57 protein-coding genes and 1 pseudogene (1 of these 58 running past the window's edge) are annotated in these 57,671 nt (G+C 64.5%); 28 read left to right on the top strand and 30 right to left on the bottom strand.

All coding sequences use genetic code 11. The features are described 5' to 3' along the window. Positions 1-49: 49 nt before the first annotated feature. From QF047_RS09265 to QF047_RS09190, 16 genes and pseudogenes are all read left to right on the top strand, one after another. Positions 50-1,102: a tRNA (adenine-N1)-methyltransferase gene (locus QF047_RS09265; RefSeq protein WP_307275920.1), complete on the top strand. Its 1,053-nt coding sequence runs from the start codon at positions 50-52 to the stop codon at positions 1,100-1,102. A gap of 94 nt (positions 1,103-1,196) precedes the next feature. After that, positions 1,197-2,948, top strand: coding sequence for a proteasome ATPase (gene arc / locus QF047_RS09260; protein ID WP_159825704.1), 1,752 nt, complete (start codon positions 1,197-1,199; stop codon positions 2,946-2,948). Further along, positions 2,945-4,619 (top strand): annotated as a pseudogene (gene dop / locus QF047_RS09255) (depupylase/deamidase Dop). The gene arc and the pseudogene dop overlap by 4 nt, the downstream one beginning before the upstream one ends. Positions 4,620-4,703: 84 nt before the next feature. Continuing rightward, positions 4,704-4,907: a ubiquitin-like protein Pup gene (locus QF047_RS09250; protein ID WP_159825709.1), complete on the top strand. Its 204-nt coding sequence runs from the start codon at positions 4,704-4,706 to the stop codon at positions 4,905-4,907. Positions 4,908-4,987: 80 nt separating this feature from the next. Further along, positions 4,988-5,809 carry a proteasome subunit beta gene (gene prcB / locus QF047_RS09245; RefSeq protein ID WP_306633521.1) on the top strand — a complete coding sequence of 274 codons (822 nt, stop codon included), beginning with the start codon at positions 4,988-4,990 and terminating at the stop codon, positions 5,807-5,809. Position 5,810: 1 nt separating this feature from the next. Beyond that, complete coding sequence (gene prcA, locus QF047_RS09240) at positions 5,811-6,521, top strand: proteasome subunit alpha (RefSeq protein ID WP_307275912.1); 711 nt, start codon at positions 5,811-5,813, stop codon at positions 6,519-6,521. 8 nt (positions 6,522-6,529) lie between these two features. Further along, positions 6,530-7,894, top strand: coding sequence for a Pup--protein ligase (gene pafA / locus QF047_RS09235; RefSeq protein ID WP_307275910.1), 1,365 nt, complete (start codon positions 6,530-6,532; stop codon positions 7,892-7,894). A 113-nt stretch (positions 7,895-8,007) separates the two neighbouring features. Next, a complete protein-coding gene (locus QF047_RS09230; RefSeq protein WP_307275908.1) occupies positions 8,008-8,940 on the top strand; it encodes an FKBP-type peptidyl-prolyl cis-trans isomerase in 933 nt (310 codons plus the stop codon). Between the two features lie 77 nt (positions 8,941-9,017). Beyond that, positions 9,018-9,413, top strand: coding sequence for an FKBP-type peptidyl-prolyl cis-trans isomerase (locus QF047_RS09225; RefSeq protein WP_142121860.1), 396 nt, complete (start codon positions 9,018-9,020; stop codon positions 9,411-9,413). 103 nt (positions 9,414-9,516) lie between these two features. After that, positions 9,517-11,511, top strand: coding sequence for a YafY family protein (locus tag QF047_RS09220; RefSeq protein ID WP_307275905.1), 1,995 nt, complete (start codon positions 9,517-9,519; stop codon positions 11,509-11,511). A gap of 10 nt (positions 11,512-11,521) precedes the next feature. Continuing rightward, positions 11,522-11,869: a hypothetical protein gene (locus QF047_RS09215; protein ID WP_307275902.1), complete on the top strand. Its 348-nt coding sequence runs from the start codon at positions 11,522-11,524 to the stop codon at positions 11,867-11,869. 33 nt (positions 11,870-11,902) lie between these two features. After that, the gene (gene tatA / locus QF047_RS09210; protein ID WP_307275899.1) at positions 11,903-12,169 is read left to right on the top strand and encodes a Sec-independent protein translocase subunit TatA; all 267 of its coding nucleotides are present in this window, start codon (positions 11,903-11,905) and stop codon (positions 12,167-12,169) included. 48 nt (positions 12,170-12,217) lie between these two features. Then, positions 12,218-13,012, top strand: a complete 795-nt coding sequence (gene tatC / locus QF047_RS09205; RefSeq protein ID WP_307275896.1) for a twin-arginine translocase subunit TatC — start codon at positions 12,218-12,220, stop codon at positions 13,010-13,012. A 20-nt stretch (positions 13,013-13,032) separates the two neighbouring features. Further along, a complete protein-coding gene (locus QF047_RS09200) occupies positions 13,033-15,981 on the top strand; it encodes an RNA helicase (RefSeq protein ID WP_307275894.1) in 2,949 nt (982 codons plus the stop codon). A gap of 51 nt (positions 15,982-16,032) precedes the next feature. Further along, positions 16,033-17,688 (top strand): amidohydrolase, encoded by a 1,656-nt coding sequence (locus QF047_RS09195; RefSeq protein WP_307275891.1) that lies wholly within the window; start codon positions 16,033-16,035, stop codon positions 17,686-17,688. A gap of 92 nt (positions 17,689-17,780) precedes the next feature. Next, positions 17,781-18,524, top strand: a complete 744-nt coding sequence (locus tag QF047_RS09190; RefSeq protein ID WP_307275887.1) for a polyprenol monophosphomannose synthase — start codon at positions 17,781-17,783, stop codon at positions 18,522-18,524. Positions 18,525-18,597: 73 nt separating this feature from the next. On the opposite strand, the gene QF047_RS09185 is transcribed toward QF047_RS09190, so the two are convergent. From QF047_RS09185 to QF047_RS09165, 5 genes are all read right to left on the bottom strand, one after another. Next, entirely contained in the window at positions 18,598-18,945 is a 348-nt protein-coding gene (locus tag QF047_RS09185; protein WP_013600997.1) for an RNA polymerase-binding protein RbpA, read from the bottom strand. Positions 18,946-19,189: 244 nt separating this feature from the next. Further along, positions 19,190-20,134 carry an SPFH domain-containing protein gene (locus QF047_RS09180; RefSeq protein WP_306633537.1) on the bottom strand — a complete coding sequence of 315 codons (945 nt, stop codon included), beginning with the start codon at positions 20,132-20,134 and terminating at the stop codon, positions 19,190-19,192. A gap of 33 nt (positions 20,135-20,167) precedes the next feature. Then, positions 20,168-20,632: an NfeD family protein gene (locus tag QF047_RS09175; protein ID WP_307275883.1), complete on the bottom strand. Its 465-nt coding sequence runs from the start codon at positions 20,630-20,632 to the stop codon at positions 20,168-20,170. A gap of 123 nt (positions 20,633-20,755) precedes the next feature. Beyond that, positions 20,756-21,637, bottom strand: coding sequence for a putative RNA methyltransferase (locus QF047_RS09170; RefSeq protein WP_307275881.1), 882 nt, complete (start codon positions 21,635-21,637; stop codon positions 20,756-20,758). 61 nt (positions 21,638-21,698) lie between these two features. Continuing rightward, complete coding sequence (locus QF047_RS09165; RefSeq protein WP_307275878.1) at positions 21,699-22,379, bottom strand: peptide deformylase; 681 nt, start codon at positions 22,377-22,379, stop codon at positions 21,699-21,701. A gap of 53 nt (positions 22,380-22,432) precedes the next feature. Between QF047_RS09165 and QF047_RS09160 the strand changes: the two genes are divergently transcribed. Continuing rightward, positions 22,433-22,906: a nuclear transport factor 2 family protein gene (locus QF047_RS09160; protein WP_307275875.1), complete on the top strand. Its 474-nt coding sequence runs from the start codon at positions 22,433-22,435 to the stop codon at positions 22,904-22,906. 39 nt (positions 22,907-22,945) lie between these two features. Here QF047_RS09160 and QF047_RS09155 read toward each other — a convergent pair whose 3' ends face one another. The 7 genes from QF047_RS09155 to QF047_RS09125 form a co-directional block, all read right to left on the bottom strand. Further along, complete coding sequence (locus QF047_RS09155; RefSeq protein WP_307275872.1) at positions 22,946-24,103, bottom strand: NAD(P)/FAD-dependent oxidoreductase; 1,158 nt, start codon at positions 24,101-24,103, stop codon at positions 22,946-22,948. Position 24,104: 1 nt separating this feature from the next. Beyond that, on the bottom strand, positions 24,105-24,788 hold the full coding sequence (locus QF047_RS09150) for a class I SAM-dependent methyltransferase (RefSeq protein WP_307281869.1): 684 nt from the start codon (positions 24,786-24,788) through the stop codon (positions 24,105-24,107). A gap of 17 nt (positions 24,789-24,805) precedes the next feature. Beyond that, positions 24,806-25,999 carry a type III polyketide synthase gene (locus tag QF047_RS09145; protein ID WP_307275870.1) on the bottom strand — a complete coding sequence of 398 codons (1,194 nt, stop codon included), beginning with the start codon at positions 25,997-25,999 and terminating at the stop codon, positions 24,806-24,808. A 358-nt stretch (positions 26,000-26,357) separates the two neighbouring features. Beyond that, on the bottom strand, positions 26,358-26,660 hold the full coding sequence (locus QF047_RS09140; RefSeq protein WP_307281867.1) for a DUF4193 domain-containing protein: 303 nt from the start codon (positions 26,658-26,660) through the stop codon (positions 26,358-26,360). 199 nt (positions 26,661-26,859) lie between these two features. Beyond that, positions 26,860-27,009 (bottom strand): hypothetical protein, encoded by a 150-nt coding sequence (locus QF047_RS09135; protein ID WP_307275867.1) that lies wholly within the window; start codon positions 27,007-27,009, stop codon positions 26,860-26,862. A gap of 47 nt (positions 27,010-27,056) precedes the next feature. Continuing rightward, positions 27,057-27,527 (bottom strand): VOC family protein, encoded by a 471-nt coding sequence (locus QF047_RS09130; RefSeq protein WP_306633552.1) that lies wholly within the window; start codon positions 27,525-27,527, stop codon positions 27,057-27,059. A gap of 55 nt (positions 27,528-27,582) precedes the next feature. Continuing rightward, complete coding sequence (locus tag QF047_RS09125; RefSeq protein ID WP_307275862.1) at positions 27,583-27,981, bottom strand: VOC family protein; 399 nt, start codon at positions 27,979-27,981, stop codon at positions 27,583-27,585. A 138-nt stretch (positions 27,982-28,119) separates the two neighbouring features. On the opposite strand from QF047_RS09125, the gene QF047_RS09120 reads away from it, so the two are divergent. Continuing rightward, positions 28,120-28,521, top strand: a complete 402-nt coding sequence (locus QF047_RS09120) for a DUF3054 domain-containing protein (RefSeq protein ID WP_307275859.1) — start codon at positions 28,120-28,122, stop codon at positions 28,519-28,521. Between the two features lie 106 nt (positions 28,522-28,627). Then, positions 28,628-28,909 (top strand): Lrp/AsnC family transcriptional regulator, encoded by a 282-nt coding sequence (locus tag QF047_RS09115; RefSeq protein ID WP_306633556.1) that lies wholly within the window; start codon positions 28,628-28,630, stop codon positions 28,907-28,909. Positions 28,910-28,922: 13 nt separating this feature from the next. On the opposite strand, the gene trpD is transcribed toward QF047_RS09115, so the two are convergent. Further along, positions 28,923-29,981, bottom strand: a complete 1,059-nt coding sequence (gene trpD / locus QF047_RS09110; RefSeq protein ID WP_307275855.1) for an anthranilate phosphoribosyltransferase — start codon at positions 29,979-29,981, stop codon at positions 28,923-28,925. 112 nt (positions 29,982-30,093) lie between these two features. On the opposite strand from trpD, the gene QF047_RS09105 reads away from it, so the two are divergent. The 4 genes from QF047_RS09105 (at position 30,094) to QF047_RS09090 (ending at position 34,467) form a co-directional block, all read left to right on the top strand. Continuing rightward, the gene (locus tag QF047_RS09105) at positions 30,094-30,768 is read left to right on the top strand and encodes a heme-copper oxidase subunit III (RefSeq protein WP_306633558.1); all 675 of its coding nucleotides are present in this window, start codon (positions 30,094-30,096) and stop codon (positions 30,766-30,768) included. Positions 30,769-30,854: 86 nt separating this feature from the next. Continuing rightward, positions 30,855-31,643, top strand: a complete 789-nt coding sequence (locus QF047_RS09100) for a cytochrome c (RefSeq protein WP_306633560.1) — start codon at positions 30,855-30,857, stop codon at positions 31,641-31,643. Positions 31,644-31,745: 102 nt separating this feature from the next. Next, positions 31,746-32,819, top strand: a complete 1,074-nt coding sequence (locus QF047_RS09095) for a ubiquinol-cytochrome c reductase iron-sulfur subunit (RefSeq protein ID WP_306633562.1) — start codon at positions 31,746-31,748, stop codon at positions 32,817-32,819. Beyond that, positions 32,797-34,467, top strand: coding sequence for a ubiquinol-cytochrome c reductase cytochrome b subunit (locus QF047_RS09090; RefSeq protein ID WP_306633564.1), 1,671 nt, complete (start codon positions 32,797-32,799; stop codon positions 34,465-34,467). The genes QF047_RS09095 and QF047_RS09090 overlap by 23 nt, the downstream gene beginning before the upstream one ends. Positions 34,468-34,603: 136 nt before the next feature. On the opposite strand, the gene QF047_RS09085 is transcribed toward QF047_RS09090, so the two are convergent. Further along, a complete protein-coding gene (locus QF047_RS09085) occupies positions 34,604-35,374 on the bottom strand; it encodes a GntR family transcriptional regulator (protein ID WP_307275848.1) in 771 nt (256 codons plus the stop codon). 166 nt (positions 35,375-35,540) lie between these two features. On the opposite strand from QF047_RS09085, the gene QF047_RS09080 reads away from it, so the two are divergent. Beyond that, entirely contained in the window at positions 35,541-35,834 is a 294-nt protein-coding gene (locus tag QF047_RS09080; RefSeq protein ID WP_306633567.1) for an HPr family phosphocarrier protein, read from the top strand. Between the two features lie 128 nt (positions 35,835-35,962). Here the strand turns inward: QF047_RS09080 and QF047_RS09075 are convergent, their stop codons facing one another. From QF047_RS09075 to QF047_RS09055, 5 genes are all read right to left on the bottom strand, one after another. Beyond that, positions 35,963-36,364: a cytochrome c oxidase subunit 4 gene (locus QF047_RS09075; RefSeq protein WP_306633569.1), complete on the bottom strand. Its 402-nt coding sequence runs from the start codon at positions 36,362-36,364 to the stop codon at positions 35,963-35,965. Continuing rightward, positions 36,361-38,088, bottom strand: coding sequence for a cytochrome c oxidase subunit I (gene ctaD / locus QF047_RS09070; protein WP_306633571.1), 1,728 nt, complete (start codon positions 38,086-38,088; stop codon positions 36,361-36,363). Before ctaD ends, QF047_RS09075 begins: the two co-directional genes overlap by 4 nt. Positions 38,089-38,098: 10 nt before the next feature. Beyond that, a complete protein-coding gene (gene coxB / locus QF047_RS09065) occupies positions 38,099-38,971 on the bottom strand; it encodes a cytochrome c oxidase subunit II (protein ID WP_306633573.1) in 873 nt (290 codons plus the stop codon). 188 nt (positions 38,972-39,159) lie between these two features. Further along, the gene (locus tag QF047_RS09060) at positions 39,160-39,549 is read right to left on the bottom strand and encodes an iron-sulfur cluster assembly accessory protein (protein ID WP_141160398.1); all 390 of its coding nucleotides are present in this window, start codon (positions 39,547-39,549) and stop codon (positions 39,160-39,162) included. A gap of 176 nt (positions 39,550-39,725) precedes the next feature. Beyond that, on the bottom strand, positions 39,726-41,168 hold the full coding sequence (locus tag QF047_RS09055; RefSeq protein ID WP_307275837.1) for a dipeptidase: 1,443 nt from the start codon (positions 41,166-41,168) through the stop codon (positions 39,726-39,728). Positions 41,169-41,259: 91 nt separating this feature from the next. On the opposite strand from QF047_RS09055, the gene QF047_RS09050 reads away from it, so the two are divergent. Beyond that, positions 41,260-41,862, top strand: coding sequence for a DUF3043 domain-containing protein (locus QF047_RS09050; RefSeq protein ID WP_306633575.1), 603 nt, complete (start codon positions 41,260-41,262; stop codon positions 41,860-41,862). A 102-nt stretch (positions 41,863-41,964) separates the two neighbouring features. On the opposite strand, the gene QF047_RS09045 is transcribed toward QF047_RS09050, so the two are convergent. Continuing rightward, entirely contained in the window at positions 41,965-43,035 is a 1,071-nt protein-coding gene (locus QF047_RS09045; protein WP_307275832.1) for a quinone-dependent dihydroorotate dehydrogenase, read from the bottom strand. 141 nt (positions 43,036-43,176) lie between these two features. Between QF047_RS09045 and QF047_RS09040 the strand changes: the two genes are divergently transcribed. Beyond that, entirely contained in the window at positions 43,177-44,235 is a 1,059-nt protein-coding gene (locus QF047_RS09040) for an alpha/beta hydrolase (protein ID WP_307275829.1), read from the top strand. A gap of 59 nt (positions 44,236-44,294) precedes the next feature. Here the strand turns inward: QF047_RS09040 and QF047_RS09035 are convergent, their stop codons facing one another. From QF047_RS09035 to leuA, 3 genes are all read right to left on the bottom strand, one after another. Then, positions 44,295-45,134 carry an isoprenyl transferase gene (locus QF047_RS09035; RefSeq protein ID WP_307275826.1) on the bottom strand — a complete coding sequence of 280 codons (840 nt, stop codon included), beginning with the start codon at positions 45,132-45,134 and terminating at the stop codon, positions 44,295-44,297. 2 nt (positions 45,135-45,136) lie between these two features. Further along, positions 45,137-45,889 carry a DNA repair protein RecO gene (gene recO, locus QF047_RS09030; protein WP_307275823.1) on the bottom strand — a complete coding sequence of 251 codons (753 nt, stop codon included), beginning with the start codon at positions 45,887-45,889 and terminating at the stop codon, positions 45,137-45,139. A 107-nt stretch (positions 45,890-45,996) separates the two neighbouring features. After that, a complete protein-coding gene (leuA, locus tag QF047_RS09025) occupies positions 45,997-47,736 on the bottom strand; it encodes a 2-isopropylmalate synthase (protein WP_307275821.1) in 1,740 nt (579 codons plus the stop codon). 253 nt (positions 47,737-47,989) lie between these two features. Between leuA and QF047_RS09020 the strand changes: the two genes are divergently transcribed. Then, positions 47,990-49,942 (top strand): M13 family metallopeptidase, encoded by a 1,953-nt coding sequence (locus QF047_RS09020; RefSeq protein WP_307275819.1) that lies wholly within the window; start codon positions 47,990-47,992, stop codon positions 49,940-49,942. Between the two features lie 83 nt (positions 49,943-50,025). On the opposite strand, the gene QF047_RS09015 is transcribed toward QF047_RS09020, so the two are convergent. The 5 genes from QF047_RS09015 to QF047_RS08995 all read right to left on the bottom strand — a co-directional run bounded on the left by QF047_RS09015 (position 50,026) and on the right by QF047_RS08995 (position 55,519). Beyond that, a complete protein-coding gene (locus tag QF047_RS09015; protein ID WP_306639057.1) occupies positions 50,026-51,474 on the bottom strand; it encodes an LCP family protein in 1,449 nt (482 codons plus the stop codon). A 215-nt stretch (positions 51,475-51,689) separates the two neighbouring features. Further along, positions 51,690-52,649: a GTPase Era gene (gene era / locus QF047_RS09010; RefSeq protein WP_306633582.1), complete on the bottom strand. Its 960-nt coding sequence runs from the start codon at positions 52,647-52,649 to the stop codon at positions 51,690-51,692. After that, positions 52,633-53,964 (bottom strand): hemolysin family protein, encoded by a 1,332-nt coding sequence (locus tag QF047_RS09005; RefSeq protein WP_306633584.1) that lies wholly within the window; start codon positions 53,962-53,964, stop codon positions 52,633-52,635. The genes era and QF047_RS09005 overlap by 17 nt, the downstream gene beginning before the upstream one ends. Further along, complete coding sequence (ybeY, locus tag QF047_RS09000; protein WP_306633586.1) at positions 53,961-54,434, bottom strand: rRNA maturation RNase YbeY; 474 nt, start codon at positions 54,432-54,434, stop codon at positions 53,961-53,963. The genes QF047_RS09005 and ybeY overlap by 4 nt, the downstream gene beginning before the upstream one ends. Then, positions 54,431-55,519, bottom strand: coding sequence for a PhoH family protein (locus QF047_RS08995; protein ID WP_306633587.1), 1,089 nt, complete (start codon positions 55,517-55,519; stop codon positions 54,431-54,433). The genes ybeY and QF047_RS08995 overlap by 4 nt, the downstream gene beginning before the upstream one ends. Positions 55,520-55,901: 382 nt before the next feature. On the opposite strand from QF047_RS08995, the gene QF047_RS08990 reads away from it, so the two are divergent. Beyond that, entirely contained in the window at positions 55,902-56,861 is a 960-nt protein-coding gene (locus QF047_RS08990; RefSeq protein WP_307275813.1) for a GerMN domain-containing protein, read from the top strand. 10 nt (positions 56,862-56,871) lie between these two features. Here the strand turns inward: QF047_RS08990 and QF047_RS08985 are convergent, their stop codons facing one another. Both QF047_RS08985 and dnaJ read right to left on the bottom strand, forming a co-directional pair. Beyond that, positions 56,872-57,654 carry a 16S rRNA (uracil(1498)-N(3))-methyltransferase gene (locus QF047_RS08985; RefSeq protein WP_307275810.1) on the bottom strand — a complete coding sequence of 261 codons (783 nt, stop codon included), beginning with the start codon at positions 57,652-57,654 and terminating at the stop codon, positions 56,872-56,874. Between the two features lie 2 nt (positions 57,655-57,656). Further along, a protein-coding gene (gene dnaJ / locus QF047_RS08980; RefSeq protein ID WP_307275807.1) for a molecular chaperone DnaJ crosses the window boundary here: on the bottom strand, positions 57,657-57,671 show its 3' portion. It continues 1,113 nt past the right edge of the window; the window shows 15 of its 1,128 coding nt (coding positions 1,114-1,128); its start codon lies off the right edge, out of view; it ends in the stop codon at positions 57,657-57,659.

The following is a 57,671-nucleotide window of genomic DNA, read 5'->3' as shown; positions in this document are numbered from 1 at the left end:
CAGGGGCGCTTCAGCGGGGCACAACAGTTTTACAGGAGCGAGGAAAATCATGAGCAGCGAAACTGCCGTCAACGAAGCCGCCGCAGCAGCCCAATCCGGTGTTGCCGCCGGAGGCTCGCAGCCGGTGGGAGCTGCCCGTCGCCGGGGTCCTTTCCGGGAAGGCGAACGCGTCCAGCTGACTGACGAGCGGGGCCGCATGAACACGATCACCCTTGAAAGCGGCGGCGCGTTCCACACCCACCGCGGCTTCCTGAACCACGATGAGATCATCGGCAAGGTGGACGGTTCGGTAGTGGTCAACAACGTTGGCCAGCAGTACCAGACCCTGCGCCCGCTGCTCTCTGATTTCGTCCTCTCCATGCCCCGCGGCGCTGCCGTTGTCTATCCCAAGGACGCAGGCCAGATTGTCACCATGGCGGACATCTTCCCGGGTGCGCGCGTGGTTGAAGCCGGAGTAGGCTCAGGCGCCCTGTCCATCTCACTGCTCAGGGCGGTTGGAGACAACGGTTACCTGCATTCTTTCGAGCGGCGTGAAGAATTCGCGGACATCGCCCGCGGCAACGTGGAGACCATCTTCGGCGGCCCCCACCCTGCATGGCAGATCACCCTGGGCGACTTCCAGGAGGAAGTTGTCAGGACCGAGGAGCCCGGCTCGGTGGACCGAGTGGTCCTGGACATGCTCGCCCCCTGGGAATGCCTGGACGCCGTGGCCACGGTCCTGGCACCGGGAGGCGTGTGGATCAACTACGTCGCCACCGTCACCCAGCTCTCCCGGACGGCCGAGGCCATCCGCGCCGACGGCCGGTTCACCGAACCCGACGCCTGGGAATCCATGGTGCGCGGCTGGCACCTCGAGGGCCTGGCCGTCCGCCCGGATCACCGTATGGTGGCCCACACCGGATTCCTGCTGGTCACGCGCCGGCTGGCCGACGGTGTCACGGGCATTTCGGTGAAGCGCCGCCCCTCCAAGACGGACTTCAACGAAGAGGATGTCAACGCCTGGACACCCGGCGCCGTGGGGGAGCGGCTGGTGTCGGACAAGAAGCTCCGGCGCGCCGCCAGGGACGCGATTGCGGGCACAAACGTCGTGGACACACCTTAGATCAAGATCTAGTCCATATTTCGGGAGTCTCCATCCCTACCTGCCATCTTGGGGCTAAGGTCTTAATAGAAGCGCAGGAAGGGGCTGATACATCATGGAGACGCCAAACCAGGACTCCGGACGTACACCGGCAGAGCAGTCTGCCGCCAACGACCTCTCGGTTGCCGACCGCCAGGTCAACATCCTCCGGGACAAGCTCAGGCACATCGACCGCCAGTTGGCTGCGGCAACGCAGAACAACACCAAGCTGGTCACCATGCTTGAAGCCGCGAAGGCCGAGATTCTCCGGCTGAAGAACGCGTTGGACCAGGAAGGACAGCCTCCCTACAGCTTCGGCACCATTCTTCAGCTGAACCCCCGGCGGCAGGCCTCTCCGGGCAACAGCGGGCAGGCCGCCACGGAAGAATCGGTAGACATTTTTAATGCCGGGCGGAAGATGCGGGTGGGCATCAGCCCGCTGGTGAACATCAACCAGCTGGCAGTGGGCCAGGAAGTCCTCCTCAACGAGGCCCTCCTCGTCGTGGCCGGACTTGGCTACGAGCGTGCCGGCGAACTCGCCACCCTGAAGGAGATGCTCGGAGCCGACCGCGTCCTCGTGGTGGGACGGGCCGACGAAGAACGGGTGGTCCGGCTTTCCGGAGCCCTGCTGGCCGAAAAGCTCCGGGTGGGCGATGCCCTCTCGATCGATTCCAGGACCGGGTACGCGCTGGAGAAGGTGCCCCGGTCCGAGGTGGAAAACCTGGTCCTGGAAGAAGTCCCGGACATTACGTACGAGGACATCGGCGGGCTCGGGCCGCAGATCGAACAGATCCGCGACGCCGTGGAACTCCCGTTCCTGCACCCTGACCTTTACCGGGAACACGGGCTGAAGGCGCCCAAGGGCATCCTGCTGTACGGCCCGCCCGGCTGCGGCAAGACCCTCATCGCCAAGGCCGTGGCCAATTCGCTTGCCGCCCGCGCCGCCGAGCGCTCCGGAAACGTGGACCTGAAAAGCTACTTCCTGAACATCAAGGGCCCGGAGCTCCTGGATAAGTACGTGGGCGAAACCGAGCGGCACATCCGCCTCATCTTTTCCCGGGCACGGGAAAAGGCCTCGGACGGCAGCCCCGTAGTGGTGTTTTTCGACGAGATGGACTCGCTGTTCCGCACCCGTGGCACAGGCATCTCCTCCGACGTCGAAACAACCATCGTGCCCCAGCTGCTGAGCGAGATCGACGGCGTGGAGCGGCTGGACAACGTCATTGTCATTGGCGCGTCCAACCGCGAGGACATGATCGACCCCGCCATCCTGCGGCCCGGCCGGCTGGACGTCAAGGTCAAGATCCACCGCCCGGATGCCGAGGCCGCTGCTGACATCTTCAACAAATACATCACCACGGACCTGCCCTTCCACGAGTCCGACCTCGCCGAGCACAACGGCGACGTCCAGGCCACCGTGGACGCCATGGTCCAGCGGACTGTGGAAGCCATGTATTCCACCGACAAGTCGAATGAGTTCCTGGAAGTCACCTACGCCAACGGCGACACCGAAATGCTGTACTTCAAGGACTTCAACTCCGGTGCCGTAGTCCAGAACGTGGTGGACCGGGCCAAGAAGTACGCCATCAAGGATCTCCTCACCCTGCACCAGAAGGGGCTCCGGATCGAGCACCTACTCAGGGCTGTGGTGGACGAATTCCGCGAACACGAAGACATGCCCAACACCACCAATCCGGACGACTGGGCACGCATTTCCGGCAAGAAGGGCGAACGGATCACCTACATCCGCACCATCGTCCAGGGCAAAGCCGGCCAAGAGCCAGGAAAGTCCATCGAAACCATGCCGACCACAGGGCAGTATCTATGACGGCAGCGCAGGAACCCGCCGTCGGGGGCGCCCTCCCCGCGGGCGGGGCCCATGCGTGTGATGGGAGCAGAAACCGAATACGGCATCCACGCCCCGACCGCCCCGTCCGCGAACGCCACCATGATGAGCGCCCGTGTGGTGCAGGCCTACGCCCAGGTAACACGCCAGCGTGCCGCCGGCGGGGCCGAAACCCGCTGGGACTATACGGACGAGGAGCCGCTGCACGATGCCCGCGGCTGGACGGTGGACAGGGCCTCGGCGCACCCCAGCCAGTTGACTGACCAGCCGCCGGTCCTGGACGCGGAAGCGGTCGCCCTGGCCTACGGCCGGGAGGAACTGGAGCTCGACGGGCAGGACGAGTCCGGCACTCTGTTAATGAACATGGTCCTGGGCAACGGGGCCAGGCTGTACGTGGACCACGCGCACCCCGAGTATTCAAGCCCCGAGGTCACCAACCCCCGGGACGCCGTCACTTGGGACGCCGCAGGAGACCTCGTCGCGCTTGCCACGGTACGCCGGCTGGCGGCGGACCCCGATCTTCCGCCGGTGAACCTCTATAAGAACAATACGGACAACAAATCGGTGTCCTACGGCTCGCACGAGAACTACCTCATGCCGCGGTCGGTACCGTTCGGAGACATCGTGCGGGGCCTGACACCCTTCTTTGTCAGCCGCCAGATCCTTTGCGGGTCCGGACGGGTGGGAATCGGGCAGGATGCATCCACCCCTGGTTACCAAATCAGCCAGCGGGCGGACTTCTTCGAAGCCGAAGTGGGCCTGGAAACCACCATCAGGCGTCCCATCATCAACACCAGGGACGAGCCGCACGCGACGGCGGACAAATACCGGCGACTGCACGTCATCATTGGCGACGCCAACCTCAGCCAGGTCTCCAACTACCTGAAATTCGGGACCACGTCCATGGTCCTCAGCCTGATCGAGGCGGGGCTCGCACCGAAGATCGAGGTCCACGAACCTGTTCCCGCTCTGCAGGCAATAAGCCACGATACGTCGCTTACCACCACCGTGAGGCTGCTGGACGGCAGGCGCGTCACGGCCCTGGACCTGCAATGGATGTACCACGAGGCGGCCGCCAAGCTGGCGCAGGACACGGGCGTCGGTGACGCACTGGACGGCGACGGGCACACCCATGACGTCCTGGACCGCTGGGCGACAGTCCTTACCCAGCTGGACAACGACCGTGCAGCTGCCGCCAGCTCCGTGGAATGGGTCGCCAAGCTCTCGCTCCTTGAAGGTTACCGCCAGCGCGACGGACTTGAGTGGAATGATGCCAGGCTCGGGCTGATCGACCTCCAATGGGCGGACATCAGGCCCGAGAAGGGCCTGTACTACCGTCTCCTGGCCAGGAACCGCATGGACAGGATCGTCGACGACGGCGTCATAGCGGCGGCGGTGGGACAGCCGCCGTCGGACACCCGCGCGTTCTTCCGCGGCAAGTGCATCAGCAGCTTCGGCAAGGACGTGGTGGGCGCCAGCTGGGACTCGGTCATCTTCGACGTCCCCGGCTACGGCAGGCTTCAGCGCGTCCCCACCAGGGAACCTTTGCGGGGAACCAAAGCGTTGACCGGAGCGTTGTTCGAGCGCTACCGGCAGGCAGGCCCGTTCCTCGGGGAGTTGCTGGGCCACAGCACCACTCCGCCTGCGGCGTAAACCGCGCCGGAAGGACCGCTTCGTGGCAGGATGGGCATATCGGAGGATCCGCCGGATCCGATGGCAGGAAAGGGAGAGGTAACAATGGCAGGCCAGGAGCAGCAGCAGCCACAATCGCGCGACAGCCAGGTCGACGAGGACATTCCCGAGGCACCCCCGGCGCCGCCCGAAGCACAGGCATCAGCCGCCACCGAAGGCGTTGATGACCTCCTCGACGAAATCGACGGAGTCCTGGAATCCAACGCCGAGGAGTTCGTGCGCGCCTTCGTCCAAAAAGGCGGCCAGTAACCCGGACCGGAGGGTGGCGGAAGCCGCGGCCGGCCGGAATCTGTACCGACGTTGAAGAACTACGTTCAAGGAGTGCATGAGTGCAGGAATCAACCGCCAACCAGGTAGCCGCCAACGCCACCTCGTCCTTCACGGAACATCTGCAGCGGGACCGGCCGGAACTCCTGCCCTATAACAAGGGGCTTCAGGCCGGCGTGCCCGGCGCCGCTCCGCTGCAGGTACCGCATGCCACCACCATCGTTGCGTTGAGCTACGCCGGCGGTGTGCTGATGGCCGGGGACCGGCGGGCCACCATGGGCAACGTGATTGCCAGCAGGCACATAGAAAAAGTCTTCCCCGCGGACCGTTACTCGGTCCTGGGCATCGCCGGCACTGCCGGCATCGCCATCGACCTCACCCGCCTCTTCCAGGTGGAACTCGAACACTACGAGAAGATCGAAGGCACCCTCCTCAGCCTTGAAGGCAAAGCCAACCGGCTGGGGGCAATGATCCGCGGCAACCTGCCCCTGGCCCTGCAGGGGCTCGCCGTGGTACCCCTCTTCGCAGGCTTCGACACCAGCGCCGGCGTCGGCAGGCTTTTCTCCTATGACGTCACGGGCGGCAGGTACGAGGAGCACGAGCATCACACGGTGGGCTCCGGTTCAGTCTTTGCCAGGGGCGCCTTGAAGAAACTCTGGCGCCCCAACCTGAGCGCGGCAGAAGCCGTCGCCGTCGCCGTCGAGGCCCTCTACGATGCGGCCGACGACGACTCCGCCACCGGCGGTCCGGACACCGTCCGAAAGCTGTGGCCCGTGATTTACACCGTGGACAGGACAGGTGCCCGGCGGGTGGCTGAGGACGAACTCGCCGCCGTGGCCGGAAACGTCATCGAGGCCCGCACCAACGCCGGACGGGAGGCCTGAGATGACGCAGCAGTTTTATGTATCACCTGAGCAACTGATGAAGGACCGTGCGGATTTCGCACGGAAGGGCATCGCCCGGGGCAGGTCAGTCGCCGTGATCAGCTGCGCGGACGGCATCGCGCTGGTGGCCGAGAACCCCTCGCCGTCCCTGCACAAGATCGGCGAAATCTACGACAAGATCGCGTTCGCGGCCGTCGGGAAATACAACGAATTCGAAAGCCTCCGCCAGGCCGGCGTGCGGTATGCCGACGTCCGCGGCTACTCCTATGACCGTGAGGACGTCACCGCCCGCGGCCTTGCCAGTGTTTACGCCCAGAGCCTTGGCGCCGTCTTCACCGCGGAACAGAAGCCCTTCGAAGTGGAACTGGCAGTAGCGGAGGTAGGCCCCACCCAGGCTGAGGACCACCTCTACCGGCTGACCTTCGACGGTTCCATCGCGGATGAACACCAGTTCGTCGTGATGGGCGGACAGGCGGACAAGGTCTCGTCAGCCATTGATGAAGGCTGGCGCAGTTCACTCAGCTTCGCCGATGCCCTGCGGCTCGCCATGGCCGCCCTCGTCCCGGCGACGGAATCTGATGCCCGGCCGAAGGCGCTGCCTGCCACGGCGGTGGAAGTTGCCGTCCTGGACAGGCAGTCGGAGAGCTCACGGGACTCACGGCGCGCCTTCCGCCGGTTGCACGACGCGGACCTAACTGCACTGCTGGCCTAGGAGGAAACATGGACAAGAGAATCTTCGGTATCGAAACGGAATTCGGGATTTCGTATTCCAGCCCCGATTCGAGGCCTCTTGCCCCGGAGGAGGTGGCCCGGTACCTCTTCCGCAAGGTGGTCAGCTGGGGCCGGTCATCCAACGTTTTCCTGACCAACGGCTCCCGGCTGTACCTGGACGTAGGGTCCCACCCCGAATATGCCACGGCCGAGTGTGACGACCTCGCCCAGTTGATCGCCCACGACCGTGCCGGTGAACTGATCCTGGACGACCTGGTGGACGAGGCCCAGGCCCGGCTCGCGGCGGAGGGCTTCAACGGCACTGTCTACCTGTTCAAGAACAACACGGACTCGGCCGGCAACTCCTACGGCAGCCACGAAAACTACTTGATTCCCCGGCGCGGGGAATTCTCCAGGCTCGCCGAGATCCTGATTCCCTTCCTGGTCACCCGGCAGCTTATCGCCGGCGCCGGAAAGATCCTCAAGACCCCGCACGGGGCCACTTTCGCCTTCTCCCAACGGGCGGACCACATCTGGGAAGGGGTTTCCTCCGCCACCACCCGGTCCCGGCCCATCATCAACACCAGGGATGAGCCGCACGCTGACGCTGAGTTCTACCGGCGGCTGCACGTTATCGTCGGAGACTCAAACATGTCCGAAGCCACGGCCCTGATGAAGGTGGGTACCGTGGACCTGGTACTGCGCATGATCGAGGCAGGAGTGCTCATGCGGGACATGCGGATGGAAAATCCCATCCGCAGCATCCGGGAGATCTCCCACGACCTCAGCGGCCGTGCACTGGTCCGCCTGGCCAACGGGCGCCAGCTGACGGCACTGGAGATCCAGCAGGAGTACCTCACCAAGGTCACGGCGTTCGTCAAAGAGCACGGCGCCCACAACCCGCATGTTCCCCTGATCCTCGACCTGTGGGAGCGGACGCTGAAGGCCATCGAAAGCGGTGACACGCGCGGCATCGATACCGAGATCGACTGGGCCATCAAAAAGAAGCTGATGGACAACTACCGCGAACGCCACGGACTCGGCTTGGACGCCCCGCGGATAGCCCAGCTGGACCTGACCTACCACGACATTTCCCGCAGCCGCGGACTGTATTACCTGCTGCAGTCCCGTGGGGCTGTCCGGCGGATCGTGGACGATACCGTGATTAAGGACGCCGTCGACGCACCGCCGCAAACGACGCGCGCGAAACTGCGTGGTGATTTCGTCCGGCGGGCCCAGGAGTTGGGCCGGGACTACACCGTGGACTGGGTGCACCTGAAACTGAATGACCGGGCGCACCAGACCATTCTGTGCAAGGATCCTTTCCGCAGCGTTGATGACCGGGTGGATGCCCTGCTGGACTCTATGGGCTGACTCTCAGGTTCAGGGGCTATTCTGGATGAGGCTTTTAATTCGGCCCTTCAGCGGTGATGCCCGCCCAGGTGCGGAGCGCCGCCTCCATCTTGCCCCAACGAAAGTTTTCTTACGTGCGCCGACTACTAGCAATCCTCCTTCCCGCTCTGCTGCTGTTGACCGCCTGCGGCGGCTCTTCGGCAGAGCCGGAACCCACCAGCAAGTCTGCCGGTGAGACTGCGAAGTTCGACTCCCTCAAACTGACTGATAACGGGGACAAGAAGGCCCCTGGTGTGGAATTCGACAAGCCGCTGGAAGTGGGTGAGCCCACCATCAAAGTGGTCACCGAGGGAAGCGGTGAACCAGTGAAGGCGAACCAGATCGCCAACATCTCCATCCTTGCCGTGAACGGCAGCGACGGATCGACGCTGCAGGATACGTTCCCTGAAGAACCACAGCCTTTCCCGCTAGACGAGGAGGTAAAAACCGGCAGCCCGTTCATTTACGACGCGTTCGTTGGCGCCAAGGTGGGATCCACCCTGGCTGTCGCTGTGCCCGGACAGGCAGCAGCTGCCGGCGGTGAGGCCCAGCCTACCCAGCTGCTGGTGATCAAGGTGCTGTCGGCAAACGATCTTCCGGGCCTCCTGAGCCCAGAGGAAACTGAACAGCTCGATAAGGATGGAAAGCTTCCCAAGGTCACCTTCGACGACAAGGGAACACCCGCGGTGGAAATTCCGAAGACTGATGCCCCCACTGGGCTCTCTGTTAAAGTTCTCACTGAAGGAACAGGAGAGGTCTTAAGCGAAAGCGACTCCATCGAGGCGAACTACATCGGGTGGCGCTGGGACGGCGGCGAGGAGTTTGACTCTACCTATGACACCGGGGAAGCAATGAAATTCCGGCTCACGGGAGTCATCAAAGGTTGGACCTTGGGCTTATCCGGCCAAAAGGTGGGCTCGAAAGTTCTACTGACCATTCCCTCGTCACTCGGCTATGGCGACGCGCCCGCCCAAGGAAGGCCGGCGGGCCCTCTCGTTTTCGTAGTTGAGATCAAGGCAAAAAAGTAGCAACAATGGCAACAGGCCCGGCCTTCGCCGCGGCATCCAACAGCAGCACACCATCTGCCAGACATTTAGGAGCAACCATGTCTTTTGGACAGCGGGAATTTGACCGCCAGAAGCCCGAGATCGATTTTCCTGAGGGCGACGTCCCCACGGAACTGGTCATCACCGACCTCATTGAGGGAGACGGCCGCGAAGCCCAGGCCGGGGACACCGTCTCCACGCACTACGTGGGCGTCGCCTGGTCCACCGGCGAGGAATTCGACGCCTCATGGGGCCGCGGCGCGCCGCTGGACTTCCGGGTGGGCGTTGGTCAGGTCATCCAGGGCTGGGACCAGGGCCTCCTGGGCATGAAGGTAGGCGGCCGCCGCCGCCTGGAAATCCCCTCCGAGCTTGCCTACGGCTCCCGTGGCGCCGGCGGAGCCATCGCCCCCAACGAAGCCCTGATCTTCGTGGTTGACCTCGTAGCAGTGCGCTGACCCCAGCCGCGTCACGGCCAGGAGCGCGGCAGCAACAGGACCCAGCGTCCTGGTGCTGCCGCGCTTCCTGCGTTCCGGCCCGGAGTTTAGTAACGTAACCTGAGTGTCCGCATCCCGTACTGAACGCCTCCTCAACCTGCTGATCGCACTGCTCAACACCCGGTACGGCCTGCGCCGCAGCGAACTGCGCGAAACGGTCTACCGCGGCATTGCCGGCAATGAGGTCTCCTTCGGCAGAATGTTCGAGCGGGACAAGGCGGATCTTCGCAAGTTCGGCTTTGAGGTAGAGACCTTAACGGACCTGGGCTGGAGCGAGGACGATCCGGCAACCACCAGGTACCGGATCGGCAAGGAGTCCAACCGCCTGCCGGACGTGGACCTCGGTCCGGAGGAGTGGACAGTCCTGCTCCTGGCCTCCCAGCTTTGGGAGCGTGCGGCGCTGGGCACGGCCGCCCAAAGCGCGCTGCGGAAACTGCAGTCGTCCGGCGCGGCCGCCAACGTCCAACTGCCGCCCGGGGTCCAGCCGCGGATCAAGCCCGCGGGCCAGGCCTTCGACGACCTCGTTGCGGCGATGCATGCCAAGCACCCGGTCACCTTCACCTACCTGGCCGGCAGTACGGGCAGCGAGGAACAGCGGACGGTGGAGCCCTGGGGCCTCGGCAGCCGCTTCGGACACTGGTACCTCATGGGCTACGACCGTGCCAGGAAGGCGGCCCGCCATTTCCGGCTCTCCCGTTTCACCAGCGCCGTGGCAACCCTGGACCGGGAGCAATTCACCCCTCCCCGCGACTTCAATATCAGGCAGGAACTGGGACAGCTCCCTGAACTGCCGCTGCGCACCGCCGTCGTGGACGTCCGTGCGGGGCGTCTGCTGGCGCTGCGGCACCGCGCTGTGGGACCGGACCCGTCGCCGGAAGACGAATCGTGGCCCCGGCCTGAACCCGGCTACGAGGGGTTCAGGGTGCAGTACAGGGACCCGGAGGTCCTTGCCGAAGAGCTCGCCTCCTACGGCCCCGACGCCCTGGCGGTGGCTCCAACCGAACTCGCCAGCGCTGTGCGGCGTAGGCTCCAGGCGGCAGCCGACTTCAGCGACGGGCCCGTTCCCACCTTCCGTTTCGCTGCCGCGCCTGCCAGGCCCGTCCGCGTGCGGACCTCGGAGGACCAGCTCAAACGCATGCTTCAGCTGGTGCCATTCCTGGTGCACAATCAGGGTTTGCATATCCAGGACGTCGCACAGCGCTTCGGCATCAGCAGGAAGGAGTTGGAGGATGACCTGCAAATCCTTATCTGCTCCGGGCTTCCGGAGGGATACCCCGACGACCTGCTGGACATCCAGTGGGAAAACGACCACGTCTACATCACTCAGGACCTGGACCTCAAGAAGCCCGTCCGTTTCACCGTCGAGGAAGCCTGCGCCCTGCTGACCGGGCTGGAATCGCTGAACGGGCTGCCCGGCGTGGCCGAGGGCGGCGCCCTGGAATCGGTGACCCTCAAACTGCTGGCAGCCGCCGGCGAGGAAGGGCTCCGGGCGGCCTCGCTGGCGGGACCGGAAGTGGCACCCGCCGACGCTGCCACGCACGCCACGGTGCTGCGGGCCATCGAGTCCCGCTCCCAGCTGCGCCTGACCTACCTGTCCCCGCAGCGTGACACTGTGTCCGAGCGTGACGTTGATCCGTTGCGCCTCTACTCGGTGGACAACACCTGGTACTTCGAGGCCTACTGCCATGCAGTGGAAGGCCTGAGGAATTTCCGCCTGGACCGGGTACAGGATGTTCACCCCAACGGCATGCCGGCGCCGGCCGGGACCACGCCTTCAAAGGGTGTTCCGGCCAAGCTCTTCACACCTAACGACGACGATACGGTAGTCACCGTCCAGCTCACCCGGCAGGGGAGGGGGCTCGCGGACGACTACTATGCGGAGCGCACGGCCGAGCTCGACGACGGCGGGCTGGTGGCTGAAATCCGGTTCGGCAACATCGAGTGGCTGCCGATGTTCGTGGCCCAGCATGGCGGTTCCGCCCGCATTTTGGCTCCGGCGGATCTGGCTGACGCGGCCCGCAGCTGGCTCGCGGCGTCCCTGGCAAGGTACGGCGGCTAGACTTCTCAGCATGCCTTGGTGGTCCTGGATCCTGATATGGGTGGCGCTCGTTGCGCTGTCGCTGCTTTTTTATGTCCTGCTGGGCTTCCGGCTGTTCCGCCAGTTCATGGCGACCGTCAAGGATCTCAGCGCGGCAGGCGAAATGCTGGGGCACCTCGCCCCCGTTCAACTGCCGGAGGCCGGTGCTGACCCGGCGGGTCCGCAGCCGGGCTCAGCGGTTTTTGCCTCGCCCGCACTCATGCGACATGATTACGAGGCATCCAAGTCGTCCCGGCGGGAACTACGCCGCCACCGGCGGGTTCAACGCAAGACGGACCGGGGCCAGCCGCAGGCGCTCGGCGATCTCGACTTCACATAGAAGTAGGATGTATCAAGACGAAAGGAGCCCAACATGAGGCTTGAAGGCTGGCATCTAATAATCATCATTGTTTTGGCGCTTGTGCTGTTTGCTGCACCGAAACTTCCCGGCATGGCCCGAAGCCTGGGACAATCCATGCGCATCTTCAAGTCGGAGGTGCGTGAAATGAAGAAAGACGGCAAGGGCGAGGAAGCTGAAGGTACGGCTGGCCCGGTGGAGGGCAGGGTTGTCAACCATCCTCAAGCAAAGCCTGCTGAGCCGACGGACGGAACTGACGTTCCGCCGTCTTCACGCGCCTAACACCAAATGGCCATAGCGATGGGCCGCCCAACAAATCCAGAGGGCCGCATGGCCCTTGTGGACCATCTCAGGGAACTGCGCAACCGGTTGTTCAAGTCAGCCATAGGCGTGGTTCTGGGTACGGTGGCGGGCTTTATTCTCTACCAGCCGATGCTGAGTGCCCTGATCAAGCCGATTACCGACCTCAACGCGAAAGAAGGTCGGCTCGCGAGCCTGAACTTTGACGGCGTTGCGAGTTCTTTTGACTTGATGATCCAGATTTCGGTCTTCATGGGCCTAATCCTGGCCAGTCCAGTGTGGCTGTACCAACTGTGGGCGTTCATCGTTCCAGGACTTCATAAGAAGGAAAAGCGCATGGCGCTTTCCTTTGTGGCCGCTGCCGTCCCATTGTTTGTTGGCGGCGTCTTCCTGGCATGGATGGTCCTTCCGAACGCCGTACGGGTCTTGACGGACTTCACTCCCGCTGGTGCCTCCAACTTCATCACGGCCCAGGTGTACCTCTCTTTCGTGACACGGCTCATGCTCGCGTTTGGGATAGCCTTCCTCCTGCCCGTTGTCCTCTTCGGTCTCAACGTAGCCGGAATCCTGCGCGGCGCGCACCTTGTCAAAAGTTGGCGGATCACGGTTTTCCTGGTGTGCCTGTTTGCGGCAATGGCAGCGCCTGGTGCCGATGCCATGAGCATGTTCTATCTTGCCGGCCCTATGCTGGCGCTGTTCTTCCTGGCCGTTTGCCTCTGCCTCATGAATGACAAGCGCCGTGAGCGCCGCCAGGCGAAGCGAATGGCCGAGACCGAGGCAACAGCGGACATCGCCACCCCGGGCAGTGAGCTGAAGAACCTCTAGGCGCCCGTTAGGCTTGGTGTATGTCCTCCAATACCGGGCCGTTCTCCACCGGTCCTTTCTCCGCCGGACCCAGCGATCCCGACGAGCTTTCTCCCGCCGAGAGATACCGCGCCAGCGCCGAGAGAAGGGCAGAAGCAGCCACCTACCTGGGCTCCTTCATCCGGACCCTGGACTTTGAACTGGATGATTTCCAGCGGCAGGCGTGCAAATCCCTGCAGGAGGGCAGGGGAGTCCTGGTGGCGGCACCCACTGGGGCCGGCAAAACCATTGTGGGCGAGTTCGCCATCTACCTCGCGCTGCAGCGTGGCCTCAAGGCCTTTTACACCACCCCCATCAAGGCACTCAGCAACCAGAAATTCACAGAACTCACCGAGAAGTACGGTGCCGCGAAGGTAGGCCTGCTGACCGGGGACACCAGCATTAACGGCGACGCCCCGGTAGTGGTGATGACCACCGAAGTCCTGCGCAACATGCTCTACGCCGATTCCGCCACCCTGGATGACCTCGGCTATGTGGTGATGGACGAGGTGCACTACCTGGCAGACCGCTTCCGCGGCGCCGTCTGGGAGGAAGTGATCATCCACCTCCCCAGCGAAGTGCAGGTGGCTTCACTCAGTGCCACCGTGTCGAACGCCGAGGAATTCGGCGCCTGGCTGGATACGGTCCGTGGCGACACGGACATCATTGTTTCCGAGCACCGGCCGGTGCCGCTGTGGCAGCACGTTATGGTGGGCCGGCAGATCATGGACCTTTTTGCAGGGGAAACCACTTTCGACGAGATCGCTCCGCCCGTCGACGCCGGGCCGGGCGAAGCGCCGGCCAGGGACAGCAGGGACGGCAACGCCGCGGGGCGCGGTTTCGATGTGAACCCTGACCTCCTGACTGTGGCGAGAAGCGAAAGCATGCAGAGTTTCCGCGCCAGGTCCGGACCCGGCGGCCCAGCCGGTCGGGGGCAGCGGGGCCGGCGCGGCAATGACAGGCCCGGCCGCGGCGGCGACGAGCGCGGCGTTCGTCCGGCCAGCCGGCCCCAGGTGATCGCAAGCCTCGACAAAATGGACCTCCTGCCCGCCATCACTTTCATCTTTTCCCGGGCCGGGTGTGACGCCGCAGTCGCCCAATGCGTCGGCTCGGGCCTGTGGCTCACCACTGAGAAAGAGCAGCGGATCATCGCCCAGCGCGTTGACGAGGCGGGCCACGACATCCCGCCGGACGACCTGGACGTGCTGGGTTTCTGGACCTGGCGTGACGGGCTGCTCCGCGGTTTCGCCGCCCACCACGCCGGCATGCTGCCCACTTTCAAGGAAGTGGTGGAAAAACTCTTTGCGGACGGATTCGTCAAGGCTGTCTTCGCCACCGAAACCCTGGCCCTTGGCGTTAACATGCCGGCACGTTCCGTGGTGCTGGAGAAGCTGGACAAGTTCAACGGTGAAGCGCACGTGGACATCACCGCGGGGGAGTACACCCAGCTGACCGGCCGGGCCGGTCGGCGCGGCATCGACGTCGAAGGCCACGCCGTGGTGCTCTGGCAGCCGGGTACGGACCCGACGGCGGTCGCTGGCCTCGCGTCCCGGCGCACGTACCCGCTGAACTCCAGCTTCCGGCCCACGTACAACATGAGCATCAACCTCCTGGCCCAGTTCGGCCGGGCCAGGGCCCGCGAAATCCTGGAATCCTCCTTTGCCCAGTTCCAGGCGGACCGTTCCGTGGTGGGCCTGGCAAAGCAGGTCCGCAGCAGGGAGGAATCGCTGGCCGGCTACGCCAAGTCGATGACCTGCCACCTCGGGGACTTCACGGAATACGCGCGGTTGCGCCGTGAATTGTCCGACGCCGAAAATGTGACCTCGCGGACCAAGTCACGGGCCCGCAAGTCGCTCAACGATGATTCGCTGGCCCGTTTGCTTCCCGGCGACGTAGTCAATGTGCCGGGCGGAAGAGCGCCTGGACCGGCGGTTGTGCTTAGTTCGGACCACAGCAGCCGGGAGCCCCGGCCTGCTGTGCTGACGCTTGACAACCAGCTGCGCCGGATCGGGAACGATGACCTGGAAGGTCCCATCACCCCGATTACGCGCATCCGCATTCCCAAGTCCTTCAACGCGAAAGTCCCCAAGTCACGGCGGGACCTGGCCTCCTCCATGCGGAACGCGCTGCGGGAGAACCGTCCTCCTGCCCCCGGCAACAACCGCAACAATGATTTCGGCCTCGCAACTGCCCTGCCTAACCAGGAAAAGCGCATCGCGGACCTCCGCCGTGCCCTCCGTGCGCACCCCTGCCACGGGTGCAGCGAACGGGAAGACCACGCCCGCTGGTCCGAACGCTGGTGGAAGCTCCGGCGCGAAACCGATGGGCTGGTCCGGCAGATCCAGGGCCGCACCAACACCATCGCCAAGACATTTGACCGCGTCTGTGATGTCTTGTCCTCCTACGGTTACCTTGAACCCGCCGGTGACGGCCGGCTGCTCATCAGCCCCGACGGCCAGCGGCTGCGCCGGATCTACGGCGAAAAGGACCTGCTGATCTCCCAGTCCCTGCGGCTGGGCGCCTTTGATGACCTGGATGCAGCGGAAGTCGCTGCCCTTGCCAGCGTCCTGGTCTACCAGGCCAAGCGCGAAGACCGGGGACTCCGCCTGCGGATGCCCAGCATCTCCCTGGAAACCTCCGTGGACATCGTGGTCAAGGAGTGGTCGGCACTGGAGGACGTGGAAGAGGAAAACAAGCTGCCGCTGACCGGCGAACCCGAGCTGGGCCTCGTGTGGCCACTCTACAAATGGGCCCGTGGCCGGCACCTGCAGGACGTCCTGAGCGGCACCGACCTTGCCGCAGGGGATTTTGTCCGGTGGGTGAAGCAGGTGGTTGACCTGCTGGACCAGCTCGCCAAAATTCCCGGCCTTGATCCCCGCCTTGCGCGCCTGTGCTCGGATGCCATCTCACTGATCCGCCGCGGCGTCGTGGCCTATTCCTCCGTCCTCTGACACCCCTGCCGGCTGCCCGTCGGCCGCCCAATCCCAGGAGTTTGCCTACCCATGCCCAGCGCGAAATCATCGCCCGAGTCCCGCCCCAGCCCCGTGCTCTACCGCAACGGATCCGTCTACACGGCAGCAGACCCCTTTGCCACCGCAATGCTGGTGGACGGGGACACTGTGGCTTGGGTGGGGTCCGAACAGGCCGCTTCATCCATCGCCGACAGTTCCATGGAGATCATCGACCTCCGCGGCGCCCTGGTTGCGCCCGGCTTCGTCGACTCCCACGCCCATCTGACTGAAACCGGCCTGGCCCTGGATTCCCTGGCGATGGAGCGCGTTTCGTCGGCCAGGGAGCTCCTGGACGCTGTGGCCGCAGCCCCCGGCGACGGCCCGATCCTCGGTCATGGCTGGGACGAAACCACCTGGGCTGACGCGGCCCTTCCCAGTGCGGAGGAACTGGAACGGGCTTCCGGCGGCCGGCCTGTCTATCTGTCCCGGATTGATGTGCATTCCGCGCTGGTTTCACCGTCGCTGGCAGGCACTGCCGCTCTTCGCGGCCTTGAGGGTTACGACGGCGGCGCTCGGGTCAATCGGGCCGCTCACGCAGCTGCCCGGCAGGCAACGCGCAGGCTCCCCGATGAGGTGCTCCGCCGCCACCAGCAGCGTGCGCTGGCCGAGGCAGCGTCCCACGGCTATGTGGCACTGGTGGAGATGGGCGCTCCGCACATCGGTGGGGCCGAGGACCTCCGCGTGGCGCGAACCTGGAATGACGGCGCCGGGGAGGGCATCCCCACGCCCGAAGTACTGCCGTACTGGGGCGAGCTGGCATCATCCGAAGAACACGCCCGCAGCATCCTTGGCCAGCTGGGCCCCGGTGTCCGCGGCCTCGCGGGAGACCTCAACATCGATGGCTCCATCGGGTCGCGGACGGCAGCCCTGAGGTCCGGCTACAGCGACGCCCCGAATGAAACCGGCAGCCTGTACCTGAGCGTGGAGGAGGCCGCAGCCCATCTGGCCGCCTGCTCGCTGGCCGGCATCCAGGGCGGCTTCCACATTATTGGCGATGCCGGGCTGGACGCGGCCCTCCAGGCTTTGGAGCTTGCGGCTGCCGACGTGGGGGAGCAGCGGGTCAGGGCTGCCGGCCACCGCTTTGAACATGTGGAAATGGTGGATGCCGCGGCGGTGGAAACCCTTGCCCGCTACTCCGTCACCGTCAGTGCCCAGCCTGCTTTTGATGCTGCCTGGGGTGGTGCCGGCGGGCTCTACGAAAAGCGGTTGGGGGAGCGGAGCAAAGCCATGAACCCCTTCGCGAGCCTGTACTCGGCAGGAGTTCCTGTCTGCTTTGGCAGTGACAGCCCTGTGACGCCCTTGCGGCCCTGGTCCAGTGTCCGGGCGTGCCTGGAGCACCACAATGAAGCCGAACGGATCTCGGCACGGGCGGCGTTCCTGGGACACACCCGGGCAGGATGGCGGGCAGCCCGGTACCCCAACCCCATGGCGGGGCAGCTGGTGCCCGGGGCCCCTGCCAGCTTCGCTGTCTGGGAGGTCGAGGAACTGATGGTGCAGGTGGCGGACGGACGGGTCCAGTCCTGGAGCACCGATCCGAGGGCCCGCACGCCCCTGCTGCCCGCGCTGGACACCGGCGCGGACCCGGTATGCCTGCAGACCGTGCGGGACGGCCTGGAGCTGTTTGCGGCGCCTGCCCTGCGTTCCTGACCCCCTTATCCGGCGCCCTATAATGGGTAGCTGCGCCCGCTGGCCGTTTTGGCCTGCGTGTGCATCGACTGCTCCCACCAGGAAGGCTCTCTGTGCGCGTCCTTACGATCATCCCTACCTACAACGAGCTGGAATCGCTGCCGATCACGCTGCAGCGGCTCCGCGCAGCAGTGCCAGCCTCGGACGTGCTGGTAGTGGATGACAACAGCCCCGACGGCACGGGCAAGCTCGCTGACGGAATCGCCGCCGAGGACTCCCAGGTCCACGTCCTGCACCGCAAGGGCAAGGAAGGCTTGGGCGCCGCCTATATTGCCGGCTTCAAGTGGGGCCTGGACGCCGGATACGACGTGCTGGTGGAGATGGACGCCGACGGTTCGCACCAGCCTGAACAGCTTCCCCAGCTCCTCGAGGCCATTGACCAGGGCGCCGACCTTGCCATGGGTTCACGCTGGGTCCCCGGCGGCAGCGTGGCGAACTGGCCGCTGTACCGGCAGGCCATTTCACGGGTGGGCAGCACCTATGCCCGGCTGATGCTGGGCCTGAAGATCAAGGACGTCACCGGCGGCTACCGTGCCTTCCGCAGGACCACCCTGGAGAAGCTGAACCTGGACCAGGTGGACTCCGTGGGCTACGGCTTCCAGGTGGACCTCGCCTGGCGGGTGTCCCGGATGGGGCTGCGGATCGAGGAACGCCCCATCACCTTCGTGGAGCGCGAACTCGGCGCCTCAAAAATGAGCGGCAACATTGTGGTGGAGGCTATGGTCAACGTCACGAAATGGGGCCTGCAGGCGCGCTGGAACACCCTCACCCGCAAAAAGGCGCCAGCCCGGCAGTAGTTTCTTCAGTACTTAAACAGATGGGCCGTCCCGCACGCTGTGCGGGACGGCCCATTGTTTTATTCAGGCTGTATTACGCGGAGCGGCGTTCTCCGCGGCGTTCACGCAGGATGGTGAGGCGGTCCTCGAGGATCTGCTCCAGTTCCGGCAGGGAGCGGCGTTCCAGCAGCATGTCCCAGTGGGTGCGGACTGCTTTATCGTTGCTGGTGTCCGGGCGTTCGCCGTCAACCAGGAGCGCTTCTTTGCCGGTCTTGGAAACCCATACCGGAGGAATCTCCGCTTCGGAGGAGAAGGTGACAAAGACCTGCTCGCCGTCTTCGCACCGGTACTCGACGCGCTGGCGCGGAGCCGGCTCGACTCCGGACTCGGTCTCCATGCTCTGCGCGCCAAGGCGCATGCCCCGCAGGCTGCGATCGCTCATGATTTCTCCCTCTGGTCGGTTCGCGGTGTAGAACCCGCGTTAGCCGGCGGCGCAAGCGTCTCCGGACTACTCTGTGCACTGTGCTGCATCTTTAGATTCAACGCATTGCGAAGCTTGGTTGTTCCAGCGGATCTACTCCTGCCAGACAAATACCCAATTATACGCGCGGCATGCCATGTCAGCCAAAATGGAAGGGATCCGCAGCAGCTGCGGATCCCTTCGGTAGCTTGGCCGGGCCCCGGCGTCAGGGCTCGGAAGGCTTGGCGCCCACCTCATCGAACAGCCCCGCAACGCCGGTCCCGGTGGTGGTTCCGCCCAGGGCACTGCCGATGCCCTTGAGGGCTTCGCCGACTTCGCTGGGGATAATCCACAGCTTGTTGGAGGAGCCTTCCGCGAGCTTGGGAAGTGTCTGCAGGTATTGGTACGCCAGCAGTTTCTGGTCCGGGTTGCCCTTGTGGATGGCGTCAAAGACCTTCTGGATGGCCTGCGCCTCACCGTCTGCACGGAGGATGGCGGCCTTGGCGTCGCCTTCCGCCGCCAGGATGGACGCCTGCCGCTGGCCCTCAGCGGTCAGGATGGCGGACTGCTTGGTGCCTTCGGCGGTCAGGATGGCGGCACGTCGGTCCCGCTCCGCCCGCATCTGCTTCTCCATGGAGTCCTGGATGGAGTGCGGCGGGTCGATGGCCTTGAGCTCCACGCGTGAAACGCGGATACCCCAGCGGCCGGTTGCCTCATCCAGCACACCGCGCAGCTGGCCGTTGATCTGGTCGCGGGAGGTGAGCGCCTCTTCCAGGTTCAGGCCGCCCACGACGTTGCGCAGGGTGGTGGTGGTCAGCTGCTCCACCGCCTGGATGTAGTTGGCGATTTCATAGGTGGCGGCCCGTGGATCCGTGACCTGGAAGTAGACCACGGTGTCGATGGAGACCACCAGGTTGTCTTCGGTGATAACCGGCTGCGGAGGGAAGGACACCACCTGTTCGCGGAGGTCCAGCAGCGGCAGGAGCCGGTCCACAAACGGAATCAGGATGGTAAGTCCCGGGTTGAGCGTCCGCTGGTACTTGCCCAGCCGTTCCACGACGCCGGCGCGCGCTTGCGGAATGATCCGCACCGAACGGACCAAAACGATAATCACAAACACGATCAGGACTACCAGTACTATCGCCAATGCAGTTCCTCCGGCGTTATCCATACATCTCCTTGTTCCCCAATTGATCAGGCTGTATCAGGACTGGCCCGCCACTTCGGGCGGGGCGGACACCACTGCCGTTGCCCCGTCGATCGCGGAAACCACAACTCTTTGTCCGGCCGGAAGGACGCCGCCGGCAGAACGGGCAGTCCAGATGTCACCGCCGATTTTGACCAGGCCGCCGTCGGAGGACACGGGCTCCATCACCAGGGCCTGTTCACCGATCAGCCGGTCCACGTTGGTGCGCTGGTCCGACGGGCCCTTCTTCAGGTGGGCGAGGGCCACGGGCCGGACGAAGGCGATCATCAGCAGTGACACCACGCAGAAGACCACGATCTGAAGCCAGAAGTCTGCGCCCGCGAAGTCGGCCACCAGTGCGGCCAGGGTTCCCCCGCCGAGCATGATAAAAAAGAGGTCAAGCGTGATCATCTCGATCACTGCAAACGCCAGGAAAGCCGTGAGCCACAGTGCCCACCAGTTTTCCCCGAGCCATTCGAACAAGTTCTCCCCCTTTGCTACGGGGAGCCGCGGAAGCGCCCGCCAGTAACTGTTCTTCAATCTTAGTGCGGCCCACTCAACTGTGGGTTGCCTCACATGGGCAGCCACCGGATAGTGGCCAACTCGTTACGTACCGGCGCGTTTCCGGGGCCGGAAGACCATGATCTGGAACTTCGCTTCCGTCATGAGCGGTGCGGGCAGCACCTCAAGCCGGGCAGAAACGGCGTCGCGGTCCAGGTGGTGTCCAGCCGGTCCCATAAACGCCAGGGCGGCTGCCTCCAGGCGGGTCAGCCTCAAGGGGATGTCGACGACGACGGTCGTTTCGGCGTCGAAATACCCGCCCATTGCTTCCGCGAGCCGCGCTTCCTTGCCCTCTTCGATGCCCAGCATGCCCGTTACCGCGGCAAGGGAGGCTAAATGTCCGCTCCGAGGCGTGACCACCACCAGCCGCCCGGACGGCCGGAGCACACGGGCGAACTCCGGGACGTTGCGCGGGGCGAAGATGACGGTGACGGCATCCACTGAGTCGTCCGCAAGGGGTAAGGGCTGCCAGATGTCACAGACCAGGTTCAGGGCCTCGGGATTAAGCCGCGCGGCACGGCGGAGCGCGAATTTTGAGATGTCCAGGCCAAGGGCAGCGACCTTCCGGCCCTGGGTTGCCGCAGCATCGAGCAGAACCCGCAGGTAGTGGCCGGTTCCGGTGCCAGAGTCCAGCACGGCCGCGCGGTCTTCCGGCAGGAAGGGTACGACGGCGTCTGCCACCGCGTCCGCAAGGGACCGGTAATGGCCGTCCCCCAGAAAGTCGGAGCGGGCCTGGACCATGGCGGACGAGTCGGCCTCGAAGGCCGTCCCCTTACCCACGAGCAGGTTGAAATACCCCTGCCGGGCTGCATCAAAGCTATGGCCCGAGGGGCAGGCCAGGCGGCTCTGGCCCGAATCCGTTTCCAGAAGGTCCAGCGGATTCGAGCACACCGGGCACAGCAGCGGAAGGTCAGTGGAGGAGGGCATGGGAACCATCCTAGGGGTGACCTTGCCCGGCCTTCCTTAGTGGGTGTCAGGCAGGGCAAGGTCACGTGCGGCTGATGCCCGCCGGGCCGGCGTCGAACCCCAGCCCCTGCTGGGCCTTCCCGATGCCTGCTTCCGCCCAGTGCGCCGCATATTCGGCGTTGCTACTCAGTGACCGCAGCTGGGCCTTGTCCACGTAAAGCACACCGTTAAGGTGGTCCGTCTCATGCTGGACAATGCGGGCCTGCCAGCCGGAGAACTCCCGTTGCGCGGCCACTCCGTCCGGCGTTTGGAAGTCGAGGCGGACTTCTTCGTGGCGGGCCACCACTGCCTGCAGGCCATTGAGGGAGAGACAGCCCTCATAGAACGAATCAAGCCTGGAGCCAAGCGGCGTATAGCGGGGGTTCACAATCGCGAGGAATTCCAGGGGGATGCGGTTCCGCAGGGCGGCAGCCTCGGGGTCGACGTCGAACTGATCCTCAAGGACCGCCAGCTGCAGCGGTATCCCGAGTTGGGGTGCTGCGAGGCCCACGCCGGGCGCCTCGTGCATCACGTCGCGCATGAGGTTGATCAGCCGGGTCAGCAGCTCTCCGGACAGCTGGCCGTCAAACGCTGCCGCCCGCTGGCGGAGGGCAGGGTGGCCCGCCTGCACGATGGGCGGAAGGGTCCCCGCGGCGAGGATCCGCTCCACGGTTTCACGGATTTCTGCGGCAGTGAGGTCGGTCGCGGGCGTGCTCTGGCTCATGAGCAAAGCCTAGCGGCCGGCCGGGGCCCGGACGCTCGGCTAGTGTCGATGTCATGCCTGCCCCTTCCATGCCGCCCGACCCGGCCGTTGGCACCTCAGCAAAAGACACTCCACCACAGAGGAGCTCCGGACAGGATGCCTCGCCACTGGATTGTGTCCTGGGGTTCATCCGCGTACTCGAAGCGGGCGGGGGAGCGGCTGAAATCCGGCCTTTCCTTGCTGAATCATTTGTCCTGGTAGAAGCCCCGCACCTCCTGGCTCCGGAGGGCTCCATCCGAACACTGCCCGAAGTCCTGGCCGGAGCGGACCACAGTTCAGAGGTGGTGGCGGAGCAGAAGTTTGCCGTCCGGCGGACCACCTGTGAGGGCGGCCGGGTGGCTGTCGAAGCCGACTGGTCCGCGACGGTGCTGATGGACCTCCGGTACTGGGATCAGGGCGAAGTAATCCGGGCCCGGACGTCGTCGGTGTTTGAAGTGCGTGAAGGGTTAATCGTCAGCCAGGACAGTTACGACTGCTACTACCGCTAGGTGCTAAGACGGGCACTAGTTCGTTGCATCCTGAGGAGCCTATTGCATGGTGAAGCGGCGGGCGACCCAGCGGTTGACGGCCGGCGTGCCTGCCGCCGCACTGATGCCAAGGTTCCGCAGTGCCAGCAGGGGCCCCGGCAGCGGGCGGCCCAGCATCATGTTGATTTCGGACTGCCGCCTGGCCAAAATCGCTGCCTGCCGCCGGCTGGCGTCGAACCCCGTAAAGTGCCGGTCCGTCCAGTCCTTACCGCTGCCCGCCAGCGCGGACCGGATGACGGGGGAGAGGGCCTGGGCGTCCAGCCAGCCGAGGTTCATGCCCTGGCCACCGATTGGGCTGATCTCGTGGGCTGCATCCCCGATCAGGACAACCCGGCCGGCTGCCATCCGGGTAGTGAGGGCTGATTGAACGCTGAAAGCGCTCACCATGGTGCCGGTGCGCGCGTCGGGAAGGATTCCTGTCCGGTCCCGGACCAGTTCTGCCAGCTGGGCCGGTCCGGCGTTGCGGGCGGGCCGGCCCAGCCGCACCACCCACCGACGTATACCGCCCGGCAGGGGGAATGACTCAACAATTCCGCCTGGCTCAAGGAACAGGACGGCCTTTTCGCCATAAGGCCCCGGGTCCTGGAAGTCGCCCATAAGGTAATGGTCTGGGTAGTTCCTGGTGCGCACCTGTACGCCCAGAAGGTCGCGCACCCGGGACCGCGCGCCGTCGGCCGCGACCACGAGGGACGCGGCGAACTCCGCCTCCTGCCGCTCGTCCACGCCGCCGGTCTGCGCAACGACGGTGACCCGTCCGCCGTCGTCTGTAACTTGAGTGGCCCGCACGCCGCGGACCACGGCATCGCGGTCGAGTTGGCAGACGCGCTCCTCCAGGAGCTGCTCGGTGCGGAACTGGGGCAGCGCAAGCACGAATGGGAAAGCCTCGGAGACACGGCCAAAGGACATAGTGCCTACGGTCTTCCCGCCGCTGACCGCCATCCCGTCCCGGATCCGGACCCCGTCCTTGACCGCGGTATCGGCAATCCGAACCTTCCGCAAGGCCTCAAGGGCGGGTGGATGGATGCCGATGGCGCGGCTGTGCAGGTTCCTCGTTTGCCGCTGTTCCAGCAGCCGGACGCTCACGCCGTCCTGGAGCAGTAAAGCTGCGAGGTACAAGCCCACCGGCCCCCCGCCAATGATCAGGACGTCCGTTGCCACGTCAGTTCCTGCGCAAGGCCAGGAGCTGGTGGAAGGCCGCGGCGGGCTCCACCGTCCAGGCCGGCGGCGCGAGAGCCGTCAGTTCTGCCGGGGTGTAGCTCCTGCGGATGGACGTCAATCCGTCCACGCGGATGTAGGAATGACGGAACGGCAGGGCGGCAGCAAAGAAGAGTCCGTAGGCGGCGGGGCTGCGCCGAAGGTCGTTGTGGAGGACCTTGCGGCCGGCCAGGGCGGCTGAATCAGAAAGGAGCTGCTGGAGTTCGCCGGCCGAAAGATGGTGGAGCACGTGGTTTGAGATGACGAAGTCGAAGCTGCGTCCTTCCCGGACCAGGTCCGCGCTGTGGGCCTGGCGGAATTCAACGCCGGGCACGGGCGGACGTCCACGGGCGTAGGCGGCGGCGCGGACGTCGGGGTCTATGCCCGTGACCTGCAGTGGCAGCCCATCACGGCGGGCCCAGGCGGCGAGCTGGTACGCCAGGTCTCCGCCGCCGGAGCCGATGTCCAGCAGCGTGGCAGGAGCGGTGTTTTTCGCCAGGGTTGGACGAAGCTCGCGGACGTACAGCTTCCGCCAGCCGGACAGCAGGCGGTTGACCAGGCCAAACTGGCGGTAGGTATTGTCCAGGAGCCGGGCATCGCAGTCTGGCCGGTCCATCAGTTCCACAGCGTCGACCGCCCGCTGCCGCATGAGGAGGTCCACGACGTTCAGGACACCGGCACTTCCGCTGCCACATGCCCGGACACGTGGCTTCGCCGGGCCCCTGCCGGTGCCTGCCGCAGCTTGGTGAAAAGTCCTGTCTCGACAGTGAGTCCGGGCCCGAAAGCCATGGAGCAGATCCGTTCGTCGCCGTCCTCAGGAGACTGTTCCAGGATGTGCTTGAGCACAAAAAGCACCGTCGAGCTGCTCATGTTGCCGTAATTGCGCAGCGTCTCGCGCGCCGGGACCAGCTGCTCATCCGTCAGGCCCAGCCGGGACTGGACTTTGTCCAGGATGCTGCGGCCGCCCGGGTGGATGGCCCAGTGGCGGATGGAGGCGTAGGGGAGTGCCGCCAGTTCCGGGTCCTTCGCCAGGAGGGGCTGCAGGGCGCCCACGATGTGGTCATCGATGATGTGCGGGACATAATTTCCGAGCACCATTTCGAACCCGTGGTCGCCAATATTCCAGGCCATGGAGTCCTCGCCAACCGGCGTGAGGACCGTCTCGAAGTGGTCCAGCCGGAGCAGGGACTGCGTCTCTGCACCGCTCCGGGCTGTGACGACCGCGGCCGCGGCACCATCGGCAAACAGGGCCGAACCCATAATCGTGTCCGGGTCGTTGGAGGTGCGGACGTGCAGGGAGCACAGCTCGGCGCACACCACCAGCACAACGGCGTTCGGGTCCGCGTCGCAGAACAATTTCGCTGCCCGCAGCGCAGGAAACGCCGCATAGCAGCCCATGAATCCGAGGTGGTAGCGCTGGACGGCCGGATCCAGGCCGAGCTCCCGGACGATCTTGTAGTCCGGGCCGGGGTTGAAGAATCCCGTGCACGAGACCGTGATGAGATGAGTTATGTCAAGTAAATCGAGTTCTGGGGCGGCCGCGACAGCAGCACGGGCGGCTTCGACAAAGAGCTTGGTGGCCTCCCGGCCGAAAATGTCGTTGCGGACCTTGGTGCTGGGATTCAGCAGCAGGCCCGTCTCGGGGTCGTAGAACTGCGGATTGTCGGAGCGGAAATCGTTGGTGAGTTCCTCAACGGCGGTGAAACGGGTGTCGATGGCGGCGGAGTCAAAGCAGGTGCTGACCAGCCGCGAACCAAGCCTGGTCAAACCTGGTTGGGCTGCAAACACGTCACGGGCTTCTGTCTGGATCAGCATCGTTTTCGGGACAGCAGTTTCAAGTGATCGCACATAGACCGTCATTGACTCATTCTTAACGAGCAGCCCGGATAAGACAATGCTGACCTGCGGATTTGTCGGTGGCAGCCTGCCTTTGCGCCGGCCCCGGAATCACCCGGGCCGGACCGCCGGCGGAGCCCCTTCCCGGCTCCTGGCTAAAGAGCCGATAATCTACATTATGTAAAGCTGCTGTTCTCAGACCCCTTCACAACCCCTACCGCAACGGGCCGGGCGTCTACCGCCGGTTGCCCCTTAGAAATCGACGAAGCTCCAGTCAACCAGAGGTTGACCGGAGCTTCGCTCGCGTGATGCCCACTCAAACCTTGCGGTCCGCTCGGAGATCCGGTTTGAGGACAAGCGCGGGTCGCAGCGAACGTCCGCTTTAGCCTTCGCACTCGATGCAGTACGAGTGGCCATTGCTCTCGCGCGCCAGCTGCGACCGGTGCCTGACCAGGAAACAGGAATAGCAGGTAAACTCGTCCGCTGCCTGCGGAATGACCTGGACGATGAGCTCTTCGGAGACAATCTCTCCCCCGGGGGTCAATCCGTCGTCGAGGGCATCGGCTTCATCCAGTTCGGTGACGACGCTGCGCGCATCCGGGGCGTTCGCAGACTGCAATGCCTCCAGAGAACGGTCCTGAGATTCCTTGACGTCGGAACGAACTTCGTCGTAATCGGTTGCCACTTGGCTGATTCTCATTTCTGACGTTTTTGCCTGATGTTCTTTTTCTGACGAGATTGAAACGTACATTGATGCACCATTGTTCCCGGCTGAGGTCAACTGAACCGGAATGCCCGGACTTCACACTCCCTACGCTGGGACATCGCCGTGCCGCACCGGCCTGACCCGGCTCGTCCCCGCCGGAGGCGGCTTCCCCGCCCGCCTAGTGCCGCTTCCCGACGCTGGCGCCCACCATTGCGCCGACACCCAGCCCCAAGGCGAAACCGATGAAAGGGCTGTCAAAGACAGCCAGCCCCAGGGTGAAGCCGAGGGCGGCACCCACCAGGCAGCAGATCCACAGCGGTTTGTTCATCGGGACTGATGCTACCTGCCGGCCGTCCGCCGCAGCGCCAGGAAACGTCAGCCGTCGTAGGCCTTCTGCAGCTCCGCAATGTCCAGCTTCCGCATTCCCAGCATCGCCTGCATGGCCCGCTGGGAACCCAGAGGATCGGGCCCGGCAATAAGTGAGTTGAGCACCGACGGAACGATCTGCCAGGACACACCGAAACGGTCCTTAAGCCAGCCGCACTGGCTTTCGCCGCCGCCGTCGGTCAAAGCCGTCCAGTAGCGGTCCACCGCGTCCTGGTCCTCGCAGCCGACCACAAAGGAAACTGCTTCGGTGAAACCGGCACCCCGGGCACCGTTCAGCGCGGTGAAGGCCCGGCCTTCCAGCTCGAATTCGACGGCGATGGCCTGCCCTTCGGGACCGGGCACCCCTTCGAAACGAGAGACGTTCAGGATCCTGGAGTCGTCGAAAACCGACGTGTAGAACTCGGCGGCCTGTTCCGCCTCGTTCTCGAACCAGAGGCACGTTCCGATGGTGCGTGGCATAGGTTGCTCCCTTCCGGCTTGAGCCTAGTGGCGGTACCCAAAGGGCACAATGGTCTTACGCGCGGTCCCGGTTCTGCGGTGCCGGCAGTATGGGCAGCTGGCTGACAAGCCCTACTGTGTTGCCCTCGCTGTCCCGGATAAAGGCCATCCATTCGTCCGTCCCTGCGGGCGCCAACAGCCCATCGGTGTGGCTGAAGATGACATGGGGTTCTGCCACCACCTCGACTCCCCTGCCTTTGAGCTCTTCCACCGACTCCCTCACATCGGGAACTTCGAGATAGAGAAGCGCCGTCGGTGCTCCCCGCTCCAGCAGCAGCCGCAGGCCATCAAGATCGAAGAACAACAGACCAGGAGGGTCAAACACGGCCGTGGGCTGGACGGCAAGCAGTTGGGAATAGAACGCCGCGGCCCGCTCGAGGTCGCTGGCGCGCTGAGCTACCTGAATCAACCGCATGGACCCTGCCTTCCGGACACTCCCGAGCTATCCATCCTGCGCGTCCGCGGTGGCGCCCACAAGGGGGTAGGGCTGTCGCCGGCAGGGAGCGCTCCGGTGGGGCAACGGGCGCGGCCGCGAATTGCTAGGCTCGAAATCATGACCCCTCCGATTCAGCAGCCCCTGCAGATCCATTCCAGACCGCGGATTGCAGCCGCCGCCATCACGGACGCCGTGCTGATCCTGGTGTTCGCTGGAGTGGGGCGGGACGCGCATCAACGGGGCGATGTGGTGGCCGGCGTGTTCCTGACCGCATGGCCGTTCCTGGCTGGGGCGGCCCTTGGCTGGGTGGCCTCCAGGGCCTGGCGGCACCCGCTGTCAGTGCGGCGGACCGGCCTGGCGGTCTGGCTCGGGGCCCTGGCCGGCGGTATGGTTCTCCGGCTGCTCACGAACCAAACGGTGGTGCTGCCATTCATTATTGTTGCCCTGCTCAGCCTGGGGCTGCTGCTGCTGGGCTGGCGGCTGGCGTGGGCAGGAGTCCGGCGGCTCCGGAAGACCTGACGGGGCGCGAACGTCCCGCCGGCTCCAGGCCCGGATGTAATAGGCTGGCAGCACCGAGAAGCTTGCCGGGCCCTGCTACGGCGCAACAGATCCGAAAGGATTAAACGTGATCACCGCATTCGTTCTGATCAAAACCGACGCTGCCCGCATTCCCGAAACCGCCGAGGAGATTTCAGCGATCGAGGGCATCAGCGAGGTCTACTCAGTGACGGGCGAATGGGATCTGATCGCGGTGGCACGCGTACGGCGGCACGAAGACCTTGCCGACGTCATCGCAGACCGGCTCTCCAAGGTGCCGGCAGTGGTCCACACCACAACGCATATCGCGTTCCGCGCCTACTCCCAGCATGATCTGGACGCAGCGTTCGCCCTCGGTTTCGAGCAGTAGGCACAGAAAGCGGTCAGGGACGGGTCAGCGACACCCATTTCTCCAGGACCGCAGCCGCGGCGCCGGACCCGATGGATTCAGCTGCCCGCGCATAGGCAACCCGCATCCGCTCCACCAGCGGACCCTCCGCGACCGCGTCGAAGGCCACCAGGCCGGCAGCCGCGTTAAGGAGGACGGCGTCCCGCGCGGGGCCTTCCTTGCCGGCGAGGACCTCGCGGACCACAGCAGCGTTCGCCTGGGCGTCCCCGCCGCGCAGCTGCTCCACCGTAGCCAGCTTGATGCCGAGGTCCGCCGGGGAGAACGACTGCTCCACTACGGTGCCGTTACGGATCTCCCACACAGTTGACGGACCCGTGGTGGTGAGCTCGTCCAACCCGTCATTCCCGCGGAACACCAGGCCGCGGCTCCCCCGCCGGGCAAGGACACCCGCCACCAGCGGCGCCATCCGCGCGTTGGCGACGCCGACTGCCGAAGCCTGCACCCTCGCAGGATTGGTCAGCGGGCCCAGGAAGTTGAAGGCAGTCGGTATGGCCAGTTCCTTCCGAGGGACTGCCGTATGCCGGAAGGACGGATGGAACACCTGCGCGAAGCAGAACGTGATGCCCGCCTCTTCGGCGTTGCGTGCCACCTGCTCGATGGTCAGGTCCAGCCGGACGCCCAGCGCCTCCAGCACATCCGCTGAGCCGGACGACGACGACGCCGCGCGGTTGCCGTGCTTCACCACCTTCGCACCGGCCCCGGCAGCGACCAGGGCTGCCATGGTGGAGATGTTCACGGTGTTAAGTTGGTCACCACCTGTACCAACGATGTCCAGCTTCTCGCCGGAGATAGAGACGGGATTGGCGTGCGCAAGCATGGCATCCACCAGGCCGGACAGCTCATCGACAGTTTCGCCCTTGGCGCTGAGGGCAACCAGGAAACCTGCGATCTGGGCCGGCGTCGCTTCCCCGGACATGATGGTGTCCATGGCCCACGCGGTGCTGTCCGCCGTCAGGTCCTTGCCGTTGATCAGTGCCGAAATCAGCCGCGGCCAGGTGTTGCCTGCCGGTGCTGCAGATGCCTGTGAAGTCACCTGCTGATGCTACCGAGGGAAGGCAGGGACTGACCAATATGAACGGGCCGGGGAACTTTTCCGGCTGATTTCGCGTCTTTGTAGAAAAAGTCCCCCGAAAAGCCGGTTTGCGTTGGGCAGCACGGAGTTTTACCGACATAATGTCTATGTGACATCTGCGACCCATGCCCCCAGTACCCCGGCGCACCCCACGCTGAACCGCCCCAATATGGTTTCCGTTGGAACCGTAGTGTGGCTCTCCAGCGAGTTGATGTTCTTCGCCGGTCTCTTTGCCATGTACTTCACGCTGCGCTCCACCAGCGGCGAGATGTGGGCGGAAGAGACGGCCAAGCTCAACTTCCCCTTTGCGCTCGTTAACACGATCGTCCTCGTGGCCAGTTCCTTTACTTGCCAGATGGGCGTCTTCGCCGCCGAGCGGCTCCAGCCGCGCAAAACTGGCGGGGCTTTCCAGTTCGCCCGCTGGGGAATGAACGAATGGTTCACCCTCACGTTCCTGATGGGTGCGTTCTTCGTCGCCGGCCAGGCCACTGAATACGCGATGCTGGTTTCCGAGCACGTCTCGCTCTCCTCCAACGCCTACGGTTCGGCCTTCTACATGACCACCGGGTTCCACGGCATGCACGTGATCGGCGGGCTGGTTGCCTTCCTCCTGATCATGGGCCGCTCATTTGCCGCGAAGAAGTTCGGGCACTTCGAAGCAACATCCGCGATCGTCACCTCGTACTACTGGCACTTTGTGGATGTCGTCTGGATCGGCCTCTTCCTGGTCATCTACGTCCTCAAGTAGCCAGCTTTGATTCTTTTTCTACAAGAGGCAGAATTTCAGGTAGCGGCTCCCGGAGCCCGCCCAGGATCGAATAAAGGAACCACCACGTGAAGGCACTCTCGCAAAAGCGGCGACACCCACTGGCAGCAATTGCCCTGCTACTGATGGGTCTCCTCATCACTGGCGGGCTGTACGCCGTGGCCACCACCGTCAACGAGGCCAAGGCTTCCACCACCACGTTCAGCACAAGTGACGCCGAGGAAGGCGGAAAGCTCTTCGCCGCCAACTGCGCCACCTGCCACGGCATGGGCGCCAGCGGTTCCAAGGATGGTCCGTCCCTGGTGGGCGTCGGCGCTGCTGCTGTTGACTTCCAGGTTGGAACCGGCCGCATGCCGATGCAGATGAATGGCCCCCAGGCGCTGGAAAAGCCTGTTCAGTTCAACGATGAACAGACCCACCAGCTTGCAGCCTATGTTGCTTCCCTGGGCGCCGGCCCGGCAATCCCTGAAGAAGGCCTGCTCGACGAAAAGGGAGACGCTGCTGCCGGCGGCGAGCTTTTCCGCACCAACTGCGCCATGTGCCACAACGCTGCCGCTGCCGGCGGCGCCCTGACCCGCGGCAAGTTTGCACCGGCGCTGAAGGATACGTCCGGCAAGCACATCTACGAAGCCATGGTTACCGGCCCGCAGAACATGCCCGTGTTCAACGACTCCAACATCACGCCCGAAGGCAAGCGCGACATCATCACCTTCCTGAAGCAGATCGAAACCTCCGGCTCCCCCGGCGGCGCCGAACTGGGTTCGCTCGGCCCCGTGGCGGAAGGACTCTTCGTCTGGATTGCCGGCCTCGGCGTCATCATCGCCTTCACCATCTGGCTGACTTCGCGGACGTCCTAAGCCTGCGCTAATTACGGCAATGCACTTCTGCTGATCCGTCAGCAGCTTGATATTAGAAACTAACCCGGCACCCGCCGGGACGAGAGAAGGATGAGGCGAATTATGGGCAACCATAGTGACGGCAGTCCGAACCACTCGGGCACCGTAGCTACGGCTGGTCAGAATGAGGTGGAGAAGTTCCAGGATCCTGGAATTCCTCCGCACCGTTTGCGCCTGGCTGACACGGACCCGAAGGCCGCAAAGCGGGCAGAACGGCAGGTCGCCTTACTATTTGGCATCTCTGTTGTTGGAACCCTGATCTTCCTGGTGGCGTACTTCGCCATTGACCTGGGAGGCGAAGACTCAACCATTGGTTCCATCCGGCTCCAGAATATGCTGCTGGGCATAGGCACGGCCTTCGCGATGCTCGGCATCGGTACAGGCATCGTGCACTGGGCCAAGGCCCTTATGCCGGACCATGAAGTCTCCGAAGAGCGCCACGCGATCCGCTACGAAGAGGACCGCCAGGCGGCTGTCCGGATCGTTGACGACATCGTCGAAGAGACGGGCATCAAGCGCCGCCCGCTGATCCGGAACACCCTGCTGGGTGCTGTTGCGTTGGCGCCGCTGCCTGCGGTTGCCATCTTCGGCGACCTCGGCCCGCGTCCGGACGACAAACTCTCCCACACCATGTGGGCACCCCAGGACGGCAAGCTCAAGCGCCTCGCCCGGGACCCTGACGGAACCCCCATCAAGGCTTCCGACGTCACCATCGGTTCTGCCTTCCACGTCATTCCGGAAGGCCTGAACGAACTCCACGAGGGCAAGCTCAACGAAAAGGCCAAGGCTGTTGTGCTGCTCATGCGCCTGGATCCCGCCTCCCTGAACCCTTCCGAGGGCCGCGAGGAGTGGGGTTACAACGGCATCGTTGCATACTCCAAGATCTGCACCCACGTCGGTTGCCCCGTTGCTCTTTACGAGCAGCAGACGCACCACCTGCTGTGCCCGTGCCACCAGTCCACCTTTGACCTCACGCAGGAGTGCAAGGTGATCTTCGGCCCCGCCAGCCGTCCCCTCCCCCAGCTGCCCATCGCAGTTGATGATGAGGGCTACCTCGTCGCTACCAGCGACTTCCATGAACCCGTAGGACCAAGTTACTGGGAGCGTGATGTGCATGAGCGCAGCATCAACAGCTGAGCCCACCTTCGTCGCCAAAACCAAGACAGGCCGGTTCACCGACTTTGTCGATTCACGTGTTGGCGGTTCCGGAATCCTCCGCGAATTCGGCCGCAAGGTCTTCCCCGACCACTGGTCATTCATGTTCGGCGAAGTGGCACTGTACTCCTTTGTCATCCTGCTGCTTTCCGGCACCTTCCTGACGTTCTTCTTCGATCCGTCCATGGCGGAGACGCATTACGACGGTTCTTACGTGCCCCTCAAGGGCGTCGAGATGTCAGTTGCCTACAGCTCATCCCTGGACATCTCGTTCGATATCCGCGGCGGCCTGTTCATGCGCCAGGTACACCACTGGGCGGCCCTGCTGTTCGTGGCGTCCATCGCAGTCCACATGCTGCGCGTTTTCTTCACCGGCGCATTCCGCAGGCCGCGTGAAATGAACTGGGTTGTTGGCAGCGTACTGCTGATCCTCGCCATGGCAGCCGGATTCACCGGCTACTCCCTGCCTGATGACCTGCTGTCCGGCAACGGCCTGCGCATCATTGACGGCGTGATCAAGTCGATCCCGGTGCTCGGCACGTACATCTCGTTCTTCCTCTTTGGTGGGGAGTTCCCGGGCACGGCCATCATCAGCCGCCTGTACATGCTGCACATCCTGCTGGTACCGGCACTGATCCTGCTCATGATCGTCCTGCACCTCTTTATGGTGGTTGTGCACAAGCACACCCAGTACCCCGGCCCGGGACGCAATGACAACAACGTTGTCGGCTACCCGCTGGGCCCGGTCTACGCCGCCAAGGCCGGTGGATTCTTCTTCATCGTCTTCGGCGTTCTGGCCCTCATGGCCGGTTTCTTCACGATCAACCCGATCTGGAACTACGGGCCGTACGACCCCTCCCCCGTCTCAGCCGGTACCCAGCCTGACTGGTACATCGGATTTGTCGACGGCGCGCTCCGCCTGATGCCGGGCACCCTCGGCAACTGGCACGTGGAGCAGGTGTGGTTCGGCCACGTGTTCACGTTCAACGTCCTGCTCCCCGCCCTGGTGCCTGCCGGAATCCTTTTCACGGTGATGTTCGCCTACCCGTGGATCGAGCGCTGGATCACCAAGGACGACCGTGAACACCACGTTCTGGACCGTCCCCGCAACGCCCCCACACGGACAGCCATTGGTATGGCCGGCTTCGTCTGGTACTGCGTGATGTGGGCAGCTGCCGGATCGGACCTCATCGCCACCCACTTCGGAGTGTCGCTCAACGACGTCACCTACTGGCTGCGGGCCCTGTTCTTCATCGGACCGGTCATCGCATTCATTGTGACCAAGCGCGTTGCCCTTGCACTCCAGCGCAAGGACCGCGAGATCGCCCTGCACGGCCGCGAGACCGGACGCATCGTCCGCCTCCCGCACGGCGAATTCATCGAAGTGCACGCACCGCTGGACGAGTACAAGCGCTACAAGCTGGTGGGCTTTGAATCGCCTCAGGTCCTCCCCGCCGTACCCAACGAACACGGTGTGGTGACCAGCAAGGAGAAGCGTCGTGCGTTCCTGTCCCGCTGGTTCTTCGAGGACCGCGTTGCGCCGGCAACCCCGGCTGAGCTGGAAGCCGCGCACGGCCACGGCCATGCGGCAGTTGAAGCACCCGAGGAAGCCAGGAGCCTGAGCCACTAGGCACAGTTGGTTTCCCCACAGAGAAGGCCCGGTCCATAAGGACCGGGCCTTCTCTGTGTTCGGCTGCCAACTGTGCATTTGCGGCTGTGCCCGAGGCACGGCGCCTGCGCGGGAAGTGCAAGTCGGCGAGCTGCGTTCAGTGGGTGCGGGAGCGGCGTGCGCCGGGCCGCTGCAACGGCACCCACAGCTTGTACCGGTCGGCACGGTAGTAGGACACGGAATAGTCCACCATGGTCCGCGACACGAAGGCGTGGCGCTGGATCTTCAGCAACGGTGCGCCTACTTCGACGTTCAGCAGCCGCGCTGTGGAGGGTGAGGCAGCAGTAGCTTCGATCATGTCCTCCCCCCACTCCATCACCAGGCCGTATTGTTCATTGAGTACGTTGTACAGCGAGGTGGGAGGCTCGCCATCCAGCAGGCCCGGAACCCGATGGGCCGGGATGAAGTTCTCGTCCACACTCATGGGCTCACCATCCGCCAGCAGCAGGCGCCGGAACCGGACCAGCGGTGTCCCCTCGTCCAGCTGGAGCTCGCGGGCAAGGAAGGCACTGGCACCAATCTGTTCGAAACTCAGGACCTTCGCGGCGGGGACCATCCCGCGGCGCTGCATCTCCTCGCTGTACGAGGTCAGCTTGACCTGCAGGTCCAGTTTCGGCCTGCGTACAAAGGTCCCAAGCCCTACTACCCGCTCAATCACCTCTTCGCCCACCAAGGCATCGATCGCCTGCCGCACCGTCATCCTGGCGAGGCCGAACCGTTCCGCCAGGTCGCGTTCCGAGGGCAGCGCCGATCCTGGCCGGCAGGACTCGACGATGTAGGTTCGAAGGATTTCCCGCAGCTGGACATAGATGGCCGTCCCGCTGGACCGGTCGATTTCCCCAGCGATGGCTGCAGCGCTACCGGCCACGGAACACCGGGCTTTGGATTGAGTTCACCTAGCCATTTTAGGGCAGGTCTAGACCACTGCGCGCCACAGTACCGGAGCATTTCGTTGACCAGCGGGAAGTGCCGATATATTGGACAGGAAAAATTCGATATCCGACGGATGGGGCCGTCATACAGAAGGAGTCCCGTTGCCAACTCAGAAGGCCGTGGTCACAGCCTCGATCGGACTGCATGCGCGTCCAGCTGCCGTATTTGTCCGGGCAGTTACTGAGACCGGGCTTCCCGTGACCATCACGAAGGCGGGCATCAGGGGCGTCGATGCCCGCTCGCTGCTGCAGGTGATGACTGCTGACTTCCATCATGGTTGCGAAGTGGAACTGAGGGTCGCGGATTCGGCCCTGGAAGGGCCGCTGGGCCGCGAAAAAGCGCAGGAAAGCCTCCGAACGCTCGGCAGGTTGCTGGAGTCGCAGGGCGCCGGGTAGCGGCGCTGGCGCCGAACTGAACCGCAGCGGCGGAGGCCATCCCTGCCAGACTTGCCAAAGGATGCAACAACGACGGCGGGCCTCACCTTTTCAGGTGAGGCCCGCCGTCGTTGTTTATTGCTTTATGCCTAGTGGGCGTGGTCTCCGCGGCTGTATTCGTAGACCCAGCCTACGAGTGCCACAACGGCCAGGCCTGCTGCGATAAAGACAATCCAGAAGCCTACCGCCAGACCAAGGAATCCTGTTGCACAGGAGATGCCCAAAACCAGCGGCCACCAGCTCCAGGGGCTGAAGTGGCCCTGTTCGCCGGCACCCTCGTGGATCTCAGCGTCGCTGCGGTCCTCCGGACGCATGCCAACACGCTTGCCGGTGAAGCCAAGGTATCCGCCGATCATGCCGGCGAGGCCACCGACCAGGAGGATGCCCAGGATACCGACCCACTCACCCCAGCCGGTGAGGAACCCGTACACCAACGAGACCGGTACAAAGAAGAAGACTCCGGAACCAAAGATCCAAGATTCGATTTTCACTGTGCAGTGTCCTTCTGGTCGGCGTTACCGAGCACCTGGGCCGCGGGAGCCGGTGATTCGACAGTTTGGAACTGTCGAAGCTCGGGGTGGTGGAGGTCAAGGGCGGGACGCTCCGAACGGATCCGGGGCAGCGAGGTGAAGTTGTGCCGTGGCGGCGGGCAGGACGTGGCCCACTCCAGGGAGGCGCCGAAGCCCCAGGGATCATCCACCTGGACCCTCTCGGCACTGCGCCAGGTGATGTAGACGTTCCAGAAGAACGGGATCAGCGATGCGCCGAGGACAAACGAAGCCACGGTGGAGAACTGGTTCATCCAGGTGAAGTTGTCCTCCACCAGGTAGTCCGCGTAGCGGCGGGGCATACCTTCAACACCCAGCCAGTGCTGGATCAGGAAGGTGCCGTGGAAGCCCAGGAACAGCATCCAGAAATGGATCTTGCCCAGGCGCTCGTTCAGCATCTTGCCGGTCCACTTGGGCCACCAGAAGTAGAAGCCGGCGAACATGGCGAACACCACGGTGCCGAACACCACGTAGTGGAAGTGTGCCACCACGAAGTAGGAGTCGGAGACGTGGAAGTCCAGCGGCGGAGAGGCCAGGATGATGCCGGTGAGGCCACCGAAGAGGAACGTGATCAGGAAGCCGATGCTCCAGAGCATCGGGGTTTCGAAGGTCAGTGAACCGCGCCACATGGTGCCGATCCAGTTGAAGAACTTCACGCCGGTGGGAACCGCGATGAGCATGGTCATGAACGAGAAGAACGGCAGCAGCACGGCCCCGGTGACGTACATGTGGTGTGCCCACACCGTCACGGAGAGGGCAGCGATGGCAATCGTGGCGTACACGAGGCCCTTGTAGCCGAAGATCGGCTTGCGGCTGAAGACCGGGAAAATCTCCGAAACGATGCCGAAGAACGGCAGCGCGATGATGTACACCTCGGGGTGGCCGAAGAACCAGAACAGGTGCTGCCACAGGACGGCACCGCCGTTTTCGGGGTCGAAGATGTGCGCACCGAAGCGACGGTCAGCACCCAGTGCGAACAGGGCGGCGGCCAGCGGCGGGAACGCCATGAGCACCAGGATGGCGGTGACCAGGGTGTTCCAGGTGAAGATGGGCATCCGCCACATGGTCATGCCCGGGGCACGCATGCAGATGATGGTGGTGATGAAGTTGACGGCGCCGAGGATGGTTCCGAAACCGGACAGGGCCAGGCCGAACACCCACAGGTCACCACCAATGCCGGGGCTGAAGGTGGTGTTGGACAGCGGCGCGTAGGCGAACCAGCCGAAGGAGGCGGCACCCTGCGGGGTGATGAAGCCGGATACCGCAATGGTGGAGCCGAAGAGGAAGAACCAGAAAGCCAGCGCGTTCAAACGCGGGAAGGCGACGTCGGGTGCACCGATCTGTAGCGGCATGATGACGTTTGCGAAACCTGCGAAGAGCGGGGTGGCAAACATCAGCAGCATCACGGTGCCGTGCATGGTGAACAACTGGTTGTACTGCTCTTTGGTCTGCAGGATCTGCATGCCGGGTTCGAACAGCTCGGCGCGGATGAGCAGCGCCATGACGCCGCCGAAGCAGAAGAACACAAATGAGGCGATCAGGTACATGTACCCGATGGTCTTGTGGTCGGTGGAGGTGATCCAGTTGACGACGATGCGCCCCTTGGATTTAGGAACCACGGGAGCGGTGAGGGCTCCGGCGGGTGCGGATTGAGTGTACGTAGCCACGTCGCTCCCCTTACTTAATTTCGTTCAGGTTCGGGTTGCGGTCGTACTCCACACCGAGGAGGCCCGTGTTGCCGGATGCCTTGAGCTCTGCCAGGTGTGCCTGGAATTCAGCTTCCGACACCACCTTGACGCGGAACAGCATCTCGGAGTGGTACTCGCCGCAAAGTTCGGCGCACTTGCCGTCGTAGGTGCCCTCTGCGGTGGGGGTAAACCGGATGTAGTTGGTCTTGCCCGGGATCATGTCGCGCTTCTGCAGGAAGGCGGGAACCCAGAAGGAGTGGAGCACGTCGCGTGCGTTGAGCTCGAGGTCAACGGACTTGTTGACGGGCAGGTACAGCGTAGGCAGCTGTTCCTTGTCGATCGTGTTGCCGGTGAGGTGCGCCTGGACGCCAGCCTCGTGGACGTCTTCTTCGATGACATCGCCGGACTTGTAGTTGAAGTCCCAGGACCACTGCTTGCCGCGTACGTCAACAACGACGTCGGCGGGCTGCGACCGGTCATCAATGGCCTGCTGGTCGCGGTCAGTGAAGTAGAAGAACACCAGGACCATGAACAACGGGATGGTCAGGTAGAAGACTTCCAGGGGAAGGTTGAAGCTGGTCTGCCGCGGGAACCCCACGGTGCCCTTGCGGCGCCGGTACGCGACGAGGCACCAGACAATCAAGCCCCAGGTAATGATGCCCACAGCAAGGGCGGCAATCCATGAGTTGACCCAGAGGTCCATGATGCGGTCGCTGTTGCTGGTGGTGCCACGCTCTGTCGGCAGCCACCCCTTCTCTACCTCTGGCGAACATCCGGTCAAAACCAACGCGCCGGCAATCGCCAAGCTTGAGATCGTGGTGATCGTTTTGCGTCGGCTGCCGGTTCGGTTCTGCGAACTCACAGACGGCCCTTCCTACTTGTTGCTGTTGTCCGGGCAGCCATCGGCGCCGCGGGCACACTAAAAGTTTTACTACTCGGTGTAGAGCTTACCGCTCCCCCGGGCGTTTCGCCCACATGTCGGCGCCGTGGCTCCCGCAGTTAATAGCTGCGGGAGGCCACGGCGCCGGCACCAGGCGAAACAACCGGTTTCTAGTGGAAGGAATCTCCACAGGCGCAGGAGCCGCCGGCGTTCGGGTTGTCGATGGTGAAGCCCTGCTTCGCAATCGTGTCCTCAAAGTCGATGCTGGCGCCACTGAGGTACGGAACGCTCATCTTGTCCACCACTACTTCAACGCCGTCATAGTCGCGGACGGCATCTCCGTCAAGGAGACGCTCGTCGAAGTAGAGCTGGTAAATCAGCCCGGAGCAGCCGCCGGGCTGCACGGCGACGCGGAGGCGGAGGTCCGTGCGGCCTTCCTGCTCAAGGAGGCTGCGGACCTTGCCTGCGGCGACGTCGGTCAGGTTGACCTCGTGGACGGGCAGTTCATCAGTGGCAGCGCTGGTGGTCTCGGTGCTGTTCTCATTAGTTGCGGTGCTCATTGGCCTACCTTCTTAGGACGGTCTGGCGGCCCCGCGGCTAACGGTGGCCTGCCCCTACGGATTCGGTATGGGCTATAGCTACATGCTACGCGTGGCGCACCTGTAGCTCTAACTCCTGACGTAACCATGAGAGTGCGGTTCTTGTTCCCGCGGAACCTCTCCGGAACCGGTGGTTCCTAGAGCCCTGCGCTGTTCAACCTTGCAAGCATCAGCGCTTCGGCGAGGATGGCGTTCCGGAAATCGCCAAGATGCAGGGACTCGTTGGCGCTGTGCGCCCGCGAGTCCGGGTCCTCCACACCCGTCACGAGAATCTGGACATCGGGGTACAGCTCCGTAAGATCGGCAATGAAGGGAATGGAACCGCCGATTCCTGTCTCTACGGCCGGCACGCCCCACGCCTCTCCCAGCGCCCACATGGCGATGGCTGCAGCCGCTGAGGAAGTGTCCGTCTGGAACGGGTTGCCGCTCTCCCCCGGAGTGAAGGTGACTTTCGCACCGAACGGAGCGTTGGCTTGAACGTGCTTCCGGACAGCCTGCATCGCTTCTTCGGGCGCCTGCCCGGGAGCCAGCCGCAGGCTGAACTTGGCCCGCGCCTTGGGCAGCAGCGTATTGGACGCCACGTCCACGGCCGGCGCGTCGAACCCGATGATTGACAGCGCGGGCTTGGTCCAGAGCCGGGAGGCGATACTGCCTGTGCCGGCCAGCCGGACGCTGTCAAGTACCGAGGCATCGGCCCGGTAATCGGCTTCGGGGAAATCCACTGGGGTGGTATCGGAGGCGACGAGCCCCGCAATGGCGACGTTGCCGTCGTCGTCATGGAGGGTGGCGATCAGGCGTGCCAGGAGGGTGGGGGCATCCAGTACCGGGCCGCCGAACATCCCTGAGTGGACCGCGTGCTCCAGGACCTGCACTTCGATGGTCCCGTCCACAAGCCCCCGGAGGCTGGTTGTCAGGGCTGGAATGCCCACCTTCCAGTTGCTGGAATCGGCGACGACAATGACGTCGGCACGGAGCAATTCCCGGTTTGCCTCCAGGAAAGGCCGGAAGGTGGGCGAGCCGGCTTCCTCTTCACCCTCGATGAAGAACGTAACGCCCAGGCCAAGCTCCTCGCCGAGCACCTCGGACACGGCAGCGTAGGCGGCGATGTGGGCCATGATGCCGGCTTTGTCATCCGCGGCGCCGCGGCCGTAGAGCCGCCCGTCCTTTTCGACTGCAGTGAACGGCTCCGTTTCCCACAAAGACTCGTCGCCCGCGGGCTGGACATCGTGGTGCGCGTACAACAGGATGGTCGGCTTGCCTTCAGCGGCGGGACGGCGGGCGACGACGGCGGGACCGCCGGGAGTGCCGTCCGGCTTGTCACAGGCCAGGATCCGGACGTCGTCGAGCCCGCAGTCCCGCAGCAGCACCGAGACGGCTTCTGCGCTGCGCCCAAGGGGCGACCTGTCAAAGCTGGGCCAGGCGATACCGGGAATCGCGACGAGTTCCTTGAGGCGGGCAAGGGTCTGGTCAAAGGTCCGGTCTATGGCGGCGCGGAGGTCTTCCGTGCCCGGGCCTGCGACGGAGGCGGCGGGTTGGTCCGCACTAATACGGTCCGGGGTTGCCGGTGAGGGTGAAGTCATGGAAAAAACATTACCCTCGTCACATTGGCCGTCACCGCAGGCATGTCTGTTCGCAGGAAACCGGCGCCGATCCGCAAGGTATTCTGTTGAGGTGTTCGGACGTAAAAAGGAAGCGCCCTCGGCGCAGGAATCATTAGACCAGCTGGCTGCGGATGCTGCGGCGCGGCAGGGCGGCATAGCTGGCAAGGGAGCCCCCACCCCAACGCGCAAGGCGCAGGAAGCGGCCCGCAGGCGCCCGCTGGTGCCGGAGGACCGTAAAGCCTCAAAGGCTGCCGAGCGCCAGGCTGTCCAGGACCAGCGGGTCAAGATGCGCCAGGCGCTGGACACGGGCGACGAGAAGTTCCTTCCGCTGCGGGACAAGGGCCCTCAGAAGCGGTTCGCGCGTGACTACGTTGATGCCCGGTTCAGCCTCGGTGAATACCTGATGTTCGGTGCCCTGGTGTTTGTCCTTGTGTCATTGGTGGTCCCGGCGTCCAGCGACATGATGATCTATGTCCTGGGCGGTTTCTGGGTGATGTTCCTGGCCGTCTTTATCGACGTGTTTATCCTCTCCCGCAAGCTTCGCAGCCAGCTGGCCCGGAAGTTCGGCGAGGTGGAGCGCGGGACAGTCTGGTACGGCTCCATGCGCTCCCTGCAGTTCCGTAAGCTGCGCCTGCCCAAGCCGCAGGTCAAGCGGGGACAGTACCCGGCCTGACGCCGGCCCGGCACCAGCTTCCACGACAAAACGAAACCCCGGCGGGATGACCCGCCGGGGTTTCGTGCTTAAGGAAGACTGGGCCAGGCCTGCCAGGGAAGCTCAGGCGCGGCGGTTCCTCGCCAGCTGGCGGTTGATCCGGGCGGCCCAGAACGGTCCTTCATATAGGAAGGCCGTGTAGCCCTGCACCAACGTTGCTCCGGCGTCGAGCCTGTCCTGGACATCCTGGGCAGTCTCCACTCCGCCTACTGCCACCAGGGTCAGCGAATCGCCGGTGACTTTTTTGAGCCGCCGCAGCACTTCGAGGGAGCGTTGCTTCAGCGGTGCACCGGACAGGCCGCCTGCCCCGCATTTTTCCACCCGTTCCGCGGGGGAAGCCAGGCCTGTGCGGGCAATGGTGGTGTTGGTGGCGATGATGCCGTCCAGCTTCAGGTTCAGCGCAAGGCGGGCGACGTCGTCGATATCCTCGTCGCTCAGGTCCGGGGCGATCTTCACCAGCAAGGGAACGTGGCGGCCGGCGGCGCGGTCCGCTTCTTCACCCACGGCGGTGAGCAGCGGGCGGAGGCTGTCCACATCCTGCAGGAGCCGGAGTCCTGGCGTATTGGGCGAACTGACATTGACTACCAGATAATCCGCGGCGGGCGCGAGGGCGCGCGCACTGGCCAGGTAGTCCTCCACGGCGTCCGCCAGTTCCACCACCTTGGTTTTGCCGATGTTGACGCCGATGACGGGGCGCACTGAAGGATGCCTGCGCTGAAGTGCGGCACGCGCGGCCGTCAGCCGCGGGGCTACGGCGGTAGCGCCGTCGTTATTGAATCCCATCCGGTTGATGACGGCGCGGTCCTCAATCAGGCGGAACAGGCGCGGCTTTTCGTTGCCGGGCTGGGCCTGGCCGGTGATGGTGCCCACCTCAACGTGGCCGAAGCCGAGTTGAGTGAGGGCTTCAATGCCGTGGCCTTCCTTGTCAAAGCCCGCGGCAAGCCCGAAAGGTGACGGAAAGGTGATGCCAAACGCCGTCGTCTGAAGTGACGGTGCGGGCGCTGTCAGTTTCGCCAGGATCTTCCCGGCGCCGGAGCGGTGCGCAAACCTGATGCCCTTGAATCCGATTGTGTGGGCGCGCTCGGCGTCCATCCATGAAAAGGCCAGCTTGAAGAAGGTGGGATATACGCGCATGCCTTCTAGTTTTCCGTCTTGGCGGCGCCACACCAAAACGGGGCCTGGCCAAAACCAGACGGAGACGAAAAAATCGATTCCGGTCCACAGCGGACAGGGCCGAACCGGCAGGGGGACGAACAGCCGGATTAGCATAAAGCCATGGCATGGCAGCGGGACATACTGGGTGAGGAGTTCGAGTCCTATGCCTTTTCGGCTGCCGGACAGGACGGTGTGGAAAGGACCGCCACCTTGGTGAGGTTCCGGCCCGGCCAGCGGGAGGCGGGGCCGCCGGAATCCGGCCCGCTGGAACCAGGCCGGCAGGAGCCGGGCCAGCAGGAATCAGGTCGGCGGGCGTCCGGCCAGGAATCCGGTCCCTCCCCGACGGCACGCAGGGCTGTGCTTTTCCTGCACGGCTGGAGTGACTATTTCTTCAACGTTGACCTGGCGCGTTTCTGGTCCTCCGCCGGCTACGACTTTTACGCCCTGGATATGCACAACCACGGCCGGAGCCTGCGCGCCGGGTCGCCGGGCGGCTATGTGTCGGACCTGGCCGATTACGACGCTGAAATTGAGATGGCGTCCCGGCTCATCAGCCAAGAAGGCGCTGCCCTGCCGCTGACATTGATGGGGCATTCGACGGGCGGCCTGGTTGCGGCTCTGTGGGCAAGCCGGCATCCCGGGACCGTCTCGCAGCTCATCCTGAACAGTCCGTGGCTGGAGATGCATGGGAGCGCCCTGGTGCGGCGGGCGGCATCCGGCATGGTGGGGCCGGTGGCGCGATTCCGGCCGGAGGCGGTGCTGCGGCTGCCGCCGCGCGGCTTCTACTGGCGGACTATCAGCAGCGCGGCGGACGGCGAATGGGCCGTGGATGACCAGTACCGGCCGCCCTTCGCGTTTCCCGTCCGGGCGGGTTGGCTCAGCGCGGTGCTCGCCGGTCATGCGAAGGTGGCACGCGGCCTCAACATCGAGGTTCCCGTCCTGGTGCTGCTGTCCCGCGGAAGCGCCAACGGACTCTTCTGGTCAGAAGAAATGCGGCGGACGGATGCGGTACTCGACGTCAACGTCATCGCGGCGCGGGCCCTAACCCTGGGCCGCACCGTCACGGTTGAAAGGATCGACGGCGCGCTGCACGATGTGTTCCTCTCCCCGGCCGACGTCCGGGCGGACGCCTATGCGAGGCTGGCGCGCTGGCTGCGGGCGTATGGCGGGCCTGCATAGCCGAGCCGGGCGTGCAGGGAGAATGCGGACCTGCCTGGCAGGTCTACCGGCATGCAGGCCTACCCGGCGGAATCCGCGTCTGCCGGCTTGGCTGCATCAACCGCGCCGCCGTACCGCCGGTCCCGCCGGGCGTACTCTTCCACGGCTGCCCACAGGGTCCGCCGGTCGACGTCGGGCCACAGGGTGTCCATAAACACGAACTCGGCGTAGGCGGACTGCCAGAGCAGGAAGTTGGACAGGCGCTGCTCCCCGGAGCTGCGCAGGAAAAGGTCGACGTCGGGGAGGTCCGGTTCGTCAAGGTATCTCTGGATGGTCCGCTCGGTGATGGCGCCGGGCTTGAGCCGGCCGGCTGCTACGTCCGCGGCGATGGCGGAGACGGCATCGGTGATCTCGGCGCGGCCGCCGTAATTAACACACATGGTCAACGTGCAGGTGCTGTTGCCGGCAGTGAACTGCTCGGCCTCTTCGAGTTCGCGGATTACTGAGCCCCAAAGCCGGGGCCGGCGGCCGGACCAGCGGACCCGTACGCCCCATTCGTCGAGCTGGTTCCGCTGCCTCCGCAGCACGTCCTTGTTAAATCCCATGAGGAACCGCACTTCCTCCGGGGACCGCCGCCAGTTTTCCGTGGAAAAGGCGTAGACGCTGACGTATTCGATGCCCAGCTCAATAGCCCCGGCCATCACATCCAGGAGTGCGGGCTCCCCGGCTTTATGCCCTTCGATCCTGGGCAGCCCCCGCTGGTTGGCCCAGCGGCCATTGCCGTCCATCACGATGGCCACGTGGCGTGGAATGAACTCCGACGGAATGGACGGCGCCGTTGCCCCGGAGGGGTGCGGGTAGGGGGCGACCACGGGGTGCGTCCGGTTTCGGGGGGCGTTGTTCTTTTTTCCCAGGGCCACTGTCAGCTGCGCTCCACATGTTTGAGGGATTTCAGTACTCGTTCAAGATGCCATTGCAGGTACGCGGCCACCAGGCCGGCGGCTTCCTTGCGGTGCGCCGGCAGTGAGGCGTCCGCCGTGGCCCACTCCCCGGTCAGCAGCGCGGCCAGCAACACCACTGTTTCTGCCGCCGGTGCGGGCGAACCCGGCGGCCTGCACCCGGCGCACACCATCCCGCCGAGGGGGGCGGAAAAAGCGTTGTGCGGGCCGGGCAGTCCGCAGCGGGCACAGTCCGTGAAGCTCGGCGCCCAGCCTCCGGTAGCGAGTGCCCGGAGCAGGTAGGAGTCCAGGATCAGCCCGGCGGCGTGTTCGGCCCGGCTCAGCGAGGCAAGCGCACCCACCAGGAGGTTGTACTGCGCGGTGCCGGACTCGCCGTCAACGTCCGTCAGTTTCTCGGCCGTTTCCGTCATGGCGGCGGCAACGGTGTACCGGCCATAGTCAGCGGCTATGGTTCCGCCATACGCCCCCTTGGCCACCGCCTGGGTGACAATGTCCAAAGTCTTCCCGGACACAAGCTGCAGGTCCGCCACCATAAAGGGCTCAAGGCGTGCACCGAACCGGCTGCTGGTCCGTCGCACTCCCTTTGCGACAGCCCTGACTTGGCCGTGGTGTTTGGTCAGAAGCGTAATGATGCGGTCCGCCTCACCCAGTTTGTGGGTACGGAGGACGACGGCGTCGTCCCGGTACGCGCGGGAGGCGAAAGAGTGTTGGGCCACGCCTTATCTTCCCATCGTTTGCGGGCACCGTTCCCCCGGGTGCCACGGAGCAGAAGCACCCGCGCCAGTGCCGCCGGGGACCTCCCGGGCGGCACTGGCTGCCGGCATCAGGCCTGGGCGTCCCGGATGGCGCGGTTTACCGCTGAGATCACGGCTTTGAGGGACGACATGCTGGTGTTGGCGTCGATGCCCACACCCCAGAGCACCCGCTCCCCCACGGCGCATTCCACGTAGGCGGCAGCCATCGCGTTGCCGCCCTCAGAGAGAGCGTGCTCGCTGTAGTCCAGTACCCGGACGTCCACGCCATCCTCCCGCAGGATGCTCAGCAGCGCCGCAATGGGACCGTTGCCGCTGCCTGTCCGCTGGACCTGCACCCCGTCCACGGTGAGGGAGGCGTGCAGCGTCATGCCGCCGTCGTCATCGGTTTCCGTTTTGACCCCGCCCAGGGAGTAACGTCCCCACTGCCCGTCGGTCTTCCCGGACGGCAAGTACTCGTCCTGGAAGACCTGCCACAGCTGGGCTCCGCTGACTTCGCCGCCCACAGTGTCCGTGCGCTTCTGGATCACACCGGAAAATTCAATCTGGGCGCGGCGCGGCAGGTCGAGGCTGTGCTCGTTCTTCAGCAGGTAGGCAACGCCGCCCTTGCCGGACTGGGAGTTGACCCTGATGACTGCTTCGTAGCTTCGGCCGAGGTCCTTGGGGTCCACGGGCAGGTACGGGACCTGCCAGGTGACCTCGGAAACGTCCTTGCCGGCGGCGGCTGCATCCCGCTCGAGGGCCTCGAAGCCCTTCTTGATCGCGTCCTGGTGGGATCCCGAGAATGCAGTGAAGACGAGGTCGCCGCCGTAGGGGGAACGCTCCGGAACAGGCAGCTGGTTGCAGTACTCCACCGTCCGGCGGACGTCATCGATGTTGGAGAAGTCGATCATCGGGTCGATGCCCTGGACGAAAAGGTTCAGGCCCAGCGTGACCAGGTCCACGTTGCCGGTCCGCTCGCCGTTGCCGAACAGGCAGCCTTCGATCCTGTCGGCGCCGGCCATGTAGCCCAGTTCCGCCGCGGCAACGCCGGTTCCGCGGTCGTTGTGCGGGTGCAGGGAGAGGATGATGCCGTCCCGCGGGTGCAGGTGCCGGCTCATCCACTCGATGGAATCCGCGTAGACGTTGGGCGTGGCCATTTCCACGGTGGCGGGCAGGTTGATGATGACCTGGCGGTCCGCGGAGGCCTCAAATACATCGGCGACGGCGTTGCACACCCGCACGGCGTATTCCAGCTCGGTGCCGGTGAAGGACTCCGGCGAGTATTCGTAGGTCACGTGGGTGTCCACGAGGGTTTCTTCGTACTTCTTGCACAGCCGTGCACCCTGGAGGGCGATATCCAGGATTCCATCCTCGTCCTGGTTGAACACCACGCGGCGCTGCAGCACGGAGGTGGAGTTGTAGAGGTGGACGATGGCCTGTTTGGCCCCCACCAGGGACTCGTAGGTCCGTTCGATCAGGTGCTCGCGGGCCTGGGTCAGGACCTGGATGGTGACGTCGTCCGGGATGTGGTTGCCCTCGATCAGCTGGCGGACAAAGTCGAAGTCCGTCTGCGAAGCGGACGGGAAGCCAACCTCGATCTCCTTGTAGCCCATGCGGACCAGCAGGTCGAACATCTTCATCTTGCGTGCCGGGCTCATCGGATCGATCAGGGCCTGGTTGCCGTCGCGCAGGTCCACTGCACACCAGCGCGGGGCTTTGGTGATGATCTTGTCCGGCCAGGTGCGGTCCGGCAGCTCAACTTTGATCTGGTCCTGGAACGGCGTGTAGCGGTGGGCGGGCATTCCGGAGGGCTTCTGTGCGTTTCGCATTACTATCGGGGCCTTTTCTGTGGTTCTTCTTTGAAAGGGTGGCCGGGCAACACAAACTCCGCAGCGAGGGTGGGCCTTGCGCTAGATCGCGTCTGAGGCCTCGCCGCGGCAGCTAAGAAGAAGAAGCTCTGCACGCACAATTTGAGGGTAGCACGGGTGCGTAAGATGAAAGGGCACTACCGTCCGTTACGTCCACCATGCAGACGCCGCCCGGTATTCCGCTGGCCGCGGCTCTTCATCAAAAGGAGCTTCCGTGCCCATTTCGGGGATCGACCTGTCCACCTTTGATAACACCGTCCGGCCGCAGGATGACCTCTACCAGCACGTGAACGGGGCGTGGCTGAAGGTTACCGAGATTCCCGATGACCGGCCCCTCGAAGGCACTTTCACGGCACTCCGCGACGGCTCCGAAATCGCCGTCCGCGACATTATCGAGGAGGCGGCAGCGAAGGGGGAGGCCGCCAGCGGTATCGAGCGGAAAGTGGGCGGGCTCTACAGCAGCTTCATGGACGAAGCAGCGGCCGAAGCCAAGGGTATGGAACCGATCCGCCAGCGACTGGCGGACGTTTTTTCCACCACTTCCGTGGCTGACCTGGTTTCCCTGGCGGGCCGGCTGTTCCGGGCCGATGTTGGGGGGCTTTTCTACATCTACCCGGCACCGGACGCGGGGAACCCGGACCGGGTCCTTCTTTATACGGGACAGGGCGGGCTCGGGCTGCCGGACGAGTCCTACTACCGGGAAGAAAAGTTCGCACCGATGGTCTCCGCGTACGAGGCGCATGTGAGGACCATGCTCGATCTGGCCGGTGTTGCCGATGCGGGTGCCGCGGCCGGGCGGGTGGTGGCGCTGGAAACCAAACTGGCAGGCCACCACTGGGACAACGTCACGCTCCGTGATCCGCAAAAGACGTACAACCTGAAGACGGCGGACGAGGCATCTGCCATCTTCCCGTTGCTCTCCACGTGGTTCGAAGCCGCCGGCATCGACGAGGCCAAGCGTCAGGAGATCGTGGTGAGCACCCCGCCGTTCTTCGAGGGGGCGGCAGCGCTCCTTGAGTCCGAACCCTTGGCCCATTGGCAGGAATGGCTCGCCATGCGGGTGGTCAGCGCGGCCTCGCCCTACCTGTCCTCGGCTTTCGTGGACGCCAACTTCGCGTTCTACGGCACCACCATCAGCGGCACGCCGCGGAACAAGGACCGCTGGAAGCGCGGTGTGGGTGTGGTGGAGGGTGCGCTCGGCGAGGCCGTGGGGCAGATCTACGTGTCCCGGCATTTCCCGGAAACCCACAAGGCCCGGATGCAGACGCTCGTTGCCAACCTGATTGAGGCCTACCGGCAGAGCATCACCGCCGTGGGCTGGATGGGCGAGGCCACCAAGGCGGAGGCGCTGCGGAAACTGGAGGGGTTCCGGGCGAAGATCGGCTACCCGGAACAGTGGATTGACTACTCCGCTGTGGAGATCGACCCGGCTGACCTGCTGGGCAACGTGGAGCGCGCCCACAATGCCGACGTCGACCGACACCTTGACGAGGTGGGCAAACCCGTGGACCGCAACAAGTGGCTGATGACCCCGCAGACCGTCAACGCCTACTACCACCCGATGATGAACGAGATTGTGTTCCCGGCGGCCATCCTGCAGCCGCCCTTCTTCACGGCCGACGCGGATGATGCTGTGAACTATGGCGGTATCGGGGCCGTCATCGGCCACGAGATCGGCCACGGTTTTGATGATCAGGGCTCCCAGTTCGACGGCGGCGGGGCCTTGCGGAACTGGTGGACTGACGAGGACCGCCAGGCCTTTGAGCAGCTCACGGCGAAGCTGGTGGCGCAGTACGATGCGCTTTCCCCCTATGCCGCGCCCGGGCACAACGTCAACGGCCGGCTGACCCTCGGCGAAAACATTGGTGACCTCGCCGGCCTCACCATCGCCTACAAGGCCTACCTGATCAGCCTTGACGGCAAGGAACCCGAAGTCCTGGACGGCCTCACCGGACACCAGCGCTTTTTTGCCTCCTGGGCGGCGGGCTGGCGCCAGGTGATCCGGGGCGAGGAAGCGATCCGCCGGCTGGCAACGGACCCGCACTCTCCCAATGAGTTCCGGACCAACGCCATCGCCAAGAACCTCGAAGCCTTCCATGAAGCCTTCGAGGTCACGGAGGAGGACGGCATGTGGATGGCTCCCGGAGAGCGCGTCAGCATCTGGTAGCAGCCAAAAAAATAATCGGGGCCCGCGATTGCGGGCCCCGATTATTTAGTGCTGGTTTTTCCAGGCCCCCGGCCCAGTCCCGGCTAGTTATCGACGATAAGCACTGGGTTGGCCTGCTGGCAGAGGCTGTCCCCGGCTGTCTGGTTGACGATATCGTCGGGCAGAGCAACGTCCGCGCCGTAGGTGGTGCCCGACGTGAAGTCGGTGCCGAGGTACACCTGGACGCCGGATACGGCGGGTGCGGGCAGGATTTGGGCTGCGGGGATCCCCAGCTGCGCAGCGACGTCGGCAGCGACATCCGCGAAGCCGTTCCCGTAGTAGACCACGGACTGCGTCACGGGGGCGGCCTCAAACCGTCCGGTCTGGGTGAACCCGCCGCCGATCAGGGCCTGGACGATCTCCTGGGAGCGGCCGGCAACGCCCGTGCCGTTGGCTACCGTGACAGGCTGGAGCGCTTTGTCATAGGGCGGGACCGGGGTTGCCGTCCCGGTCGGAGCCGGCGTGGGCGATTCGGTGGGCGCAGGGGTGGTGGGCGCCGTCGGGTCGGTCAGGTCGATGTCCTGCTTCAGGGCGGAGAACAGCTGGGCACCGGCCGGTTCGGCAATCTGCAGCCTGTTGGGATCCACAAGCGCTGGCGTGGTGGGAACCGCCACGAAGGCAACCTTGCTGACGTCAATGTCTTTAAACCGGTTGCCGATGGTCAGCAGCGTGGGGACTGAAGCCAGCCCCTCGTCCACGGTCAGGTTCTGGGTCACGACGTCGGCGATCTTCAGCATCCTGCCGGGATCGGACAGCGTGCCTTCGTCCTTGATCTTGCGGGTGAGTGAGGAGAGGAATCCCTGCTGGGCCTTGATGCGGCCCAGGTCACCGCCGTCGGCAAAGGCATGGCGGGTGCGGAGGAAGGCCAGGGCCATCTCACCCTGCACCGCGGACGTTCCCTTCGGCAACCGAAGCCTGGAGTCGGGGTCGTACACGGCGTCGCTGATGCAGACGTCCACGCCGCCCACGGCGTTGGAAAGTTCCTTCACCGCGTTGAAGTCCGCCATCATGAAGTGGTCCACCTTCAAGCCGGTCAACTTGTTGACGGTGTCCACGGCGCAGCCGATACCCGCCTCGCCCATGGCCTCATTGATCATCACACCGCTGCGGGCCGGATATGTCTGCTTGGTCTTCTCGTCCTTGCACTCCGGGATGTCCACCAGCAGGTCGCGCGGAAAGCTGATGACGCTGACGCGCTTGTTGTCCTCGGAGATGTCCATCAGCATCATGACGTCGGACTTGCCGTAGCCGTTCGAATCATCCGAGGTGCCATAGTCGCCGTTCAGGCCGTCGCGGGTATCCGAACCCAGGATCAGGATCTGCATCCGCCCTGTCGAGTCACTCACCGCTGCGTCCGTACTTCCGCCGCCCGCGTTCAAGGGAGCCTTGGAGATGTTGCTTTGCAGCCGGATGAACCAGAATCCGGCGAACGCCAGGGCGCCGATCATCGCCAGCGACAGGATGCCGGTGACGATCTTCAGCCACAACGGCATCCCCCGCTCTGGTCCCAGGTGGCGCGCGGCTCCAACGGTGCCATTTTCCGCGTGCCTGGACCTCGGTCCTCCGGCTGACACGTCAGCTCCGTTTTCGCGCTTTTCGCGGCCTCGCCCCACGTAAGGAACCTTCCTCTAGATTCTGAATCCGGTCCATTTTAGTGGTCCAGTCTGGGAAATTGCCGGGCGGCCCAGGCCACCGCCGGTCGCAGGGCTCAGAAGCCCAGCTTGACCAGTTGTTTCGGGTCCCGCTGCCAGTCCTTGGCTACCTTGACATGCAGGTCGAGGTAGATGCGCGTTCCCAGGAGCGCCTCGATTCCCTTGCGTGCGTTGGTGCCCACTTCGCGCAGCCGGCTGCCGCCCTTGCCAATGATGATGGCCTTTTGCGACGGACGCTCCACGTAGAGGTTCACCCGGACGTCCAGGAGCGGGTTGTCGTCCGGGCGGTCCTCCCGGGGGACGATCTCTTCCACCACGACAGCCAGGGAATGCGGCAGTTCGTCCCGGACGCCTTCCAGCGCCGCTTCCCGGATGAGCTCGGCCACCATCACGGCCTCCGGTTCGTCGGTCAGCTCCCCGTCCGGGTAGAGCGGGGGCGACGGCGGCATGTGGCTGATCAGTACGTCGGCTACCGTTTCCACCTGGAAGCCGTCGCTGGCGGACACCGGAACAATATCCTTCCAGCCTTCCTCCCCCAGCACATCCCGTCCGAGGGCGGCGACAGCGAGGAGCTGTTCCGTCAGGGCCTGCCTGTCGACCAGGTCTGCTTTGGTAACGATAGCGATAATGGGCTTGCGGCCAACGGCGGCAAGCTGGGCAGCAATGTATTTGTCGCCCGGGCCGATCTTCTCGTTGGCGGGCAGGCAGAAGCCGATGGCGTCCACTTCCGCCAAGGTGTCGGCCACAAGGTCGTTCAGGCGCTTGCCCAGCAGGGTGCGGGGACGGTGCAGGCCCGGCGTGTCCACCAGGATCAGCTGCGCGTCCTCCCGGTGGACGATTCCACGGATGGTGTGCCGGGTCGTTTGCGGCTTGGCGGAAGTGATGGCCACTTTCTTGCCCACCAGCGCGTTGGTCAATGTGGACTTGCCGGCGTTGGGACGGCCCACCAGGACTGAAAACCCTGCGCGGAAGCCACCGAAATCTTCTTCGCCGGCGGCCTTATTTTTCTTGCTCACGTGGAACTCCCTGCTGGGTTGCTTCCGCCTCTTGGAAGAGGTCTTCAAGGTCAGTGTCTACTTTTGGAACGGGCGCCGCAATGATGTGGCTGACGCGGTTGCGGCGTCCTTCGAGCCTGTCGGCCCGCAGCGACACCCCGTCCACTTCCACATGGCTGCCGACAATCGGTACGCGGCCCAGGACTTTGGCGAGCAGGCCGCCCACGGTGTCCACTTCGTCGTCGTCGAGCTGGATGTCAAAAAGCTCGCCAAGGTCGTCAATGCTCATGCGGGCGCTGACGCGGTAGGAGCCATCCCCGAGCTCCACAGCCTCGGCACTTTCGGTGTCGTACTCGTCCACAATTTCGCCCACGATTTCCTCGATCAGGTCCTCGAGGGTGACAAGCCCGGCAGTGCCGCCGTATTCATCGATCACGATGGCCACGTGGGTGGACTCTTTTTGCAGTTCCCGCAGCAGGTCGCTGACCGGCTTCGATTCGGGGACGTACCGGACTTCGCGGACCAGGGAATCCACGAGGGGCGGTTCCTCGCCGGGGGCCAGCTCGTGGAGGACTGCCGCCACGTCCTTGAGGTACACGATGCCCAGGATGTGGTCCGTATCTTCGCCGATCACGGGCATCCTGGAGTATCCCGAGCGGAGGAAGAGCGACATGGCCCGGCGGAGGCTGGAGCCCGCTTCGACGCTGAGGATGTCCGTCCGCGGCACCATGACGGCCCGGACCAGGGTGTCGCCGAAGTCGAAGACGGACTGGATCATCTCAGCTTCGGTGTCCTCGATCATGTCGGATTCGCTGGCCCGGTCCACCAGTTCGCGGAACTCCTGCTCGCTGAAGAACGCCTCGTCGCCGCTGGGCGCTCCGGGGGCGGCCGCACTTCCCACCGCCACGAGCCAGCCCGGGACGGGCCCCAGCACCCAGGTGAGGAAACGGATCATGGGCGCGGTGAAGCGCACCACGGCAGCTGAGTGGAGCCTGCCGAGCTGGCGCGGCGAGACACCGACAATAACGAACCCCAACAGGGCCATGATGCCGGTGGCGGCCAGCCCTGCGAACCAGATGTTGTCCAGCAGGCTGTAAAGCAGGACGGCGACCGCAACCGCCGAGGCCATCTCGAACCAGATGCGCCAGAACCGCAGGGCCCGGATGTGGGCAACGGGCTGGGCCAGGATCCGCCGCATGGCCGTGCCGCGGCTCTTCAGGAGTGCTTCCTCCGCGTCGTGGCGCGGGAGGAAATTGAAGGCGGCCTCCGCTGCCGTCAGTACTGCCGCGATGCCGAGGAAAGCCAGGGCCATCGCGACGAGGAGCAAAGGGGTCACTGGGTAGTCTCGGCGGGCGCTTCTTTGCCGGTGAAGCCGGAAAGGAGTTCACGCTGGAGCCCGAACATCTCGGCCTTCTCCTCAGGCTCGGCATGGTCGTAACCCAGCAGGTGCAAAATGCCGTGAGTGGTCAGCAGCAGCATTTCGTCCTGCAGCGGGTGGCCTGCGTTCTTCGCCTGGACCTGGGCCACCTGCGGGCATACGGCGATGTCCCCGAGCATGCCCTGGGGTGTCGGCCGGTCAGGAGTTCCCGGGGTCAGCTCGTCCATGGGCACTGACAGGACGTCAGTGGCGCCGGGCTCGTCCATCAGCTCAATGTGGAGCTTTTCCATGGCCGGCTCGTCCACGAGGAGGATGGACAGTTCGGCCTGCGGATGAATGTACAGCTGCTCAAAGATGTACCTGGACAAGGCAACAAGTTCCGATTCGTCCACCTGGACGCCGGACTCGTTGTTCACCTCGATGCTCACGCGTGTTCCCCCCGTTTTTCCCGGCCTGCCGAGTGCTTGACCCTGTTCCGCTGGACGTCGTCCCAGATGCTGTAGGCGTTAACGATGTCGCCCACCAGCCGGTGCCGGACCACGTCCGCCGCGTCCAGGACGGAGAAGTTCACGCCCTCTATGCCCTGCAGGATTTCCTCGACGATCCGCAGCCCGGAGCGTGTGCCGAAGGGCAGGTCCACCTGGGTGACATCGCCCGTCACCACCATCCTGGACCCGAATCCAAGCCTGGTGAGGAACATCTTCATCTGCTCGGGCGTGGTGTTCTGTGCCTCGTCGAGGATGATGAAGGCGTCGTTAAGGGTGCGGCCGCGCATGTAGGCGAGCGGCGCCACTTCGATGGTTCCTGCCGCCATGAGCCGCGGAATGGACTCCGGGTCCATCATGTCGTGCAGGGCGTCGTACAGCGGGCGCAGGTAGGGATCGATTTTGTCGCTCAGGGTGCCGGGCAGGAAGCCGAGCCGCTCCCCTGCTTCGACTGCCGGGCGGGTCAGGATGATGCGGCTGACCTCTTTTTGCTGCAGGGCCTGGACGGCCTTGGCCATGGCAAGGTAGGTCTTTCCCGTACCGGCGGGGCCGATCCCGAAGATCACGGTGTTGGCATCGATGGCGTCAACGTAGTTCTTCTGGTTCAGCGTTTTCGGGCGGATCGTTTTGCCCCGGCTGGACAGGATGTCGTGCGTCAGCACGTCCACCGGGTTCTGCATCGACTGGGTGCGGAGCAGGGCCACGAGCTGCTGCAGTACCGCCGGGCTGATGACCGTGCCGCGTGCCACGAGTCCCCGGACCTCGTGGAGGAGCCGCATGATCCGCGGCACGTCCGTGGCCGGCCCGCTGATGGAAAGCTCGTTTCCGCGGACGTGAAAGTTAACGTCAGGGAACTGTTCCTCAATGAACCGCAGCGCTTCATCATGGCTGCCGAGGGATTGAACCATCTGGTCGGAGTTGTCGAAGAGGACTACTTCGGTGCGGACGCCAGGGAGTGTATGGGGAAACTCCCCCGCTCCGCCCTCGCCGGTGACAAGCCTGCGCTTTCCATTAGCTGATTCAGTCATGGTGTTGGCCCGCGGGCCCGTGATCCCCTCGATCTCGAAAGAGTAGCTGTTGGCTGATCTGCGGCGGCTGTCCCGTAGCGTCTCAGCGGTACCTTCCATCTTACGCCAGCGGACGGCACCGGCCCGATACCAGGGGCTGACACCGGGTCCCGGTATGCGCAGCTGAAAGCGAACAACGAATCCGTCAGTTCAGCCCATGCGCCGTCATTAGATATCAACTTCATATCGGCCTCATATCGTTCCCGTTGCAGTTGCGCCGTTCGGCGCATCCGGCCGCTTTTGCCCGTCCGGGCTGTGCGATGCTGGAAATCCAGGGTGCCAATGAAGCACCGGGGCTGACCGGGGATCGGCCTATCCAACCAGGAAAGGACAGGCAATCACTTTGCCGGAAAACGCAGAGCCCCGCCGGGCCGGAAGAGTCTTGAACGGCGCCCGTTCAATGGTTCTTGCCGGGCTCCTGGTCGCGGTCCCTGTCCTTACCGGGTGCATTGCCGAACCGGACCCGGTTCCCACCGGTGCCCTTGCCTCCAGTCCCGCCGCCACGGGCAGCGTGTCCGGTGCACCGTCCACCAGCGCCCCCCTGGAGACTACCCAGTCCTCCAACAAGGCGCCGGTCTACTGGATTGGCCGCAGCAACAGCAACGTCTTCCTCTACCGGGAGTTCAGGGATGTTCCGGAGCAGGAAAATCCCGTGACGCGGGCCCTGCGCGCGATGATGTCCGAGAAGCCCCTGGACCCGGACTTTTTCACCCCGTGGCAGAACCCCAAGCGGCTGGCGACGTCGATTTCCGGCAAGGACGTCATCACTGTTGATGTGTCGGAGGACGCCTTCAACAGCAACCTGGACGGCGACATGGCAGCCCGGGCCATCCAGCAGCTGGTCTACACGGCCACGGCGGCTGCGGCCAGCTCCGGGCTGATCGACTCCGGGCAGCAGATCCGCGTACGCATACTGGTGGACGGGCACACCGACTACATGGCGTTCAACCACGTTCAGCTGGGGTCCCTCATGGCGCGCACGGCGGGGCTCGTGGCTCCGGTGTGGATCATCGATCCACAGGAAGACGTTGAGGTGGCTGACGGCAGCGTCAAGATCACCGGCCGGAGCACGACTGCCGGCGGCAAGCTCCGCTGGCAGATCCTGCGCTCCGGGGAGAATGGAAACAAGACGCCGTTCCTGACGGGCGAAACTACCGCTGCCGCGGACCCTGCCCAGGCCGGAGTCTTTACGCTTGCGCTGACCCTGCCTGCCGGGGATTACGAACTCCGCGTGGGGCAAACCTCGAACCCCGATGGCCAGCAAAACGGCAGCGAGGACACCCGGGGCTTCAAAGTACGCTAGCCGCGGCTGTTCAGGCTGCCGGCTCCGCCCAGCGCCCGAGGATGTCGCTGGCGAGGACGACGGCGGCCGGGCCGGCGGTCGATGAGCGCAGGACATGGTGTCCCAGGAGGGCGGTCACAGCGCCCTGGCCGCAGAGTCTTGTCACCTCGCGCTGGCTGATGCCTCCCTCGGGGCCGACGATCAGGAGTACTTCCCTCGGCCCTTCCACAGCATCACTTGAGAACCACGATTCCAGGACCACCCGCAGGGGACGCACGGCGTCCTCGTGCAGGATAACGGCAAGGCCGGCCGCCTGCACAACAGCAGCGAGGCCAGCGGTGTCGACGGCGGCCCGCACCTCCGGGATCCAGGCGCGCCTTGCCTGTTTGGCGGCCGCGGTAACAACCGACTGCCACTTTGCGTGGGCCTTGGCCGCCCGGTCGCCCTTCCAGCGCACAATGGACCGTTCGGACTGCCAGGGGATGACGGCGTCGATCCCCAGTTCAGTGGCGGTTTCGATGGCCAGTTCATCCCGGTCGCCCTTGGCCAGGGCCTGGACCAGCACCAGCCTGATGCCGGGCCGGTCCTCGACCGCGAGGGATGTGCATTCGACCTCGAGTCCGGCGGCGGAGGCGGCCAGCACTTTGCCGCTCATCCGGGTGCCGGCGCCGTCGACGATATCCACGGGCTCTCCCGGAGCCAGCCGCTTAACGGTCACCGCGTGCCGGGCCTCCGGTCCCTCGAGGACGAAACGGCCTTCGGGCGCCATCTGGTCCAGGGACCCGGGGGCCGTGAAAAAGACGGGGTTGCTCACCGCTACAGGTTACCGAA

This window comes from Arthrobacter sp. W4I7 (genome assembly GCF_030816215.1).
GTDB classification, from domain to species: domain Bacteria; phylum Actinomycetota; class Actinomycetes; order Actinomycetales; family Micrococcaceae; genus Arthrobacter; species Arthrobacter siccitolerans_A.
This window is presented reverse-complemented; position numbering and strand designations above follow the sequence as displayed.

Bases quoted from the DNA above. Each gene is read 5' to 3' on its own strand.
- prcA (WP_307275912.1), top strand. From the start codon at position 5,811: ATGACGCAGCAGTTTTATGTATCACCTGAGCAACTGATGAAGGACCGT.
- QF047_RS09130 (WP_306633552.1), bottom strand. From the start codon at position 27,527: ATGCCACGCACCATCGGAACGTGCCTCTGGTTCGAGAACGAGGCGGAA.
- QF047_RS09225 (WP_142121860.1), top strand. From the start codon at position 9,018: ATGTCTTTTGGACAGCGGGAATTTGACCGCCAGAAGCCCGAGATCGAT.
- QF047_RS09060 (WP_141160398.1), bottom strand. From the start codon at position 39,549: ATGAGCACCGCAACTAATGAGAACAGCACCGAGACCACCAGCGCTGCC.
- QF047_RS09250 (WP_159825709.1), top strand. From the start codon at position 4,704: ATGGCAGGCCAGGAGCAGCAGCAGCCACAATCGCGCGACAGCCAGGTC.
- QF047_RS09145 (WP_307275870.1), bottom strand. From the start codon at position 25,999: ATGACGGTCTATGTGCGATCACTTGAAACTGCTGTCCCGAAAACGATG.
- tatC (WP_307275896.1), top strand. From the start codon at position 12,218: ATGGCCCTTGTGGACCATCTCAGGGAACTGCGCAACCGGTTGTTCAAG.
- QF047_RS09200 (WP_307275894.1), top strand. From the start codon at position 13,033: ATGTCCTCCAATACCGGGCCGTTCTCCACCGGTCCTTTCTCCGCCGGA.
- QF047_RS09045 (WP_307275832.1), bottom strand. From the start codon at position 43,035: ATGCGCGTATATCCCACCTTCTTCAAGCTGGCCTTTTCATGGATGGAC.
- QF047_RS09090 (WP_306633564.1), top strand. From the start codon at position 32,797: ATGAGCGCAGCATCAACAGCTGAGCCCACCTTCGTCGCCAAAACCAAG.
- QF047_RS09120 (WP_307275859.1), top strand. From the start codon at position 28,120: ATGACCCCTCCGATTCAGCAGCCCCTGCAGATCCATTCCAGACCGCGG.
- QF047_RS09215 (WP_307275902.1), top strand. From the start codon at position 11,522: ATGCCTTGGTGGTCCTGGATCCTGATATGGGTGGCGCTCGTTGCGCTG.
- QF047_RS09165 (WP_307275878.1), bottom strand. From the start codon at position 22,379: ATGAGCCAGAGCACGCCCGCGACCGACCTCACTGCCGCAGAAATCCGT.
- QF047_RS09265 (WP_307275920.1), top strand. From the start codon at position 50: ATGAGCAGCGAAACTGCCGTCAACGAAGCCGCCGCAGCAGCCCAATCC.
- leuA (WP_307275821.1), bottom strand. From the start codon at position 47,736: ATGCGAAACGCACAGAAGCCCTCCGGAATGCCCGCCCACCGCTACACG.
- pafA (WP_307275910.1), top strand. From the start codon at position 6,530: ATGGACAAGAGAATCTTCGGTATCGAAACGGAATTCGGGATTTCGTAT.
- QF047_RS09015 (WP_306639057.1), bottom strand. From the start codon at position 51,474: ATGCCGTTGTGGCTGAAGATCGTCACCGGCATCCTGTCGCTGGCGATG.
- QF047_RS09040 (WP_307275829.1), top strand. From the start codon at position 43,177: ATGGCATGGCAGCGGGACATACTGGGTGAGGAGTTCGAGTCCTATGCC.
- QF047_RS08995 (WP_306633587.1), bottom strand. From the start codon at position 55,519: ATGACTGAATCAGCTAATGGAAAGCGCAGGCTTGTCACCGGCGAGGGC.
- QF047_RS09195 (WP_307275891.1), top strand. From the start codon at position 16,033: ATGCCCAGCGCGAAATCATCGCCCGAGTCCCGCCCCAGCCCCGTGCTC.
- QF047_RS09055 (WP_307275837.1), bottom strand. From the start codon at position 41,168: ATGACTTCACCCTCACCGGCAACCCCGGACCGTATTAGTGCGGACCAA.
- arc (WP_159825704.1), top strand. From the start codon at position 1,197: ATGGAGACGCCAAACCAGGACTCCGGACGTACACCGGCAGAGCAGTCT.
- QF047_RS09170 (WP_307275881.1), bottom strand. From the start codon at position 21,637: ATGCCCTCCTCCACTGACCTTCCGCTGCTGTGCCCGGTGTGCTCGAAT.
- QF047_RS09125 (WP_307275862.1), bottom strand. From the start codon at position 27,981: ATGCGGTTGATTCAGGTAGCTCAGCGCGCCAGCGACCTCGAGCGGGCC.
- QF047_RS09095 (WP_306633562.1), top strand. From the start codon at position 31,746: ATGGGCAACCATAGTGACGGCAGTCCGAACCACTCGGGCACCGTAGCT.
- QF047_RS09150 (WP_307281869.1), bottom strand. From the start codon at position 24,788: ATGCGGCAGCGGGCGGTCGACGCTGTGGAACTGATGGACCGGCCAGAC.
- QF047_RS09160 (WP_307275875.1), top strand. From the start codon at position 22,433: ATGCCTGCCCCTTCCATGCCGCCCGACCCGGCCGTTGGCACCTCAGCA.
- QF047_RS09135 (WP_307275867.1), bottom strand. From the start codon at position 27,009: ATGAACAAACCGCTGTGGATCTGCTGCCTGGTGGGTGCCGCCCTCGGC.
- tatA (WP_307275899.1), top strand. From the start codon at position 11,903: ATGAGGCTTGAAGGCTGGCATCTAATAATCATCATTGTTTTGGCGCTT.
- QF047_RS09185 (WP_013600997.1), bottom strand. From the start codon at position 18,945: ATGAGCGATCGCAGCCTGCGGGGCATGCGCCTTGGCGCGCAGAGCATG.
- QF047_RS09180 (WP_306633537.1), bottom strand. From the start codon at position 20,134: ATGGATAACGCCGGAGGAACTGCATTGGCGATAGTACTGGTAGTCCTG.